Source organism: Vibrio sp. 10N.261.54.A5, from assembly GCF_041471145.1.
Classification (GTDB): domain Bacteria; phylum Pseudomonadota; class Gammaproteobacteria; order Enterobacterales; family Vibrionaceae; genus Vibrio; species Vibrio crassostreae_C.
The window spans coordinates 57672-115342 of record NZ_JBFRNU010000008.1; the positions used below are offsets into that span (position 1 = coordinate 57672).

Here is a 57671-nt window from a genome sequence, read left to right on the forward strand (position 1 = left end):
GGCTTTCAACGTGCGTCCTACCGCTCGGCTTATCCATATAGCCATGCATTAACACTTTATAGCCATTGTCAGCTAAGATTTTTGCCGCCAACAAGTTCCAAGGCTTGCCACTGGCGTTATCGTTACGCTTACCTGCATAACACGGCCAATCAATATCAGCGCCTAAATCTGGCACTCGAGATTGAAACGCTTTTACAAAGCCAGCGATCTCTTCATTGGTTTCATTCTGCACACGAATCAACATCAGTAGCATTGCCATTTGGTCGTCACCGACTTCTCCGCTTAAATACTCATCCATGATGCGGTAGGCTTGTTCGAACGATAAAGGCTTACGCCCTCTTTCTCCTCGTCCAACTGTACGAATACACTCTAAAATACTACTCATTGATTGTTTATTCTCTTCCGTTGATATCAATAAAATTCGAATACACTTTCGATTCTATGATACCCACCGTGCATTGCAAAGCGATTCAGTTGCTCTCGACCGAATTACCAATACGCAGATTGGTGTTCTAAAAGTAAACTTACTGGTGTAAAATTAGCGTATGTAATGCTAACCGCGACATATTGAGTAGTATCCCGATGACTGTAAAAAAAACGCTGAGCCAAAGAAAACGTGAATCGATCGTTGCCGCTGCTATCGCAGAGTTTACTGAGCATGGCTACAAGGCCACCAGCATGGATAAAATATCGAGTCGCGCAGAAGTATCAAAGCGTACCGTATACAATCACTTTGCCAGCAAAGAACTGCTTTTAGATGAGATTCTAGACAGCATTTGGAGCAAAACTCTGGCCGCAACGCATTTCCCATATCAAGCAGAACTGCCACTTGAAGAACAGCTTTCCTCGATAGCCAATCAAGAGCTTGAGTTACTTGAGTCTGAAGGCTTCATCGACCTGTCACGCGTTTTGTTCTCAGAGTATTTCCATAACGCAGAACTGGCGCATCAAGCGATGGAAAAATATTCCCAAGCAGAAAGTGGACTTACAACCTGGATTAAAGCCGCGTTGGCAGACGGTCGTTTAGTAGAACTAGACCCACAATTCGCCTCCACGCAGTTCATTGGTCTGCTTAAGTCTTTTGCGTTTTGGCCGCAAATCATTGGTCATGTGCCGTCACCGGATGCTGCGCACAAACAAGTGATCATTACTTCAAGTGTCGAGATGTTCCTTAAACAATATCAGGCGTGATTTTGGTGGTTGATGAGAATTCAACCACAATAAAACCATCACTAGTATCTGCTGTTATTTTCCCTATACTGCAACCCACTTTCGTCATTACGACTCAGTAAAACTTCAACTTTAGGTAACCCTATGATTACTTTCACCACCAACTTTGGCGATATCGAGATTGAACTGAACCTTGAAAAAGCGCCAGTAACGTCGAAAAACTTCCTTAAATACTGCCAAGACGGTTTCTACGAAGGCACGACATTTCACCGTGTTATTGAAGGTTTCATGATTCAAGGTGGTGGTCACACTATCGACATGACAGAAAAACCAACTCGTGCCCCAATCGTCAACGAAGCAAACCGTGGCTTGAAGAATGTGATTGGTTCTGTGGCAATGGCTCGGACTGATGCACCACATTCTGCAACGGCGCAGTTCTTCATCAACCTTGATGACAACGATTTCCTAGATCACACCTCAACAACCAATGCTGGCTGGGGTTACGCGGTATTCGGTAAGGTTTCAGCAGGTATGGATGTGGTAAACAAAATTGCGAAAGCACCAACAACCATTCGCTGGGGACACGAAGATGTGCCTTGCGAAGATATTGTGATTACAAAAGTCACTATTCGCGACTAATTCATTCACGTCCTTTCCCGCCCCTAGTGCATTCGAATTGATGGCATAAAGAAAAGAAGGCTGTGCGATAGGACTATGGTGGTAAGGGTTCGACTTTACCACCTGTATTCAAAGCTCGTTGTTAGAATAGTTACCAGCGAGAACGATAAGTACGGTGACACCCTTTGCACGTCTTATTCGCAGAATTTAACCCTTGCTCTGCACTCGACAAGTCTTGTTCAACACTCGCCTGATAAAGCTCAGAAAAGCACTTGAAGAACAACCCACACTCGGCCTTGCGCCGAGTGTTTTATTTTCGTCTCGACGATTTGATATAGCAAAATAGTGAAGCAATGATCACCGCCCCACCGAGCAACTTCTGCATCTCTACACTTTCGCCAAGCACACTCACACTTAACAGCAGCGTCCACACAGGCTCAAGAATCATGATCAATGCCGCCACTTCCATGTTCACGGAGTGCTGACCGACCGTTTGCAGCAAGTAACGAATAGACGTTGCGATCACCGCAGAGACAATAAACCAGAAGACTAAGGTTTTGGTGATTTCGAACTCCGGCTGAGCAGTCAGAGAAGCAAAGGCTAAACCACTCACACCCACTACAAACAGCTGCACACAAATTGATGCGATAGGCTTGATATTGGTAATCACACGCTTGTTCATCACAAAGTGAACAGACAACAACATCGATGCTAACAAGAAGTAAACCTGACTCTGCTCAACATGCCAGCCGTTGCCCAAAGTCAGCAGTAGCATGCCGATAATCGCGATAGGGAAAGACATCCAAAACGCACGATTAGGCTTAACTCGAAAAAAAATCCAAGACACAAACGGTGCAATGATCATGGCTAAGCTCATGATGAATGCCCCTTCCGACAAGCTTTCTGTCACCGATACTGCAAACACCCATACCTGCAATGAAGCAGACAGCAGCAAACCCACTCCGCAAAGAGAAAGAACCTGCTTAAGCGAAAGCTTACGAATGTGATGAATACAAAACGGTAGAAGAATCAAACTCGCGACGAGGAATCGCACACCAATGAACACTGGCCCCGGCATTTCTAATACCACCAGCTTAGATGCAATCCATCCAATCCCAGCTAACAGGGTAGCAAATAGGAGGTAAAGCTCTCCGCGCATCGCTTTCATCATTTTACTTGGTCCAATAACAAAAAAAGCAACCCGACTCTGCAAGGTTGCTTTTTATAAACATTCAACAGGATCAAGATACTATCTCAATACTCTGCTTCAGGCAGCTGTTTTTAGCCTGCGTATTCTGGGTAATCCGTTAAACCTTTTTCAGCACCACCGAACAATGTGTTTGGATCGTGCGCTGCAAGTGGGTAACCATTTTGAATACGAGCTGGTAAATCTGGGTTCGCAACGAATGGACGACCAAAACCAACCATGTCAGTTACGCCTTCAGTAACGGCTTTTTCGCCACGCTCGCTATCGTATTTACCCGCATAAATAAGGACACCCTCGTAGGCTTCACGAACTGCTGCTTTAAATGCTTTTGGCGTTTCAGGTGCATCGTCCCAGTCAACTTCTGCAATGTGTAGGTAAACAATTTTGTATAGGTTAAGTAGTGCTGCCGCCGCTGTGTAAGTCTCTACTGGTGTAGCGTCAACCGTACCATTCAACGATGTGAACGGAGCAAGGCGTACACCAACACGGTCAGCACCAATCGCTTCAACCATAGCTTCAACCACTTCGCCTAGGAAACGTAAACGGTTTTCAATTGAACCACCGTATTCGTCAGTGCGGTTGTTTGCTTCAGAATCGATGAATTGGTTGATTAAGTAACCATTCGCTGCGTGAAGTTCGATACCATCAAAGCCTGCTTCAACCGCATTCAAAGCCGCTTGGCGATACTGTTCAACCACCTCTTTGATGTCTTGTTTCGTCATTTCACGAGGTTCAACCACATCAACAAAGCCCGGTTCATCAGTACCGTTATCGATGAATACCTTTACGTTTTGTGCTTTAAGTGCAGAAGACGAGATTGGCTGTTCACCACCAATGTTGTCTGGGTGTGTTACACGGCCTACATGCCAAAGTTGAGCGAAGATAACGCCCTCTTTTTCATGTACGGCATCAGTCACTTTTTTCCAACCAGCGATCTGCTCATCAGAATAGATACCCGGAGTCCAAGCATAGCCTTGACCCATAGGTGAAATTTGTGTGCCTTCAGCAATAATCAAACCTGCAGAAGCACGCTGAGCGTAGTAAGCCGCCATCATATCGTTTGCTGAATTACCAGGTTGCGTTGCGCGAGAACGCGTCATCGGTGGCATAACAATACGGTTTTTAAGCTCGATATTACCAAGTTGAATTGGTTGAAATAGTGCGTTTGTCATTGTTATATCCTCGATTAACCTAGTTGAATCAGTTCGATTTGGTAGCCGTCTGGGTCAGTAATAAAAGCGATATGAGTTGAGCCGCCTTTCACTGGACCCGCTTCGCGAGTGACGTTGCCACCTAGCGATTTGATTTTGTCACATGCTGCGTAAATATCTTCTACACCCAATGCCAGATGACCAAACGCGCTGCCCATCTCGTACTCATTCGTATCCCAGTTGTACGTTAGCTCGATAGTCGTGCCGCCTTGCTCGTAGCCAACAAAAACCAATGTGTAGCGGTAGTCTTTGTTTTCATGGCGTTCAAGTTCCTTCATTCCCAATACCTTGGTATAGAACTCGATAGACTTGTCTAAATCAGTAACTCGGATCATTGTGTGTAGGAATTTCATATTTCGCCCTTGATACTTTAATCTCAGCCTCGTTCAGAAGCTAAGTAATGTTCGTTTAGGTTGACCTTGAGGCCACCTACTTCTCTGTTGCTAGGTATATTACTGAACACACACAAATCAGTGAAATTATTAAATATTCTCATTTTAATAATTTTTTGTTATTAACATATTGTCTAGTACCAACTAAGCGACACAAAAAAGGGAAGCCAATACTCCCCTTAGATTTAGACTCTCAATTAAAATCGCAACCGCCTATCTTTAAGCGCCTTCGACATTGAATCTGATGTATTGATGACTTGTTCTCTGAACCATTTATGAGCGGGGTCGCTGTTCTGCTTCTTCAACCAAATCAGGTAATGAGATATCGGCTGATATTCAAAGGGCGGCTTGAACAGCTGCAAACTTAACTTTTCTTGGAACTGCACGGCCATAGATAAAGGCACGACAGTGATGTAATCGGATTGGCTACACAGCAAAATATTACTGAACAGCGAGCGCCCGTGAAACACGATTTTACGCTGGGACAGATCCAAAGAAGTGTAGTGATTCAAACTGCGAACTTTACGTCGTGTTCTGTCTAATACAGCATGCTTTTCACTTAGGAACTGAGCTTCGCTGATTTCACCTTGAATCCGTGGATGATCAGCTCGACACACGATCACAAACTCGCCTTCATAAAGTGTTTCACTGACGATACTTGGGTGTTCAGGCACCACAATATCGATCATCGCATCGAACTCTTGAGTCAAAAGATCTTCATAAATGCGCTCATCACTGTCTGGTTGATCAAAGACTTCCAGCGACAAGTTTTGATTAGGAAGCGCCGCGAAACTATTGAGAAGTACCCACTGTAAGTGCTCAGGTGCAGAAATAACAAACTTACGCTCAGAGGATTGCTCATCAAAATTAGCCATCGACTGAAACACGCCATTGAGTTCATTGATCGGCGCTTTAATTTGTTCATACAAGCTTTGCGCATAAGACGTAGGCGCAACACCTCTTCCTTTGCGAACAAAAAGCTCTTGGCCAATCTCTTTCTTTAGACGAGTTAACGCGGTGCTGATGGTCGATTGATTGGTACTGAGTTGATCCGCAGCTTTACTCAAACTGCCCTGCTCCATCACCGCTGAAAACACAGCCAATAAGTTAAAATTCGGAATGTCATTACTCATGATTCAGTGCTCATTTGGCGATAGATTTAATTATCTTATCGTAAAAGCGATAGAATGAAACAACGGATGCTCATTGAGAAAACAAAACTGAGAAGGAAGCATCATATGGTAAAGAGCAAAAATGTCAGAACAACTCACTCTTTCGAATAGCTGCCACATTCGCCAGATTGGAATCTAAATCTCTTCGCTGTGCCAGTAACGCTTAATCCACCCAAACTCACCCTAGACTGGTCGGAGTATTCAATATTTCCGTCCTGCCTTATTGATACTTTTATAGCCACTTCTATGATCCAGGCTAATTAAATAGACATATTTTATAAGCCGAGTTTGAGCCTGTTCAAATAAACCCACCTCACGTTTAAGCAACCACTCAATTCATCGTAATTACGATAATTCAATATCGCAATAATGCGTAGATAGCACCAGTTACACTTCCTATTATTTCGCCAACAAATCAATTCTTAACCTAAACAGAAAACCTAAAAATGTGTAGATGATGGTGTTGCACACATCACGGAAGACGGCCTTAAAACCCAATGCAGCAAACGAACCTATCAATGGTAGACGTTACTTAAGAATGATTTCGCCAGGTGTTTTTAACACTCTATTCGCGAGAATGCGTTGTCTACGTGGTCAAAGCGATTTTTAATTGTCATCTAGTACTTTTGACTCAGTAGGTCTATACGGTTACGTGAGTTCAACACCTCTTTCAGATGTCTTCTAAAAGTCTTGTACCAAGGCTGCACTTTCTCTCTCCTTATTTAGGTTGAGATATGAACTTTATAAAAATCGTTTTCCAGAAAATCTGGGCCGTTGTGATGGTCTTGATTAAATTCTGCCTGTTTATGGCAGTGATGTTTGCGGGAGCATGGGCTCTTGCACCATTAGGCACAATCCATTCTAAAGACATCGACATGTCTCAATTCAACAATCATCCCAATGAAATGATGATGAACTTCTTCCAGATGGAGTCCTTCTCTGGTTACTTGTTCTCAGTGACCATTGCTGTGGTTTTAGCCGGTGTTTACGGCATGTGGCAGTTGCATGAACTGGGTGTGCATAAAGCAAAAGAGCACAAAAGCGCTCACGTTCAAATCGTGTTTGCACTGTCACTTTGCGGACTCTTCATCAGCAAAACATTCTGGGTTATCGCATTGGTTATCGCATTGGCGAACTGGAAACATATTGGTCAATCACTGAGTGATGTGATTCGCCGTGGTGTTCAGCCTAAACAAGACGCGACCAATACAGAGACAGCCGCAGTCCACGTATCACCTGAACAACCGGTAACAGAGCCGTCTTCAGTAGAGCAATCTTCAAAAGAACAGGCTTCAGAAGAAAAGACTCCAACAACACCATCCGCTACAGAAAAAGAGGTCGCATAATGAAAGAGATGATGATTCCATACATCCTAATTGTATGGTCACTGTTCGCGACAGGCGCACTTAAGAAGAACTTCAAGAACTACACATGGGCTGCCATTGGCGGCGTAACGATTCTTGCGGTATTAGCGGTTATCTCTCGCTTGTGGGCACCCGTTGATCTAACCAACTCAACCACAGTGAAAGCACCACACGCGGTAATGTCACCGATCTTTGGCCAGCAGATCGACCAAGTGCTTGTTGAACACAACCAAATGGTTAAAGAAGGCGACGTAATTTACACACTCGTCGACATTGACTCAGCCGCAGACAAAGCAAAGATCGAATCTTCAATTGTTCAGAAAGAAGAAGAGATCAAGCAAATGAATCGCGACTTAGAGCGTGCTGAAACGTCACCTGAAATTTTCAATATGCGTGACGTAGAAAAGTACGACTCTGATCTTCGAGTGCTGCATGCTGAACTGGTGTCGTTAAAAGCCGATTTACAAAAAGTAAATTGGGCGCAAGAGAAAAAGACCATTAGAGCTGAGTTTGATGGTCAGGTATCGATAGTGAATATTGCTGAAGGTTCTGTCATGGGTAACATGCACCTCTACAACACCAGCAAAAAGTTTCTTGAGATGCGTATTTCAGACCAAACTTATGGCTATGTTCAAGTAGGAGACTTCGCTGAGTTCTTCGTTGATGCATACCCAGGCCACGTGTTCCGAGCAAAAGTACACAGCTTTAATGCCGGTACCGGTGAGTCGAGTATTTCTCCACTTCAGGGGCCACAAAGCGTCGGTCAACACGTGGTAAGAAACGGCAATGGTTTAGGTCGTACTATCGTACTTGAGATCATTGAACCAGAAGGTTACAACATCCCTATTGGTTCAACTGGCGCGGCTTGGATCTCGGCAGAGAAACCACATCCGTTCTGGGGCTTCATTGATGTAATCGGCGCAGCAACAGTTCGCCTACAATCTTACAAGTCATACCTAGGTGCTTGGTAAACGATTAAGCTCTTGGTAAACGATTAGCTCTTGATAAGCAATTAAGTATTCAATGATTTGGCTGTTATTCACTCGTATCACAGCCACTCATGAACTAGCGACTAATTGTAAAACAAATGCCCTGAATTTCAGGGCATTTTTGTATCTGTTGCAAGCTCACTTACTAATTGATTTAGATCAAAATTAATCGCCAATACAATCGTTTATCAAACAAATCATCGAAAAAACGATAGATTGAAATATTATTAGCGCGTAGATAGCGACCTCCCCCACCTCTATCATTTGGCTCAAGAAATCCAATTCCTGTATCCAAATATAAGGTCACTACCATGACTAATACATTCAAAAAAATGGCGCTTCCTGTTGCTATTGCGAGCACTCTACTTGCTTCTGGTTTTGCATCTGCAACGCCAACTGTAGAAGCAACATCAACGGTAGGCCAAGAGCTTCAAACCGCAAATGCAGGTCAATACCAAAACATCGATCTTGATGCGCGCTACAAAAGTGAGGTTCTATTCGAACACGAATCAAACATGTTCTGGGGCAAAGGCGAACGTATCCAAGTGCTTTCAAAAACGGGCGATTCACTGGCTTTCACAGAAGAGTCTGATCACGTACACCCAATCCTAACCAAGCACGGTCGTAAAATGGACCAAGCGATCATCAAAGTTGATGACAATATTTATCTTGGTTACGGCTTCGGTCTAGACACTCCTGTCATGATCGAAGGTACGGACGGCATCATCATTGTTGATCCAGGCGAGTCGGTAGAAATGGCTCAATCGGTTAAAGAACAGTTCCGTCAAATCACAGACAAGCCGGTTAAAGCCATCATCTATTCTCACAACCACATCGACCACATCTCTGGTGTGCGTGCATGGGTGACTGATGAAGAAGTAGCATCAGGCGAAGTAAAAATCATCGCTGAAGAAGGCCTAACCGCAGCAGTGGCTAACTGGTCTTCAAACCTAGGTACACTGTTTGGTCACCGCACATCTTACACGGGTGCAAAACACGTTGAAGAAGGCGAACACGGCACAGTAAACGATGGCCTTGGCCCTCGCTTCATGCAAGGTGATATCTCGTTCATTGAGCCTAATATGCTCGTTGAAAAAAATGGCACATTAGACATCACAATCTCTGGTGTTCACATGCAGATCGTAAACGTGCCATCAGAAACTAAAGATGAAATCGTGGTTTACCTTCCAGAACAAAAAATCCTGCACGCAGCAGAGGTTCTACAAGGCGAAAACTTCCCGAACCTACACACGATTCGTGGTACGAAATTCCGTGACCCATCAATGTGGTTCAAGGGCATCGACGTTATGCGTCAATTCGATACAGAAATCATGATCAACTCGCATGGTCGTCCTGTTGAAGGCAAAGAAGCGGTAGCGGATGTACTAACGGCCTACCGTGATGCAATCCAATACACACACGACCAAACGATTCGTCACATGAACAAGGGTCTAACACCTGACGAACTTGTTGAAGTCGTTAAGCTGCCTAAACACCTTGCCGACCACCCTTGGTTAGGTGAGCACTACGGTACTGTTGCACACGCTGTTCGCCAAATTTACGTAGGCTACAACGGTTTCTTCGAAGCCGATCCGTGGCAGCTAGAGCCAATGGCTTACGAGCAACGTGCTAAAGCGTTCGTAGAAATCATGGGCGGTCGTGACAACATCATCGACACAGCGAAAGCCGCGATCAAAGCAGAAAACTACACATTCGCTGCAGAGATTCTTTCTTACCCAATCACGGTAAACAAAGACGACATGGAAGCTCGCGCACTGAAAGCACAAGCTTACAAAGCATGGTCTGCAGACCAAGTGAACATCAACTGGCGTAACTGGGCATTAAATGCCGCTGCTGAGCTAGAAGGTACTCGCGATTTCTCTAACATGATCAGCTTTGCTTCTGTAGACGTTCTAACAGCCCTACCAAGTAAGCAGATCTTCGACATGATGACGTCGACTCTCATTGCAGAAAGCACGTTAGATGTAAACATGGCGCTAACGTACAACTTCTCTGATACGAATGAGTCATTTACTATCGAAGTTCGTAACGGTATTGCACAGCTTCATGAAACAGCCGTAGAAGGCGCAGATGTTCAAATCAACACTTCTCGTCAAGTGCTGAACCAAATCCTGATGGCTGGCCCTAATGCTCAGCAAGTGATTGGTAAGAACATGCAGTCTGGTGAATTCAAGTTCTCGAATGGCGATATCAAAGGCTTCGGTCTCTTCATGAGCTACTTCGACAAGCCTCTTTCTCCTGAAGAACTGATGCTTATCGTTCGTTAATTGGATATACACCAATTAAAGGCCTGCTAAGGATGGCGAGCCGATAACTTAGGGACCCATTGTGGTCCCTTTATCGTTTATTTATTGGTACAGTTCGCAGCCCTCACTCAACGATCTAGGTCTATTGTTGAAGTAAGGAAACTGCCCTACTTCGTTTAAGGTTCACACATGCTAAAACGTTTTGTTCTATTGCTTTCACTCAGTTCTTCTCTGGTATTCGCTTGCGGCTTACACCAAGAAACCGGGTTTAGTTTGGTGACCGAACCGGGCTCACTCGAAGTATTTGGTAACATCATTCATGCTCGACAAGATGACGAGTTTGGAAACCTAGACAAACCGGATCATTTCAAACTGTTTGCGATAAAATCAGCCCTCGCAAAGGCGCATCCGAGCAAGGTTGAGTTCAACTTATTTGAAGCGATTAAAGGTCACTACAGCCAAATCAGCATTGAAAAAGGCGTGAACGTTTCAGGAAGAGACACTTTGCCGACAGAAAGCGATTTATTGCTTATTACAGAGCTCGATGTTTTCGATGCATTGGCGAACGGAACGATCTCTTGGGATCAAGCGACACTGAATGGCTTAGTGGTAATCAATGGCCCTCAAGACAAACGAGAGCAACTTGAAGATTGGTTTAGTGATATTTTCGAGGGGCTGTAGTTCTCAGCTGAACGGCAATATAGATGACAAGATAAACAGACAATCAGATAAAAGGTCGTTAAACCCTCGGATTTAAAAACATTGAGGGTTCAACGACAAAACTAAATCAAAAAAGCGTAGGCAACGGAATCAGTTCCAGTCCAAGTACGCCGCTGATGCTCATCACCACCAGCAGAGAGACCTTGAAGACTGTCTTTGACCACTGGATGTAGTTAAGACAATCAACCTTACGGAACGTCACTTTGGTCCACATAAAGCAAACGGCTGCCGACACGGCTAGGTATTCATAACCCGCCTCTCCGAGTAAAAATAACCCCAGAGCAACCGCACCAAACGCCACGACATACGCTTTCATGTGTTGATGCGCTTTATCAACGCCCTCTTTCACAGGTAAAACAGGAATGCCTGCATCGCGGTAATCTTGAATGCGGAACATCGCAATCGCATACGAGTGTGGCATTTGCCATAAGCAGAACATGATGAACAGAAGAACTGCTTCTAAGCTCAAGTAATTCGTCACACCAAGGTAACCAACTAATGGCGGAACTGCACCAGAGATACTGCCAACTAAGGTGCCGTACACCGATGTACGCTTGTACCACATGGTGTAGAAAAAGACGTAAAACACATAGCCAAGCAACACCATGACCGCAGAGATCGGATTAGCGAACTGAAACAGCAGCGCCGTGCCTGCCAACAACATAACTAACGCATAGATAAATGCGACGTCTGTGTTGATATTGCCCTGAACCAATTCACGGTTCTGGGTACGTTTCATTTTCTGGTCGATATCTCGATCAAAGATGTTGTTCACCACGCAACCTGATGCAATCACAAGCCCTACACCCGCTAAAGTCGTCAGTAACAACATCGCACTGGCTGGTTCTGTTTTTGCGGCGAGAAAGAACCCCGTCGCAACAGAAATCAGGTTGCCGAAAATGATGCCCGGTTTGGTAATAGACAAATATTTTTTCAGCATACCTTGGCCTACAACTTCATGTTGACGTTCATGTTGTAGATGATCCATACCGAGCCAGCGATAAGAATCAATACAACAATGGCAGTAAACATCAGTGACACTAAGTTCCAACGCCCATCGGAAGATTTCGCTTCCATATGCAAGAAGTACTTAAAGTGCACAAAGATTTGCACCAGCGCACAACCGAACAAGATCACGTAAGTTTCCGTGCTTGGTAGCGCATGTGACCACACAATGTAGAACGGAATAATGGTCAGAATCAGTGACGCAATAAAGCCTTTCACGTAATCCGTTGCACCGCTGTCTAGATGCTGTTCCATTACATCACCCCCATTAAGTACACGATGGTAAATACGCAAATCCAAACGATATCAAGGAAATGCCAGAACAGGCTTAAGCACTGGAAACGCATCGACATGTTGTCGTTCAAGCCTTTGGTTGAAAGCTGGTGATACGCCACCGCCATCCAAATCAGACCGAACGTTACGTGCAAACCGTGTGTGCCAACCAAGGTAAAGAACGCAGAAAGAAATGCGCTTTCTTGAGGGCCATAGCCTTCTGCAATCAAGTGATGGAACTCATACACTTCCATACAGATAAAGGCTAAACCCAATACGAAAGTGACTTTTATCCATCGCTTCAGTCCGGTAACGTCTTTGCGCTTCATCGCAATCATGCCAAAGCCAAAGGTGATACTACTGAACAACAGCATCATGGTTTCGACAAACACGAACGGCAGTTCAAAGATATCTTTGCCTGTAGGCCCTGCGATAGATCCACTCTCAAGCACGGCATAAGTCGCGAAAAGCGTGGCAAACAGGACACAGTCACTCATCAAGTAAACCCAGAAGCCAAACAACTTATTGCCCGCAGCTTCGTGGTGATGATCATGCGAGTGTGCAAGATCATAAGTGTGTGACGGAGTATTAGCTTGCATACGTCGTCTCCAAGTCATCTTTATTGTCGTTGTTATCACTATCAGCATCACTGTCAGCGCTGTTACCACGACCAGAATGATCGCCTTTCACTGACTGTTTTTTCGCTTCTGCAAGCTGCGCACGTCGAGCCGCTTCAATCGCTTTGATCTCTTCAACTTCCACGTAGTAGTCCACATCGTCGTTGTAGCTGTGTTGAATACACGTCACCACGATGCCCACTAAGCTTGCAGCCGCTAGCCACCAGATGTACCAGATCATTGCGAAGCCAAATGCCAACGCCCATGCAGACACATAAATGCCTGTCGGTGTGTTCTTCGGCATGTGAATACGTTCGTATTCTTCTTCCTGAGTTGGATCAAACTCGCCACTTTGCTTTTGATACCAGAACGAATCGATCTCATCGCCCTTAGGCAGTTTTGCAAAGTTATAGAACGGCGGTGGTGAAGACGTTGCCCATTCAAAGGTACGTCCGCCCCACGGGTCACCAGTTAGATCTCGGTTTTGGTCTCGGTCACGAACACTCACGTAAATCTGAACGAACTGACACACCACACCCATCGCAATCACGCCCGTACCTGCAGCCGCAACCGCCAGTAGTGGGAAGAACTCAGGGTTGATGTCTTGGCTCAAACGACGCGTCATGCCCATAAAGCCCAGAGCGTAAAGCGGCAAGAACGCCATCAAGAAACCGATGATCCAGCAGTAGAATGCGCGTTTGCCCCAAAGCTCGTTCAGAGTGAAACCAGTCGCTTTCGGGAACCAGTAACCAATCGCAGCAAAACAACCGAAGACAACACCACCGATGATTACGTTGTGGAAGTGAGCAATCAGGAACACTGAGTTATGCAGAATGAAATCTGCGCCCGGTACTGCCATCAATACGCCCGTCATACCACCTACAGTAAAGGTGATTAGGAAGCCCACTGTCCACATCATTGGCGTGGTGAAGCGGATACGACCTTTGTACATGGTGAATAGCCAGTTGAAGATCTTAACCCCGGTTGGGATAGAGATAATCATGGTCGCGATGCCGAAGAAGGCATTCACGTTAGCGCCAGAACCCATGGTGAAGAAGTGATGCAGCCAAACCACAAACGCTAAAATAGTGATAGCCACCGTTGCCCATACCAGTGAGGTATAACCAAACAATTTTTTGCGAGAGAAGGTTGCAGTCACTTCAGAGAACACACCAAAGATCGGCAAGATTAGGATGTACACCTCAGGGTGTCCCCATGCCCAAATCAGGTTCACATACATCATCACGTTGCCACCAAGGTCATTGGTGAAAAAGTGCGTGCCGATGTATCTATCCAAAGTCAGTAACGCGATGGTGACCGTTAGGATTGGGAAAGAGATGATGATCAGGATGTTGGCACACAGAGACGCCCACGTGAATACTGGCATCTTCATCATTGGCATAGACGGAGTACGCATGCGCAAAATAGTCGCGAAGAAGTTCACACCCGTTAACGTGGTACCCACACCGGATATTTGCAGCGCCCATATCCAATAATCGACCCCGACTCCCGGACTTGCCTCAATGCCAGAAAGCGGCGGATACGCCAACCAACCCGTACGACCAAATTCACCTAAGCCCAGTGACATGTTGGTTAGGATAATACCCACTACAAACAGCCAGAAGCTCAGGTTATTGAGGTAAGGAAACGCAACATCACGAGCACCAATTTGCAGCGGCACAATGATGTTCATCAGGCCGATAACCAAAGGCATCGCGACGAAGAAAATCATGATCACGCCGTGAGCCGTGAAGATCTGGTCATAGTGATGTGGCGGTAAATAGCCGGTCTCACCCGCTGCAGAAAGCAATTGCTGACTACGCATCATGACGGCATCGGCAAAGCCACGAACTAACATCACCATCGCGACTGCAATGTACATGAAGCCTAGTTTTTTGTGGTCTACAGAAGTAAACCATTCATTCCAAAGGTATTGCCACTTACCGGCTTTGGTTACCGCATACACCACTAACCCCCCCACTAAAGCGATCATGGTTAACGTGAACAAAATAATGGGTTCGTGGTAGGGAATTGAGTCTAGAGTTAATCTTCCAAACATGACGATTATCCTTGGGTTTCCGGCAAACAGTTCATTGAGCCAGGGTGCTGGGTCACAACATCAGTGAATAAAAATGGTGGGATACTGGAGAACAGAGTCACAGGTTCAGCCACACTCGGCGCAGCCAAAGAACGGAATTGCTCCCAGTCTTCAATACGGTCCGGGCTTGCTTTCACTTTTTCCACCCAGTTTAGAAACGCCACTTGATCAGGCATGGCTGATGCGGTGAATTTCATTTGAGAGAACCCTTTACCACTGTAGTTCGATGCAAAACCTTTGAAGTCACCTTCATGATTAGCAATCAAGTTCAGCTTGGTCACCATTCCCGGCATCGCATAAATCTGCGAACCAAGACGCGGGATAAAGAACGCGTTCATGATGTTGTCTGAAGTCAGCTTAAACGTCACCGGAACATCTTTCGGGAACGCAACATAGTTAACCGTCGCAATGTTTTGCTCCGGATAGATGAACAGCCATTTCCAGTCCAGAGAGACCACTTCGATCACCATAGGCTTAACGTCACTCACCAGAGGCTTGGAAGGCTCTAATTCGTGTGTTGTTCGCCAAGTGATGGTGGCTAGAATCGCGATGATGATGATTGGAATCGTCCATACCACCACTTCAATCTTGGTTGAGTGTGCCCAGTCAGGTGCATACTCTTCCGTGGTATTGCTCTCGCGGTATCGGTAAGCAAAGTAGATGGTCATCAGAATCACTGGGATGACGACAATCAACATCAGCAACAGAGCCGTGATAATCAGCTCTTTTTCCTGAACGCCAACGCTACCTTTTGGGTCGAGCAATGCGGAGTTACATCCTTCGAGCATCAGAACGGTTCCCAGCAAACCAATCTTCGACAAATTTGTCCTCGATAAAATGCGTTTATATCTTGAAGCTTCCATTAACTTTCTCGATGGTTATCCAGCCTCAGAACGAACGTCTGAGTACTGGTTGTCATGATCATTAGAATATTTATGTGTTGAGCATGTGAAACGCCGCATCTCAAAAAGCAATGCAATAAGGTTCGTTACTGCTGGGTTAAAACCACGCAGAAAACATGACTTAATTATTACACTTTGAAATACATTGTTACATTCGGCGCATTATGAAGAGTTGAAATTGAAAGCTCACCAAACAAACTTGGAAACTAACCTTCCATTTATGAAGACGAAAACTAAGAAGCAGTAAGCGATTAAGACACACATCAATAGCGTGCTACACAGATGGAGCCAGTACTGACAAGGGATTTAGAAAAAGTAGATAAACACTCGCTCACCACCAAAGCTCGGGGCAAGTTCAAGGTACATTAGAAAGAGCGAATAAATAGAAGTGTGACGCCCGTCAAAATTGTGAATTCACATACCATTTACAAGGTATTCACTGGTTAGATTATTCAAAACACCCACTCATTCACCAACAAGATAATCAAGCATTCATCTATGCACTAATGTAACGAATTGAAAGAATATAATGACTAACAGAAAGGATAATTTGACTAATTGAGGGCGTAATAGCGGTGAAAAGCACAACAAAAAGGTAGGAATTGGGATGAATTTATCGAGAATAACCACACCATAATCGAGCCAGATACGGCTCGATTATGGGCAATTAAAGAGTAGCCAAATTGAAGAGACGTTAAATTGAAAAACAGTTATGCCGCTTGAGTAGTCATGGATTTTCGCTGATTTCGAGTCATCAAATGATAAACCACAGGTACAAAGTAGAACGAGATAAGGGTGGTTAATACGGTACCGCCCACAATCGCGACCGCAAATGGAGGCCAGAAGCCACCACCAGCAATGATCAGTGGCATAAAGCCGCCCACGGTTGTAATCGTGGTTGAGCTGATATGACGAGTACACGACATAACAGCATCAACGACTGCATCAACATTCCCAGAGGAAGCCTCCTTGTCTAACTTCAATTCGGTCAGAATGACAATGGCAGCGTTAATCGCTAAGCCCGCAATCCCGAGCATCGCGATGATCACCGTAAAACCAAATGGGTAACCGAAAATCCACACCGACAACAACCCTAGCCCACCCGCCAATCCTGCTACCATGAAGATGATGCTGCTCATTCGGAACGAGTTGAATGACATCACCACCACCAGCACCATCAATACCACCACGACTGCGACATTCGAGATCAGGCTGTTGACTGAATTATCTCGTTCAGCAGATTCACCACCAAAACCAATCGTATAGCCTGATGGCATCTGATAGTTTTCTAGGCGTTTTTGGAATTCATTGAGCACGGTTTGAGGCAAGACACCCGCTTCAATGTAGCCCTCAATGGTATTCACACGCTGCCCGTTACGACGAGTAATCGCACCGCGACTGGTCGTCAATTCCAGTTCGGCCAGTGTCGATACGTTAATACCTGTCGAGTAGACATCTGAACTGATTGGCAAACGAATATTGCTTAAGTGAGCCAAGTTTTCACGCGCCTCATCTGCCACACGAACACGGATTGGTACCGACTCACTGCCTTCAATCACAGAGCCACTTTCACGACCTGTCAGCGTAGTTTGCAGCATACCTGCGAACTGGTTCAATGAAATACCATTCAGCTTTGCGGTGTCTTCATCAACCTTCAACCACACCTTCGGCGTACCTGGTTGCAGCGTTTCCCTTGTGTGCGTCACATGAGGAACACCCGCCAAAATCAATCGCACATCCTCACCAATCGCTTTCAACGTATCGAGGTTTTCACCATACACTCGCAGTTCAACGGGCGCGGTAAATGGAGGCCCTTGATTAAGCTTTCGTACCAAGATTTGTGCTTCCGGCACCTCGTTATCCAACATCTTTTGCAACTCAGGAATCAGCGCATTGGCTTGATCAAAGTTCTCTGTTTTCACCATGGCTTGCGAGAAGTACGGCGCGTTATTTTGCCTTGCTTGCAGGTTGTAATAGAAGGATGGGAAGTTTGCGCCCACGAGCCAATCGATACGCTCCACTTCAGGGTAACGATGAATGATATCGTCGATTTTTTCAGAGGTGTTTTTGGTGGCGTAAATGCTCGCTTGCGGCGGCATGTAAACCTGAATCTCAAACATGTCTCGGTCTGATGGCGGGAAGAATTGCTCAGTCAGCTGAGACATACTCCAGTAACCGGTAAACGGTACCAATAACACCAAAGCAATCGTGATGGTTGGATGCGTGACGCCAAAGCGAACAGAAGACGAAAACCAACGCGTCAAAGCCGGGATTCTCAAACCCGTCATGTACCAATGGTGCCGCCCTTTCTTATCAACGTCGCTGAGTTGTTTCGGTAATAACTTGGTCGCTAAGCCTGCGATTAAGGTGTGCGAGATGATGTAAGAGCCGATCAATGAGAAAGAAACGGTAATCGCAATACCACCGACAAATTCACCCGATGCACCCGGCATCAAGATAATCGGAGCAAACGCCAACACGGTAGTTAAGGTTGAGCCTAATAACGGCACCCATAAATGCTTCAATGCATTCATGGTCGCTTCAGCGCGCTGTTGCCCTTTCAAGCGATAAGCTTGAATGGTATCGACCATCACCACCGCGTTATCAACCATGATCCCGAGCGCCACAATTAGGCCTGTCACCGACATTTGGTTAATCGGTACACCGGTCATTTTCATGATCGACAAGGTCAATAATGAGGTTAACGGCAGAGAAATGGCGACTAAGATCGCGGCACGCACGCCTAAAGTGACAAACAGCACAATCAAAATCAGACCGAAACCGATCATCAAACTTTTGCCTAAATCGTCTAAGCGAGTCTCGGTATAACCTTGCTGATTAAACAGCACTGTCACCTTAACGTTACTTGGTAACTCTTGCTCAAATTTACCAATCAGAGCATTAGCTCGCGACGTCCAGTTATCAACTCGCAGATCAGGGTGCATTCTTGCCGCGACAATCACACCCGGCTCACCATCAACAATAGCAATCTGGTCTTGTGGGGTTTTCTCACCACGTTTCACCGAAGCAATGTCTTCCATACGGATGATGTGACCTTTGCTATCAGTGGCTATTGGCACTTGCTTAATGCGTTCAATGGAATCCAGTTCAGATTTAATTTCTAAGCCAAAGCGAGAATAAGCACTGACCAGTTCACCCGCCGAGTTCTTGGCGTCTGCCCCTTCGAGCGATTCAGCGATATTGGCGCTTGAACGCCCTAGAGCAGCGGCATCGGCCGTACGTAAACTGATTTGAATCTCTTCTTGCGGCATCCCGTATTCATCAACGAATTCAGTACCCGACAAAGTTCTTAGTCGCTTGGCGAGCTCTTTGGCATAACGGCCCAGCGTTAACCTATCAGGCTCGCCTGCACCAGACCAAGTTAGAGATGCGATGGTCGTGAAAGCATAGGTATGGTCGCTATCGAGATCAGGCGATTGAGCACCCGCAGGCAAAATGGATTCGATATCAGATAACTTGTCGCGAGCTTGGGACCAGACCGGTTCTGGCTCGGTAATGGTGTCATTAAGCTCTAGCGTAACAATTGATACGCTCGGCCTAGAGGTTGAGCTCACGAGTTTAACTTCACTCAGTTCACGCAGCTTATTCTCGATAACCTCAGTCACCAAGGTTTCTACGCGTTCGGCACTGGCGCCGGGGAAACTGGTTGTGATGTTCGCATAACGGTTGATGATTACTGGGTCTTCTGCACGTGGCAACGTCATGAACGCCGAAATACCACTCACCATCAGCAGCGCGGTCATCAAGATAAGCAGTCGAGTGTTGGAAATAGTCTCTATTATTTTCATACTATTACCTACTCAGCCGCGCTGACTGGTTTCACGATTTGGCCGGGAACTAAGCGATGTAAGCCACTGGCAATGACTTGTTCACCGTCTTCAATCGCCCCACTCACGTACGCTTGTTGATTGTTGGCAAACAACACTTGAACACTTCGGCGCTCAACTTTGTTGTCTTCACCAATCACAAAGATGTTCCACACACCGCGTAGGCCGTCAATCAAACCCGTTAATGGCACCCAGTAACCTTGCTCTTCAATCTGTTCATCAAACTTAAGATAGGCAAGTTGCCCTTCTAATACCGACGATTTTTCAGGAAACAGGTAACGCAAACCGACACTACGAGATTGAGTGTCGACCATTGCGCCGGGATTCAGTAGCTCCACGGCATAATCTGTGCGCCCAACTCGGATGCTAGGCGAAGAAAGTGAGGTGACTTTTTGCATTTGGTGAGCAGGAATACCGATGAAGGCCTCTTTGCCCTCAGAAGCGAGCAGTGTCAGAGTGGGATTACCGACATTCACCACATCTCCGAGCGAGACATAGCGGGTTGCGATGGTGCCAGAATAAGGCGCAAGCACTGTCGATTTCACTAATTTCAATTCGTTGCCTTTTACCGATGCATCGATGCGTAGCAAGTTAGCCTGCAATACGCGTTGCTCACTGGTGAGAGAATCAATCTCCGCTTCGGCACTGAAGCCTTTCGCTTTCAATGAACGTTGACGTTTAAGGTTCGCTGCCACCAAACTCAATTGAGCTTTGACTTCTTCAGCCTGCGCTTTCAGTTGGCTAGACTCGGTTTCCAAAAGTTGGGTATCCAGTCTGATCAACGGCTGACCCGTTGTGACTGTGTCACCGACATCCACCAGAATCTCGTTTACTTTTCCGGCCAACTCGAAACCTAAATTGGCCTGTTGACCCGCCTTAACCACACCGACATATTCGCGTTGTACTGCATAAGAGGAAGACAGCGCCAAGGCCATCGTTTCCACGGTTAAAATAGTTTGGACGCTCGATGCCGTTTCAGAGGTTGAATCAACCGACTCTTGGGCTTGTTCCTTTTCGCCACATCCAACAAGAAAAGCCGACAACGCCACTGCCACTGCGCTTCCCTTCATCAATTTATACATACGTACTGTTCCTATGCGGTACTCAATTATGTTCTTTTTTTAGACTAACCAAATCAAACTAGACTGTCTAGTTTGATTGTGTTAAAAATAAGTTTCATCGTTAATGATTGATAAAACCATCACAAAAAGCATAATGCTTAGCGTAAAACGAGACACATAGAACTGAGCACCAACAGGCACCAAGCAAAGAGACAAACTAGGTAACGAGACAACACTAAGTAACGAGAAGCAAGCACGTGACTAAAATCATCAAGAGTGAACAGAAGAGATCGCAGATCTTAACCGCAGCCAGCCAACTTTTCTCTGAACATGGCTTCAAGATCAATATGGACCAGATAGCCAAAGCAGCGAACGTTTCCAAGCAAACGGTCTACTCTCACTTTAAAAACAAAGACGAACTTTTCGAAACCTGCATGCAAACCAAGTGTGCGGAGCGAGAACTCAGTCCTGCTGCCTTTGATATGGATGCTGCGGTGGGTGATGAGTTGGTGAAATTTGGTGTGAAGTTTCAGGATTTATTACTTGATGAACAATCTAGACAAACCTTTCAAAATGCCATTAGCCAAGCGAATACGCATCCAGAGATCGCCTCTATCTATTTAGAAACTGGGCCTCAGAAAACCACCAAGTTACTTGCTGATTATTTGCAGTCGAAAATAGACTCTGGTGATCTCACACTGTCGACATCAAGCTCGCCAGTCATTGCAGCACGCCAACTGTTGCTGATGTTTCACGGCAAATCGGCGTATTGGGGATTCTTCGGACACGATAGCGGAGAATCTGAAGAAGAAAGACTTCACTACACTCGCGAATGTGTCGCGCTATTCTTGAACGGCAACCAGCCTCGTTAATTGTAGCTCTATCTTTGAATAAAAAAGGCACAGAGAAATTCATCCTCTGTGCCTTATCAATCATCAGTCACTCTCAGCAATAACAGCGATCGGTTTATTGGGTATGTTCCACAACGATCAGCTCATCGGTATTGAAGCCACGCTCTTTCGACATGGCTTTAAACTTCTCCATCACTTCTGGTGCGACTTCAGGCGTTCTTGCGAGTAGCCATAAGTAATCAGTGTCGGGCCCAGAAACAAACGCGTATTGGTAGCCCTCTTTGTCTAATTCAAACACGACATAAGCGCCGTAGAAAGGGCCAAAGAAAGACACTTTCAAATAGCCTTGTTCAGAGCCCTCAACGAAGTACGCTTTTCCTTCCGCTTCGTTCCACTCACCTTCTTCCGCCGAATAACCACGGTTAATCACCTTCACGCCGCCATCATCACGAAGGCTGTATTCAGCGCTGATGTTGTCTAAGCCACGCTCAAACGAGTGATCCAAACGAGCCACTTCGTACCATTTCCCTAGGTATCGTTCCAACTCAAACTGTTGAACAGGCTTAACCGTTTCGGGCATGCCAACACAACCACCCAATAAGATCACGCTAAGCAGCAATAATATTTTTTTCATCCTAACCTCGACTTGTTTTTATTAGTAATGCGAGTAAGTCTCGTGAAAACATAAACTTACATCCTTGGTAATACGTTAAATCCATTTTTATAGCTCACTTAACTGTAATTTATTCAGAACCTTATGTGAATTGTTTAGTCTGCGAATGGGTTCGCAATCCTTTATTGACGAGCTGTATTCCCACAACCACCTCAAAAGGCACTGGAATTACATTCAAACAAGAGAGCAACCAAGGACACTTTATTATTAAAAATTCACGATATGATTCTCGCCACTCGCTTTCTATACTTACTAAACCGTGGAACATGGAAGACATAATAATGAATAACAAGCTCACTCTGCCACGTACTGCATGGATAGCATTACTCACAAGCTTATCGGCCGTAGCGCCGGTGCTTGCACAAGCCAACACTATTGTTCAAACACAAACACCAGTTCAAGCGCAAACATCTGTTCATAACCAAAGTGCTGACCAGATCTTTATCAATGCTGATATATACGGGCATCGTGAGTCGGACTCGATCGTTACCTACAAAGGCAAGATCATCTTCATTGGTAACCAATCACAGGCGCAAACTTTTCAAGGGCAAAGCACTGATGTCATTGATGTAGACAATGCCTTTGTCCTTCCGGGATTTATTGACAACCATAACCATGTGTTTGAAGCCGCCTCAGAGCTGGGTGGCAATTGTGAACTCGACTCTGAAGCCACATTAGAAGAGCAAATCCCTTACTTAGAAGCGTGTAAGATCAATGCTGATACCGATGGCAGAGGTTGGCTTATGGGCTATGGTTTTTCTTTGGAAGCGACGCTCGATAGCGACTCTGAATACACACCACTTGAGATCATCGACAGCATCTTCCCGGATCGCCCAGTGGTGATCATGGAGCAGACTTCACACTCGATGTGGGCCAACTCTAAAGCACTGAAAATTGCCCGAATCAGCCAGCAATCGCCAGATCCACAAGGTGGCGCTTATTTAAAAGACCAAGACAGCGGTAAGCTCAATGGCATCTTATTAGACAATGCTGGCGATCAACTGATGGAGATGGCTTGGAACAGCCAAAGCGAACTGTTTGATCAAAGCTACCAAGGGTTAATGTTCGGGCTTGAGGAAGCGGCAACCCACGGCATCACCACCATTGGCGACGGTCGCATGTATTGGAAACGAGGTTGGTATGACGTTTGGCTAGAGGCCGAGCAAAATCAAGACTTAACGGCGCGAGTATCGCTACGCCCTTGGGTGTACCCATCGATGGTGATGTCTTCTCAATTAGAAGTCTTTGAGAAAATGCATTCCGACGATAAAAGCCATCTGTTACTTGTCGATCAGGTGAAAATGTACAGTGATGGCATCTTTATCAATGGCACCGCCAAAACACTCGCGCCCTACTTAGATACTTATCTACCCCAGTCTCCTAATGGCTTGAACTATATTCCGCCAGAACAAATGAAAGAATGGTTAACTGCGCTCGAGAAAATCGGCTTTAGCGCCCACATTCATGCGATTGGTGATGGAGCGGTTCGTGAATCTCTTGATGCGATAGAAAGTATTCGCAAACAAGGTTCAACCAAACCCTACACCCTAACCCATGTCGAATTAATCAATGATGAAGATGTGCCACGCTTTCGCCAGTTAGATGTAACTGCAGATTTCCAAGTTGGCTCTGATTACGTTGCAAGTCATCAACACCAATGGGCCGAAGCTTTCCTTGGTGCTCGCCGTGCCAAAGCCATGATGAACCTCGATGCAATACTCAAGACCGACGCCAATATCACCTTAAGCAGTGATTGGAACGTACACGACATCAACCCATTGGTCGGCATCGCGAACAGCTTAATCATGGGCAAAACCGGCCTAACCGATATCTATACCGCCATCGACGCTTACACGCTCAATGCCGCCAAAAGTCTTGGGATTGAAGACGTAACAGGTTCTATTGAGGTAGGAAAATCCGCTGACTTCGCCATTCTCGACCGCGACATCACCACAGTGTCAGCAAGACAAATCGCCAAAACTCAGGTGTTGATGACGGTGTTACGCGGGAACGTGGTTTACGAAAAATAGAGCCAATTCGCGTATCGAATTGGTTATCGCAACTCAAACGAAAACGAGCCAGCTTATTCAACTGGCTCGTCTGTTATTCACATCTGTATTTTAGTTCTGTTACGCGTTGGTCTCTTTAAGCGCTTTCACATGTGAATCTTGTTTGTCATCCAGAGCAAAGTAGATCTTCGATACAATCACTTCAGCAACCAGAATCGTAAATACCACAGCGAAGAAAGCAACCACGCCGCCCCAAGGTCCTGTAAAACTCACCTTATCTCCGAACAGAAGGTTAATCGCTTCTAGCATCACGAATTTTGAGCCCACCAAGATAATGTAAGTGGTGATTGCTCGGTACACCTTAGGTGCAGTGCCCGGCTTGCTTTTGAAGTGTTCAGCAATCTTGTGCTCTAAACCAATAGAGAGCTTCAATAATAGCTGCAACAACAACGCCGCAATCAAAGATATAGTGAAAGACTCAATGTTGACGAAGTCCCAGTACTCATCGAAGAAGTTAAGCACTACTAAGTCCACCAGCACGGCTAACGTGTAACCTACGAATAGACGTTGTGGTGTGTTGAACCCGTAAACTTTGTCTGATTTAGTCATTCTGTCTCTCTCTAATTTGATAAGTCGCCTTGATTTGAAATACATCTTAGCGTTCGAATCGAAGCAAAACTTACCATTTCATGACATCGCCAACATTCATTCCTCAAATTAATGATTCGACAAAAATCCCCTTTGCCTCTCTTATAGCAATAGCAAAAACACGCCCAATTCATCACTGTCACCAAATGGCCATTCTTCAAATGCTGCGCCCCATAAGATGACTCCATCAGCGACACACACTCATTTCCAAAAGGTGCAGATTATGAAAAAACTAATCACTAACGCGAACGTATTTAACGGTGTTGATAACAACTTAATCGAGAACGTATCAATCCTCATCGAAGATAACTTGATCACTCAGATTGGAGAGATTGACCCAACGATTGCCGATGAAACGATTGATGCTCAAGGTGGCACGGTCATGTCAGGCCTGATTGATGCGCACGTTCATATCACTTTATCTTCACGCGTCAATGTCATTGATACCATGACGCGTGAAGAAGTGGCGATTCGCTCAGCAAAGATTTCTGAAGAGATGTTAATGCGTGGCTTTACCACCATTCGTGATGTAGCAGGTAACACGCTTGGCCTTAAAAACCAGTATCGACAACGGCTATGCCACTGGCCCACGTATTCTGCCTTCAATGGCAGCTATCTCACAAACCTGTGGTCACTCCGATTACCGTCAAAACCAAGCACAAGAGCGTTTAGCAAACGGCCATGAAGACTCACCTATGAGGAAGCTTGGCGCAATGAAAGTGGCAGATGGTCGTTCAGAAGTCTTAAAAGCGGTTCGCGAACAGCTATTTATGGGCGCATCCCAAATCAAGATCATGGCGGGTGGTGGCGCATCTTCAACGTTTGATCCGCTAGACACATTGCAGTTCACATCTGAAGAGATGAAAGCTGCGGTTGATGCCGCTTCAGATTACGGCACTTATGTCGCTGCGCCGAGCAGCTGAAGCGGGCGTGATGTCTTTCGAACACGCGACCATCATGGACGACGACATTGCCGAGATCATTAAAGAGAAAGGCATTTGGGTGATTCCTTCTTACTTTACCTCTTCATTGATTGCAGAGCGTAAGATCCCACTACCAAACGAAGAGACATACCGCAAAACAGAACGCGTAGGTAAAGCCATGTTCAAGTCGGCAGAACTGATTAAGAAATACGATATCCAAAACATCGCCTTTGGTACCGACTGTGTGGGTGAAACCAACGTTCATGCGACACAATTGAATGAACTTGGTGCGATTGAGCAAGTATTCGATACCATCACCGCGCTTCGCATGGCGACATCAAACTGTGGACGTTTGTTCGAGATGTCGACTTATCAACACCCGTACCAAGAAGGCAAGCTTGGTCAAGTGGTTGAAGGCGCGTATGCCGACCTATTGATCATCGATGGCAACCCACTGGACAGTGTTGCTTGTGTGGCAAACACAGAGACACAAAAACTGATCATGAAAGACGGCAAGGTGTACAAAAACACGCTTTAGTGTTCAATATACTCACTAAGTAATGAAACCTCTCAGGCAAGCAAGCGAACTTTATAGTCGTTTGCTTGCCTTTTTATTAAGCGCTGTTTTATTGCTACTATTAAACTCAGGTTATTGATTTATGGATAAATCGGGGTGGGATAAGGATGAAATTAGAATGAAGCTATTACTTACTGCACGCTTAATCAGCACAGTGCTATTACTCAGTTCACTGCTGTCAGGGTGCGGTAACTTTAGAAATCTATCTAATGAGATACAAGCCATCGACTCCATAACCAATCAATACATGGTTACCTTGAATCAACATGCCTCCGGTTCTGCCGTGGTGATTGAACAAATCAAAGACATTAACAAAGGCGAGGTTGATGGCTACGATGGCATCATAGACAGTGACAGTATTCACTTACATGTATCGAATAACATCCACTACCTACTTATCTTTGAAGATAAGAATCAAGACCTTACCCTACAAGCCGATGAAGCTTTCAGTGTAATCAACCTACGTGATCACCAAGACAGATCAACAATAGAAGTCTCACTAACGGTTAATGAGAGTGAAGCCCCAAGAGCGTTTGTTGATCGTTCACTATCTTCACTGTTAAAAATCGAATTGGATTTGATCGACATAGGCACAGTCGTGAGCTTGGAAGCTCCACCTTTTGACAGAAAAAATGGCAAACTCGGCATGTGGCAGCCGCTGACCTTTTTGCTCGAAGATAACGCTGGGCTCTACTTTCTGTCAGAGTTCGACCCAAACAAAATCCCGATCTTGTTTGTGCATGGCATCAACGCCACTGCGTTAGATTTTGCCCCACTGATTGAAAAAGTCGACCAATCTAAATATCAGATCTGGGTCTTTAACTATCCTTCAGGCTTGTCTCTGGCTTTGAACTCCAAAGGCCTGAATAACCTCATGCACACGGTGTTAACGGAATACAAAATCCAACAATTACATGTTGTGGCACATAGTATGGGCGGGCTTGTCGCCATCAACAGTCTTCGCCAGTGCCGTATTGGGCAGCTATGCGATTTTGTAAGCAGCGTAGCCACCATATCTTCGCCGTTTGGTGGTGTCGAGTCTGCTAAACAAGGGGTCGAGTACTCTCCCGTAGTAATGCCGGCATGGGTTGATTTAAATCCAGACGGGAAATTTATCGCTGACTTATTAATTGACAGCAGTAAGATTCACATTCCCCACTTTTTAGCCTTTGGTTATAACTCGGGCGACCTATTTAATACCAACAGCAACGATGGTGTGATCAATTTATCAAGCCAATTGTCGCGCCCAGCCCAACTCCACGCGTCACAAATCCTCGGCTACAACGAAACCCATTTGAGCATCTTAGATAACGATGACCTTTTTGAAGACCTGTCCGAGTTTTGGTTAAGAGCTGAAGAAGCACATTGATTTATGATTCGGTGCACTAGGCGGCGTAGGTAAATCAGATATTAAAATTGGAACGCTTAGGCATTCCAATCTTTTGGGTGAAGCGTAATGTTTTTCTGAATTGAGAGCATTGATATCCTGTGCGTTCGGGCTGATTTCGAACACCCACCCCCTCTAACTCCCCCTCCAATTAAGTTTATCCCCCCTCTAGATTGACGACCGAGGGGGAGAACCTTCTTTAGCGCTGAATGTGTAACTGCACATGTAACGATCTGTATTCAGTTCCTCCCCTTTCTACGAACCACAATGGATTGTAGATACTGATTAAGGGGAGGCTAGGAGGGGATTTTTAGTAGGACTAACACGGATTTGCCCCTTTTCTTGTTAGAGCATATGCTCTTCGTAAAATAAACAAATTCATAATGACCAACATTTTCTAATAGCAGTGGCTGAATGTAGTCAGCTCCTCCGAAGAGCAGTAAGGAAGGAACCAAAGCTGTTTAATATTGTTAACAAGAAAAGTTTAACATTTTTATTTTTCTATTTACTTCATAGATTTAGTATTAAACAACATGTTATGTTACAAGTATTTTAATCGTTCATATCAAGGAATGCATAGTGAACAAATTACTTCTTCTTACAACCTTGCCTCTTGCACTCACAGGCTGTGTAAATCAGTTTGCTTCTATGCCTGATGCTTCCGTTACTGACCCTATTGATTATGTTGAACAGTACCAAGCAGCTTCTGAAAAAGGTTTACTTAACCCATTAGCTTTCGTTGGCGGTCGAGATGATGGAAATAATTTCCGTAAATATCGAAAGTCATGGTGTGCAGTATCAGAAGCGGCCTTTTACAGCCTTAAAGATGACTTAAAGGATCTGTGTCAAAACAAAGGTGGTGAACTACGTGGTCAATGGTGCGTAAAATCCAATTCGGACACCCCTCTCTTTAAAATGCATATAGCCCAAAGTAACATGCAGTGCTCAACTGGCACTTCTTCTTATGCAGAGGTTATTGCCCCCATAAACGATACAGACACAAAGGATAGTAAGTGGATTGCTCTCGCAAAAAATAATGGCTTTGAAACTGCTGCTGAAATTGAGACGGCTGAAAAGCAACGTCAAACTGCTCTCGAAGCCCAAAAAATTGCGAAAAAGCAACAAGCGTTACGTGAACAACAGCGCAAAGAAGCAGATAGAATTCAAATGCTTTCAACTCGTGGTCTAAGAATTTGCCAAAACGCGAAGTATAGCTATCAAGGAAAATATACAGGGTTTGTCGAGGATTTCACCGATAAAAAAATCAAAGTCCATGTTGCCCACTTAGGAGGCGATGGATGGACAGCATCAGGTTTTAAGGAGAGCACTATCTGGGATTATCCTGATAATTGGTATGTCTGCGATAGATAGACCGAAAGGTTTTTTAGTAGCTTCAAGCCCCTACTAACATATTCGTCAGCATTGGCGTATTGAAAACAACCAGCATTACGTTTTAGATGTTGTTTTTAAAGATGATAGCTCACGGATAACGTTAGATGGTGCAGTAGAAGATATAGCGCTGTTTAGACGCTTTGTGATGAACATGCTGAAGTAATGTGATTGTGGTGCGCCAAGCCAAAAAGTGAAGTTGAAGAAAGCTGGTTGGAACGATGATTATCGGGCTCGAGTCTTCTTTGGGTTATAAATCAATCAAAGTATGCTCGCGCCCTAGGGCTATCCATTTTCTGCATTTAGTGACCATTTTTTCAATCAAATTCTTTTGTCTCACTACTTTACTACTTTCTTTTGCTCGGCACTATTAATGCTGAATACCAAGCTAAGCAACTTTCGATACTTGTAGTTATCCATAATTTCTTAATTTAGCGAAGACGCTGAAACGTTTATGTCCAGAGACGTTTCAGCTACTGTTGTAACTAGCCTTTGCCCCAAAACCTGTTAGATCAAATACACTACACAATTCTGAGAGCGTGCGTTTTCCCTACAAAACCTAATATTAAGCTTGAATGTCGTTCGAGTTGTCGGAGGACAATATAGTTTGTTGGATTCCAATAAAGTCTGATCATTTTCAATAAAAGTTATCACTTTTCCTCTGCTATTTCATTCCGCAGAGGTTATATGAACCGACGATAGCAAACACGCTTTTACCTACTATGAGTTTTACTTGATTACGTTCTCAATGTAAGAACAAACTATTTCGTGTGCTTTTGCTAGTATTGATCTAACCGATCAGTTCATAATTCATTTACTTACAATTAATTACCTACTAAATCTGACTTGTTGCGCTCATATTTAAGATCATGAGCGCTGTCAAAATTAGGCAACCCGTTAGCACGTTTTTATGAGTAGTCGATGACTAGGATTGGTCATCGAGTACTTAAGACCGTTAATTATATGAGTCATGCTTGTAACGAAGCGTCATATACTTATCTTCGTATGAAAGGTTAACGGAAATGTCAGTTTGTTGAGATCTGAAATCAACACTCCTTGTTCGGTATTTGTTATACGGAATGTCCATTCCGGTCTCTTTGTAGTTTTTTCTTGCAACAAAATTTCGAACATCTTGGAAGACGGACTCACTTTGGGTTTTAAACGAGGTCTCGATTAAAACCAATCTATCTTCACACTTGCCTTCCCCATATTCTAGGAAAGCAAATCTAACTTTATCGATTTTTGGAAGGGAGAGGTTATTACCCTTTATGTACCTCTGCTCTTTGATAAAAATCGGATTTTTGCCATTGTTATTAAAGCTGTAAAAAGGAGAACTAGATGATAAATAATCTCTCGAGTTTGTTAGCTCACAGCTACTGCTTATTCCCATCTTTAGTCCGTAAAGCTCAACTGGTTTTTTGTTGGTGCACAGTTTTAAGTTATCAGGGTTACCTGAGCAAAAGACAAAACGGTCAGACTTAAGAGCGTCAATGAAATCAGCTTTAGCACCACTCTTTATACTTTCAGAAAGATCCGATACTTGAGTGCTAAGATTGTCCTTTGCATTAAATGATATGAATGGATAGCTTTTCCTGCTTAAGCTGTAGAAATCAACCTCCGATTCTAGTTCTAAGTCAGGGTTGGCATCGCTCACAAGGCGATAAATTTGTCTGTATTTTGTTGCGAGTTGATGTAGTTCTTGCATTTCAGGCGTGTATATTTCTAACGCCTTTTTGTATTCAAGTTGCAGTTGCCTTGGTAAGTTACCAAGATTTACAACTTTATCCTCATCAGTGAAGTTATATTGAAACGCATAAATTCCGTCAGTATCGTCTCGGAGCACTCTTAACTTAATTTTCCAGCCATCATCACTGTAAAGATCATAGTAATAATTTCGAGCAGTATTGATGCTTGGGTATTGTTGAGCAACATTAAAGGCAGCAAGGGAAAGAGCGCTATTCACAAGGTAATTGTCGTAACTATCTCCAATTACAGGCTTGAAGCTGCGGTCGATCACTACAGGTTCAGATGGAACAGTTGAACTAGAAGATGTGACGGATGATGAGCATCCTGATAACGCCAATAGCAACGTAATTGCTATTTGTTTTTTTATGATGGAGAGTGACATGATGATGTTTCCGATTTGATTCATTACCCATAACTTGCGCAATGGTCTTTCCAACCGTTGTGAAATGAATATCCACTTAACATCTAGTGTTGAGAGCGCAGGTATTGGTTGATCCATTTAGAAATTTGATTGAGATTATTATGTAACCTGGTTTTTATGTCTACAGAATTAGTCACAATTCGATAATAAACAGAACCCATTAAATCGTTAATTTATAAGTGGTTATAAGTCTACTAGCAGTTAACAGCGAGAATTGGATGCCAAGGCACTGTGAACTTTTTACCTGGAACGAGTATTTATTGAAGGGCGCCACCTCTAACGGTAGGTTGTATGAGCAGTACTACCGATAGCGGATATAAAGTTAACGATTTGCCGTCCTTTAATTTATCCATGAATTATTAATTTAGGAAAATCGCTGGCACATTTTTGTCCAAATCCCATTTAGACGCCCAATAATTAAAAAAGGGATTGGTATTTCTACCAATCCCCTCCAAACTCTCTTTCTACTTACAAGCTCTCAATTGCCTTTTGAACCGCAGGGCCAATCTGGCGCTTACGTGAAGTGACACCTTCCAAAGTCAGCATGTCACTTGTTGGTTCAGCGTTGAAAGCCGATTTGATGACTTGATAGTCGCTTTCATCCACCCACAATAAGTTCGCTTCTTTGTTCTTGGTATCTGTGATTGAAAAGAACAGATGGTCTAGCCCGTTCTCTTTTTTGTAAGTCTTCATTGCTGCTAGAAGATCGTCTTTACGGTCAATCAGTTGTTGAGCCATTAGTGTTTCAGCAACACCGATACCCACCTGTTTGCCACCGTACTTAAAGTTTTTGTAATCCAGCGTCAGAATGGTTTCAGATGAAAGGTGGCTAAGATCTGACTTAGCAACCAACATCTGTTGACCGAAGTCTTCGATATCTGAAATGCCTGCAACCTTCGCCAGCTTCTCTGCGTATTCACGATCATGATCTGTTGTAGTTGTTGATTGGAATACCACTGTGTCAGAAAGAATCGCACCCAAGCCAACACAAGCGAGGTGTTTAGGTAATGTCACATCGAGCTTTTCAGCATTGTCAGCCAGTATAGTTGCAGCTGAACCCCAACCTCGGATATCCATCTCGACAATCTGCGGGGTGTTAATTGGAGAGCCACCAATCGCATGATGATCGACCACTGCCACAATGGATGCTTGATCAATAGTTGGTGCTAATTGAGTCACTTGGTTGAAGTCAACCAGCCCCACTCGGTATGAAGAGTAATCTGTCTCTACACGTGGAGATTCTGCATTACAGTAGTTCAAGATAAACGTCGATTCAGGATTAATCGGCTCAGGCACTGTCGCCGTACCACCATAAATATGAGCCGCGAGCATCGCAGACATTACCGTGTCGCTGTCTGGGCTTAGGTGCCCTGTCCATACGAGATCTTCACTGTTTTCATTGGCAGATTGTTGCAAGCTAAAAGCAAAACTTGCTGAACTGAAAGACATAATTACGGCTGCAACGACAGGGGTTAGCTTCACGGGTATTTCCTTATTTAAATGCGATATAGAAGCCCATAAGCTAAACACCAAAAATTTCAGAACCGTGTAACTAATATTTCAGTTTTACTTCAGTAAGTAACTAAATGTAATTGCCCTTAGGCTTTCACTGTTAATCACACCAAAGCTCAACTTGGATTAGGTTAGCTTTTCATTATTTCACAATGAATTTCAATGAACCCTAATGATAAGAAAGCTAAGACACTGATTTATTGACCACATAACATCATCAACCCACATACTAGAAATGAGATAATCTTATTAAAATGAATTATCGAAAGGCACAAAAAGGCTACTAAGTAGCCTTATTGAGTAAGCGTAAATGAGCTATTGATTCACCGATATCGAGATTCTGTTTCTCCCCTTCCCCACTACAGTAAGGGATCGGAGATGTAAACCAAGGGGAGGTTATGAGGGGATTCTAGTGTTTGTATCGAAAAGTGTTGCTGTCATCAATAATCTCAATTTTGACTTTTACTACGCCTTTCTTAACGTCACCAATTTGAGAAAATGCTTTGTGGGAAAGGTCAATCACTCGGCCTTTTACGTAAGGGCCTCTATCGTTAATTTTGACATCGACTGACTTGTTATTGGCTGTATTGGTCACTCTCACGATAGTCCCAAATGGCAAGGTTTTGTGAGCGGCTGTATAGGCGTTTTTATTATACGTTTCACCACTTGCCGTCAGTTTTCCATGGAATTTATCGCCATACCAAGAAGCCACTCCCACAAGCGCATGTGAATTGGCATAGCCCTTTGTTTTTGAAGTATCGACGGCCGCATGTGACGAGCATCCGGCAAGCAAAGTAATAAGAAAAGCGGCAAAGATAAGGTTTAGTTTTTTCATGCTATTTCAGTAGATCTTCTTCATGTAATGTTTATCTATTTTCATTGTAGTGCGGTTCAGCAGTATTGAACTGAGTATTATGAGTTCTCAGCGAAGGCTATCACTAGTGTGATTGCGCAATGTTTTCATGAAGCACGCTCGCTTCAGTCATATTCATGAAAGGTTTTATCTTCAAAACGTCAACTTTAACAACGCCTTAAAGTTGTTGATTTATTAACCACCACCACATGATGGAGCACTTAAAAAGCACACAAACACAAAAAAGGATTGGTATCTCTACCAATCCTCTTTAGGGGGTGTTTCGGTTTATCTACCTTATGGAAGGTAGTAACGCGATTACTCGTAATCAGTCGCGTACGTGTCTTCGTATGTGTGCGAGTAGAACTCGAACAGGTTGCCAAACGGGTCTTCTAGGTAAACCATTTGTGCTTGTTTTAGTTCGTCTTCTGGGTGGTAAGGCATGATGTCCATACGAACCTTACCGCCAAACTCTTCAACACGCTTAATCGCTGAATGAAACTGCTCTTTAGGAAGCTGTAGACAGAAGTGGAAAATGCCCAGGCGAGAGAAATCAACGTTGTGACGCTCTTCACGGTCAACCATTTCGAACATCTCAACACCGATACCATCAGATGTTACTAGGTGAGCAATGTTGAAACCTTTAAAGCCTTCACCAAATACTGCAATACACATGCGGCCGATTGCTGATTCGCGCTCTTCCATCACTTTAGTGTTGTTCATTACGATTCTTAGACCTAGCGCTTTTGTGTAAAACTCGACTGCTTTGTCCATGTCGCCAACCATGATGCCTACGTGATTCATTTTCATAACTTTCTCCAAATTCTCTTTAATTCTGTATTTTTCGAAGACTCGCTTCGGTGTTTCGTTTCGATGGAGAGAGTATATGGAGATACGACGATTAAGTGAAATTATCATAATTTATATTAATGATAATTTTATGTTATTTACCAAGTTAAGTGAGATGCCAACACGTCACACAATAAGTTAAAGTTGAGAGCCACATATGTCATGTGGCTCTAGTTAAACATCCTTAGTTCAGCACGAAGAAGCCCGTTACGCTTTACTGGTCTGTACGACGTTCGAAATCTGCTTGGCTTTTGTTTCAGGCACCAAAGACATCAACCCGGTAGTCACAAGCGCGGCAATACCAGACATGGTTACAGGTGACCCAAATATGCTTTGCACTAGCTTGGGTGCTTCTTTCAATAAATCCGGCACTAGCATCACCCCAAGCCCTAAGCCTAGTGAGATGGCAATCGTCATAATTCTGCGGCGATCCAGTTTTTCATTGGCGATGATTTTGATGCCCGCCGCAGCAACCGTACCGAACATCACTAATGTCGCCCCGCCCAATACTGGCTTTGGAATCGTCATTAAAACCGCACCTAAGATGGGAAATAACCCTAACAGAAAAAGAATCGCGGCAATGAAGTAGCCGATGTAGCGACTCGCGATCCCCGTAAAATGGATCACACCGTTGTTCTGGCTGAAAGTCGTGTTCGGAAAAGTATTGAATACCGCTGCGATGAGCGAGTTCACACCGTCACCTAGCACGCCAGCCTTGAGTCGATTGATGTATTTTGGCCCCTTAACTGGCTGCCCTGAGAACATACTGTTGGCGGTAAGGTCACCCGTGGTTTCAATAACGGTAATCAAGTAAATAAAAGCGATAGGCAGGAAGGCTTGCCAATCAAAAGCGAAGCCATATTTAAATGGGACAGGGATACTCAATAGCGGTTGAGATGCAAAAGAAACCATCGACGCTTTGCCCATCAGAATAGCAACGCCCCACCCTACAACCAATCCGACTAAAATCGACGACAGCCTTACCATGGTGTTGTTGCTTAGGTTAAGTGCCACTATGGTTCCGAGCACAATCGCACCCAACATCAGGTTGCTTCCAGAACCAAAATCTTCTGCACCAACACCACCAGCGATATCAGTGACGCCAACTTTAATCAAAGAGATGCCAATTGTGGTGATAACGATTCCGGTCACAACGGGCGTGATCACCACTTTCAGCTTTTCGATAAAACGCGATAGGACAATTTCGACAAACGCACCGAAGAAGCAAACACCAAAAATGGTCGCCAGCATTTCATCCGGACCACCGCCATTCGCTTTAACAAGGAAGCCCGCACCTAATACAGATCCTAAGAACGCAAAGCTGGTTCCTTGGACACAAATCATCCCTGCACCAACTGGCCCTATTTTTCTCGCTTGAATGAAGGTACCGACCCCAGACACCATGAGTGCCATGCTGATCAGATAAGGAATGTGCTCACCCAACCCAAGCACACCGCCAATAATGAGTGTGGGCGTGATAATACCAACGAAACTGGCTAATACATGCTGCAACGCTGCGTAACTGGCTGCTTTAACTGATGGTCGATCGTCTAATCCGTAGATCAATTCACTGTTCTGTTCCATGTGACTTCCTTTATGTATTTTTTATTGTATACAATTTACATAAAGACAATAGAGCAACATATATGCCAATGGTTTAACATCATACTTATCAATCAGTTAAGTTTCATCTTTAGCCAGTGCTGCACTATAGAGCAACACTGTCGGCTTGTTTTAGTGCAACGAAGAGCACAAAGCACTCCTTTGACTTGGTTTATCCGTAACCTTCCACTCAATATCGCAGACACAAAAAAAAGATTGGTATCTCTACCAATCCTCTTTAGGGGGTGTTTCGGTTTTCTACCTTACGACAGGTAGATGGCGTCTATTACTCGTAATCAGTCGCGTACGTATCTTCGTATGAGTGAGAGTAGAACTCGAATAGGTTGCCAAACGGGTCTTCTAGATAAACCATTTGTGCTTGTTTTAATTCGTCTTCTGGGTGGTAACGGTGAATGTCCATACGTACCTTACCGCCAAACTCTTCAACGCGCTTAATAGCTGAATGAAACTGCTCTTTTGGAAGTTGCAGACAGAAGTGGAAGATGCCTAGACGAGAGAAGTCTACTTCGTGACGCTCTTGACGATCTTTCATTTCGAACAGCTCAACACCGATGCCATCAGATGTGACTAGGTGTGCAATGTTGAAGCCTTTGAAGCCTTCGCCAAATACTGCGATACACATACGGCCGATTGCTGATTCGCGCTCTTCCAAAACCTTAGTGTTGTTCATTACGATTCTTAGACCCAGAGCCTTAGTGTAAAACTCGACTGCTTTGTCCATGTCGCCAACCATGATGCCTACGTGATTCATTTTCATAACTTGCTCCAAATTCGTTTTTAATTCTGTGCGTTTCGAAGACTGGCTTCGATGTTTCGTTTCGATGAAGAGAGTATATGGAGATGTGACGATTAACTGAAATTATCATAAATTATATTAATGATAATTTTTTGTTATTTACAGATTGGTATAACAACTCAACTCAACTCAACTCGCGTAAAGAAACCGTACTTCCCCTTACCTACATAGATACTGAACCAAATACTGCTTACCTAAATAGAGAACAACCTAAAAAGCATAGCTACTCAAATTGGGGTTGCTGATGTTTGATGGCTTTTGTTAATCGTTTTTGTTGATAGCTTTTACCGATAGTCCTTTCCTTTCGAAGATAGGATTCGCCTATTGAATCTATAGAAATGTCCGATTTCACTAATTTTCGGTGGCAATGCAATATATCTACATCGACGCGGGATAGCGTTAAACACTATAAATTAGAAAGAGAGTCAAATCATGATCAACACAGAAATCAAACCATTCAACGCAACAGCATTCAAAAACGGCGAATTCGTAGAAATCACTGAGCAAGACGTTAAAGGCAAGTGGGCTGTATTCTTCTTCTACCCAGCAGACTTTACGTTTGTATGTCCAACTGAGCTAGTTGACCTACAAGACAAATACGCAGAGCTTCAATCTCGCGGCGTAGAAGTTTACTCAGTATCAACTGACACTCACTTCTCTCACAAAGCATGGCACGATACTTCTGACAAAATCGGCACTATCGAATACTTCATGGTAGGCGACCAAACTGGCAACATCACAAATAACTTCAACGTTATGCGTGAAGGTCAAGGCCTTGCAGACCGTGCAACGTTCCTAATCGACCCTGAAGGCGTTATCCAAGCAATGGAAATCACAGCTGAAGGCATCGGCCGTGACGCAGAAGACCTACTACGCAAGGTTAAAGCAGCACAATACGTAGCCGCTAACCCAGGTGAAGTTTGCCCAGCTAAATGGAAAGAAGGCGAAGAGACTCTAGCTCCATCTCTAGACCTAGTAGGCAAGATTTAATCTAAGCCTAGCTAACAAGAATAGCTAAACGGTTCTACAGGCGCGCTTCGGCCCCCCTCCTAAAGGGCAGTCGCGCGCCACCCTTTCAAAACATCAACACCACAATATTTGCCGACTTGCGCCCCCTTTTTATTTTCCTTTTTCAGCAAGAAGGTATTGGTCAATACCAAGACACAGAATTTAAGAGCAGGCACGATTATGTTAGATCAAGCAATGAAGCAGCAGCTAAAAGCATACCTAGAAAACCTAAAAACCAATGTTCAGTTAGTGCTTAGCCTGGATGGCAGCGACACCGCGAACAAACTTCAAGATCTGGCGAATGACATCTCGTCTTTAACCGATAAAATTGAAGTGACTCGCGATGACAGCGCAAGCACTCGCAGCCCTATCATGCAGGTCGTGAACCAAGAGAAAGGCACCGCGATCGGTTTTGCCGGTTTGCCAATGGGTCACGAATTTACGTCACTGGTTCTAGCACTGCTTCATAGTGGTGGTCACCCTATCAAGCTTGAAGCGGACGTAATCGAGCAAATTAAAGAACTCGATCAAGAGCTTAATGTAGAGATTTTTATCTCGCTCTCATGCCAAAACTGTCCAGAAGTGGTTCAAGCCTTCAATATGATGTCGGCGATTAATCCTCTGGTTAAGACAACGATGATCGACGGCGCAGCATTCCAAGATGAAGTGAAGTCTCGCGACATCATGGCAGTACCAAGTGTATTCGTTAATGGTGAGCTATTTGGTCAAGGCCGTATGTCACTGGCTGAAATCCTTAACAAGGTTGATTCAGGCGCAGCGGAAAAGAAAGCAGCAAACCTAAACCAACAAGCACCGTTTGATGTATTGGTTGTCGGCGGCGGCCCTGCAGGTTCTTCAGCGGCAATTTATGCTGCACGTAAAGGCATTCGTACTGGTGTGGTTGCTGACCGATTCGGCGGCCAAGTGATGGACACCATGGCGATTGAGAACTTTATCTCAGTGAAAGCAACCACCGGCCCTAAATTAGTGGCAAGCCTTGAAGAGCACGTAAAAGAGTACGGTGTTGAAGTAATGACTGAGCAGCGCGCTGCAAACATCATTGCGGCAGAAGACACTGAAGACGGTTACATCCACGTTGAGCTAGAGAGCGGCGCAACACTACGAGCTCGCACGGTTATCACAAGTACAGGTGCTCGCTGGCGTGAAATGAACGTTCCGGGCGAGCAAGAGTACCGCAACAAAGGTGTTGCTTACTGCCCACACTGTGACGGTCCATTGTTCAAAGGCAAAAAAACAGCGGTTATCGGTGGCGGTAACTCAGGTATTGAAGCGGCTATCGACCTAGCAGGTATCGTGGAACACGTAACTGTGCTTGAGTTTGCGAACACACTGCGCGCTGACCAAGTGCTTATCGACAAAGCGAACGCAACACCAAACATCGAAATCATCAAGATGGCACAAACAACGCAAGTGATTGGTGATGGCAACCGTGTAACCGGTCTGGAATACAAAGACCGCAACACCGATGAACTTAAACAGATTGAACTCGCAGGTATCTTTGTTCAAATCGGCCTGATGCCAAACAGCGAATGGTTGAAGGGTTCGAAAGTTGAGCTCTCACCACGCGGTGAAATTGAAATTAACGCTCATGGCGCAACATCAATGAAAGGTGTGTTCGCAGCGGGTGACGTAACAACCGTACCTTACAAACAGATCATCATTGCGATGGGTGAAGGTGCGAAAGCAAGCTTAGGTGCATTTGACCACCTAATCCGTAACTCAGCTCCAGTTAAAGAGGCTGAAACCGCTTAACCTTTACACTGAAAAGCTTAAAGCTTTTAACTCAAGCTCCTTAAATATTTGTTAACTTAATTCTTTACTGTTAACGACTTAGTCGACATTTAGACGCCACTCCTATGGATTTAGGAGTGGTTTTTTTCTTTGTGATTTACGCCGGTTGATAAAGCATAAAGGCAACCACCATCGCTAAGCTTCCGCCCAAGCAACGGTTCACAAACATCATCTGTTTTGGTGATTGCAGTAGCTTTTTAAGCATGGTGCCGCAATACGCCCACACCAACATGCACGGTACACCGGTAATCACCATACCCGCGATAATGGTCACGACTTGAATCAAGTAATCTGCATTCGGAGTGATGAACTGCGAAAACACGGTTAATGACGCTATCCAACCTTTAGGATTTAACACCTGCACCAACACACCCGACACAAAGCCTGAACGATTGTCGGTGGTGCTTTCTTCGATTTGCATATTAGCAATCGACCACGCCATGAACAGCAAATAAGCCGCACCCGCGTATTTCAAAATGCTGTATAGCTCTGGGTAAAGGGTAAATAGGCTCACCAAACCGACACTAGAACCCGCCAGTACGATGATGATGCCAACAGCGTTCCCAGAGATAAAAGGTAAAGTCGCAGCAAATCCATAACGACTTGAAATCCCAAGTAATGCGATATTGCCTGCCCCAGGGGTAATTGCAATTGATGTTGAAAATAGCAAGAACGCCAGCATTAATTGAGAGCTCATTTCCTCTCACTCCTAATAAGTAAAGTATTTATAGGGAGAGAGTTTACAGATTCGACTAGGAATTAAATTGCTATATAGGCTAATATTAATCCAAATTTGAGCAAGAATTTTCCAAAATAGCCATGAAACAGAAAGAATCCACCAAAGAAGTATTGGATGACACAGATATCGCCATCTTAGAGCATATCCAGCAAGACGGACGCATGAGCAACAGCAAGCTCGCAGAGAAGGTCAACCTCAGCGAAACCCCATGCTGGCGTCGTTGGAAACGCATGGAGGAAACTGGCTATATCGATGGTTACGCCGCTAAGCTGAATCGTAAGAAATTAGGCTTTCATGTGGCTGGTTTTACTCTTGTGACCTTGGGTAACCATGAAGTTGAAAACACAGAACCATTCGAAGAATTTGTCGCGGTAACCGATTGGATTCCTATGTGTCACTGCATTGCAGGCGGCGCCGATTACATGGTGCAAGTGTTGGCCAAAGATTTGGAAGAGTACTTTGAGCGTATTAGCTCGATCAGACGAGTCAAAGGCGTGAGTGCGATTCAGTCGAACATCTCAGTAAAAGAGTTGAAAAACAGCTATCAGCTTCCTCTTGAGGACTAGTTCACTTCTTCTGATAGCCTTTTTCTTTTAGCAAAACAAAAGCCCAACACCCTAGGTTTCTAAAACTTAGGGGCTGAGCTTTGTTTATTTAGGTTCTGGAAGTGAGTGTACGCTAATTCCCCACACCACCGGTATTGTCTGGCTGAGTTTCTGGCGTCTTAGGTGGCCACTCTTTGAAGGTCGCTAGGTGTTGCTGTACCGCCGCTTGAGCAGGGCCAAATGCCCACATCTTCTGCCCCATCCATTTCAAGTACATACCCGACTCTTCAGCTGCTCGCTCGTAAGGATCACGACGCAGGTTGAACAGCAATGGCGCGTTAAGTTCTTCTTTCGGGCCACTCCAACCGTGATTCTGAACCACGAAATGCGCTTTCCAATCACCAACACGAACCGCTTGCAGCTTGTCTCGTTCGTAGTAGTAGATCTCTTTACGGTTTGACTCGCCTTTCTCAGTCAGCATATCCACTTGGTTGTAACCATCAAGGTGCGCTTTAAAGCCATCGTGACCTTTCAGCAGTTTTTCTTTTAGATCCGTTGGACCACCAGCCGCAGCGACCAGAGTGGGTAACCAGTCCATACCATCAAAGATGCCATTGCCTACAGTACCCGCAGGGATTTTACCCGGCCAGCTAACCAGAGCAGGGGCTCTTACGCCACCTTCCCAAGTTGTGCCTTTCTCACCGTGATAAGGTGTCATGCCGCCATCAGGCCAAGTCATGATCTCAGGGCCGTTATCGGCAGTGAAAATGATGATGGTGTTGTCGGCAATACCGAGTTCTTCCATCTTCGCCATCATCTCACCGACGTGATCATCAAGATCTTTCATGACCACTTCTTGAAGGCCCCAACCGTTTTGGCCGAGCATCGCTTCGTATTCAGGTGAAAGGTGCGTCCAAACGTGACCGCGTGATGGACAGTACCAAGTGAAGAAGGGCTTATCCGCCTCAACCGCCCTTTCGATGAAGTTGATCGCGTGTTTATTTACTTCGTCATCGAGTGTACGCATACGCTCGATCGACAATGCACCATCGTCTTCGATCGTTTGACCACCTTTACCGTCTGATCTTGCGTATATGACATTACGAGGTGCAAAGGCATCCAAAGAGCCATCTTTTGGCCAATCTGGATCTTCTGTGTATTCCATTGCATTCAAGTGATACAACCAACCCCAATACTCATCAAATCCGTGCATTGTTGGTAGGAATTCATCTCGGTCACCAAGGTGGTTCTTACCAAATTGACCCGTCACATAACCCATGGTTTTAAGAACCTCAGGAAGCGTTGGCGTGTCAGCACTTAAACCAACTGGGCCACCCGGTAACCCAACAGAGTGCATGCCTGTTCGAACAGGAAGTTGCCCCGTTAAGAATGCAGAGCGCCCGGCCGTACACGATGGCTGCGCATAATAATCTGTGAGTAGCATGCCCTTTTCAGCAATACTATCGATGTTTGGTGTTTCACTACTCATCACACCATTGTGATAAGCACTCAGGTTTGAGATCCCAATATCATCCGTGAAGATAACAAAAATATTCGGTTGCTCTTGTGCTGACCATGCCGATAGCGAAAAGCTACTCAACACACTCATCACAACAAGGTGGAAAATCCTTTTCATAGAATGTCCTTATACTGTTTCAGATTGCTCTTTATGAATCATTTTTAAACCAACTAAACCAAAGCCCAACTCCAATATTAGATAAACAAAAAGTAGCCAATGCGGCATGCCATCCACCACCAAACTGATGACTCGTCCGGCAGCTAAACCCAACATGAATACCACCAAACTATAGAGCGCTGGCAGTCGATACTTTTTGAACAGTGCGCCAAACACCCAAAACAACGCCAGAGCTAAATAAAGCCCCATCACTGCACGAAAGATATGAGTAACGTTGATGGGTGTGGCGTCGATACCAAATAGATAGTCAAGAGAGACTACGGGGGCATAACCATAAGACAGTGCAATAGGTGTTAAACCTAAAACTGCAACGAACAAGAAAATACTCTGTGGCTTCATACCCTAACTCTTTTAACTTGGCTCATTTCAAAAAACATAGTCTACAATCAGCAATATACAAGTTGCATATATGAAAATTGCCCCCCGGAAGGCACATTCATAAACTTGCTACTTCACACAAAAGATAAGGATATCGATATGGCTAAATGGCGTTACCTAATCGCATCAGTATTAATGGCTAGTTCAACCGTAAGTGCGCAAGAAGCAAGTACACCGATGGATACAAAAAAGTGGCAACATAGTTTCGAAATCTACGCGCTCGCACTCAATATTCGTGGAGACAGCACCATTGGTAATTTGTCAGCAGATGTTGATGTTGATCCTTCATTCATCATGGATCATCTTGATATGACCGCAATGGTGCGTTTAGAGGGTGACTATGACAATCAATGGGGCTATTACATTGACTACAGCTTCATGAAACTAAGCGGAAAAACAAACTCGGTATTAGGATCCAACGCAGAGTTATTAAGAGGCAACCTTGATATCCGACAAGGTGTTTTAGATGTGAAGGGTTTTAAGCGCTACCAATACGATTTTGGCACGATTGATTATCTGTTTGGGCTTCGTTGGTGGGATAACGACATTGATACCAAGCTTTACGGTTCAGGTGGTAGGTTAAGTGTCGACCGATCACTTGATGAAGATTGGGTTGACTACCAAGTAGGTGTGAGATGGATAACGCAGATCAATAAGGATTGGAAGTTTCACGCAACCATTGATGCAGGGCTTGGTAGTGACACCAACTTTACCTCATCTCTGTTAACTGGCGTGCGATACCAGATAAACAGTTGGTCTGACTTAAATGTTGCCTACAAATCGACCTGGGTTGATTACGAAAACAAGGGGACCTTTGAATACGATACCGCATCGCAAGGGTTCCTGATTGGTTGGGCTGCTCATTTCTAGTCAAACAATAAGAGGTAAGCCTGATATCGTTAGGCTTACCTGACAATGTCAATCTTTCAAGAGTTAATGCCGGTTTTAACTAACGAACAAGCAAAACTACCCATCAACGACCTAGTTATTCACAGTGTTTGGAACTACGCACTCTTTCTTCATGATAGTTAAGCCGGCCTCGAGAGTTTCTGTCCAAGCTTGTTCGACGCTTTCATCGTAGTGAGGGTCATATTTTTTAACTGTATTGAGTAACGAATTGAACCACTCGTTGAGCTCAATCTCGGAAATATCCAGCCCTAGGTCTTTATGCCTTTTACCCAATTTCTTTACTGAGTTACGCACGCTTGGTAGACCAGCAGAGTTATAGATAAGAATGATCGAGGCTTTAAGCATCTTGGTTTGTTGCTCTAACCCTATATTTTCAAAACGTTCTGAAAACCTTGGGTTATGCTCGCAAAAATCAGCCAAAAACGTTTCGAGAAATTCTTGGTCAATCCGGCAGCGCTCAAAACTTTCATAAAACAGTTCGTTCGGTTTCATCTAGCCAGTCCTTTGCAAAATTTTGAGTTATCGGGAAGCTAACAAGTCCAGAGCCGCAACTTAGCCAACTCCGAACCATCAATATGATCTAAGTATACGCCACTGTGGCATAAAATGAACGATGGCATAACGTAAACTACGGCATAAAGTGCGTTGCACAAATCTTGTTTCCATCAGGATCTCGCAAATAAGCCATGTACAAGCGACGCTCGTCAGAACCTCTCGCTCCGGGGCCATTTTCAATGCTGGTACCGCCATTTTCGACGCCAACTCGATGCCACTCATCTACAACTTCAGGAGAAGACGCAAGAAAACCCACCGTCATGCCGTTGCCGTGAGTCGCAGGCTGACCATCAATCGGCTTCGTTAAGCCCAACACACCTGTTTGACTAACGTAAACACAGCGCCCTTTAGAATCAACAGAGCCTTCGCTATAACCAAGCACTTTCATGATTGGGTCATAAAAAGCCTTCGCGCGTTCAATATCTTCGGTACCGAGAAAAACATGGCTGAACATAACTAACCTCTTCTTCTATTGAAAGAACAACCTAAACTAGACCTATAATTCGTGTTTGTCTAGGCACGCTATTCGGTCACAACTGTTGCTTAACCCATTGAGCAAACACCTGAAACTTAGTTCGTTGCTCCATGCCTTTCGGGAACTCAGTTAGTCTGTTCAACAATTCGTTGTGCGCCCTGCCCTTGGTCATGCAAGATATCATCAGGATTTAGCAAGTTGCACTTTTGCATACTCAAGCATCCGCAACCGATACAGCCGGTTAAGTTCTCTTGTAGCGATTTAATCTGCGCCATTTTGCTGTCGAGTTGACCCTGCCACTTCTTAGCAACCCGCTCCCAGTCTCGCTTAGTCGCGGTATGGTTCATCGGCAGTGTCGATAATTCTTCGGTGATCTCTTCCAGCGTGAAGCCTATCGACTGCGCGACTTGTATCAAAGCAATTCTTCTCAACATCGCCGACTGATAACGGCGCTGATTTCCGTTAGTACGAATTGAAGCAATCAACCCCTTGGTTTCGTAAAAGCGTAAGGCCGAAGGAGCCACGCCACTGCGCTCAGCCAACTGGCCTATGGTGAGGTATACGATGTTTCTCATGATCTTTCACTTCCTGTTTGAATAGCCGTTTCTTCCTGATAATAACCAGTATACTATAGTTCATTTTAACTTGAAGTTTGCGTTCAAACTTAGGTTTGGGCTAGATTACAAAATACGCGCAACAAAGCAACCTAACGTATTGATTTTTTTGAGCTATGATTTTGTTCGCTGATTACCATACATGTCGTCAAACCCGGGAATGCCTTGCTCCCACACAGGTTTATCTTCACCGACAATGGTTTTCAATGTATCAATGAAGAGCTTGGTTTTTATGGGTGCATCTCGATGTGGGTACACCGCATAGAAAGTGCCAAAGTCATCCAAGTTTAAGTGAGTCATAATAGGCACTAACTCTCCACTGAGCACTTCATCTTCAATCATCTGCGCCGTGACAACCGCGAGAGTACTGCCAGTTAGCGCGCTCTTGGAAATCATCTCAACGTCATTCACTTTATAAGCGGCATTAAGCTGGAAATGCTGCGCTTGCCCCTCTTGATCGACATAAGAAAACTTATCAATCAACAAACCCGGAGCGGCATAGATAGTCGCAGGTAATGACTCTAACTTTTCGATGGTGTTGATCTCGCCATGCTGAGCAATGAACTCAGGTGAAGCGACAATCAGCAATCGACTTCTGGCTATCTTACGGCTGATTAGGCTGGAGTTTTTGGGCTTACCAATACGGAAACCAATATCAAACCCTTCTTTAACCATATCGACGATTCGGTCTTCGAGTCTCAATTCAAAATCAACATCTGGATACTGCTTCTGGAAAACCGCAATCGCCTGCTGAACATATTGTCGACCGAACATGGTCGAGCTGGTGATTCTTAATAACCCTCGAGGCTCTGCATGATAATTTTGCGCCAAGCGTCGAGTATCGTTCAACAGTGCACGAAGCTGATGCGCTTGATTGACCATCTCATTGCCTGCAGCTGTCAGAGATAACGAACGAGTGGTTCGATTGAGTAACCGAACATCCAGCTCTTCTTCAAGACGGCTGATCTGTTTAGAGATAACGGAACGGTCGACGTTTCTTTGCTCCGCCACTTTGACAAACGAACCCAGCTCAACCACTTCAAGTAACAATAATAAACGACTCGATATATCCATAACGCCCTTTGTTGCATTTAAGGCACCAATCAAGTGCCAATATGACTATTTTTCTCATCTTATTACAAATCTATAGTAGCTGCACATAACGGAGACAACATTCAGTCCCGACCTAATAGAGGAACACCCCATGACACTACTATCTGTGACTAACCAAAATGGCATCGCAACAGTATCGATCAACAACCCACCAGTGAACGTGCTGACTTTCGACTTGATCAACGAGATCAATGCCTTTGTACTTTCATTGAAAGATGATCGTGATACTAAGGTTGTGGTCTTCAAATCATTACATGAGAGCTTCTTTCTGGCTCACCTAGATCTCAATGTGATCAACGGTACACAAGGTGGACAAGCTGGTTCGATTGAATTCAACCACATGATTGAGAACATTAAAGCGATGAAACAAGTCTCTGTCGCGGTAGTTGATGGCGTAGCTCGTGGGGGCGGTAATGAATTTGTGATGGCGTGTGACCTTGCTTACGGCACTGAAAACTCGGCGTTCGCACAACCAGAAATTCATGTAAACATCCCAACGGGTGGCCAAGGCGCAGTTCAATTTGCAAGACGCATGGGCAAAAACAAAGCGCTACAAGCTTTGCTGCTTGGTAACGATTTTACGGCTCAACAAGCAGAAGAGCGTAACATCATCACGCAGTTTGTACCGAAGGCAGAGCTAGAGGGTTTCTTAGCAGCGACACTCGGTGTAATCAGCCAATTAGAAGTACGTGATATCGTGATGTACAAAGAGATCATCGCTGCCTCAATCAAAGATGAGCAAGCGGGCGCTGAACTAGAACTTCGTTACTTCTTAGAGCGCGCAAAAGAGCAGAAAACCGCAGCAATTATCGGTGCGTTTCTAAAACACGGTGGTCAAACTGAGCGTGAAGCGAAAGACATTCAAGGTATCTTCGTTGACACCGCAGCAGAGTTATCACAATAGACAATGACGCAATTAAATGGCCATCGCTTGATGGCCATTTATGTATGTATCTACTTATTTATCTATTTATCTGTGCACCGATGTAGTAATTCTCTCACTCACTGAAGCAGTTAGATCTGACTCATGATCGATTTCAGGCTCTCGGCCATTTCGGCATTGATGATCTCACCCGTTTCTACATTAAAGTTGTCGTAGAAACTTGGCACCGACATCGACCCCTTCACATCTGCATCAAAGTAAGGTGCCGAATTTACCGCAGACGACAACACAGAGTTTGCGCCGCCTGGGCCTGGTGATGTGGAGAGCATCACAACAGGTTTGCCTTGGTACACTTTCATGTCGATTCGTGATGTCCAATCAAACACATTCTTAAAGGCTGCGGTGTATGAGCCGTTGTACTCTGCAAAAGAGATGACCACAGCATCAGCTTCGCCAATCTTGCTAAAAAAGCGCTGCGCGTGTTGATGAACGCCGGACTCTTTTTCTCTATCTTCACTATAAATAGGCATCTCGAAATCATTAAGATCGAGCACCTCTACTTGTGCGCCCTCAACTAAGCTTGCGGTGTACGCTGCCAATTGTTGGTTAATCGATGCTTTACTGTTGGTCGCGCCAATCGCTAATACTTTCATTGTTGATCCTTGTTCATTTTTCTCACCTTTATGCACTAGGTGACAAGGTGATAGATTGTGTTTTTAGATTGGGGATGATGATAAAACCTCAAGTTAACTTGAGGTAAAGCGATATTTTCAAAAAAACAGGAAATAACTTAAAAACACTTATAAAGCAGTTAATTACGAAAGGTTAAACATAGATTGGCATTACACAGACAAAAATAAGCACACCCAAAATACAGTGAGTGTGCTTTATCGAAATACTATTTACTTAAGTTGATTTGGTGAACTGACACCAGAGTAAGCGACTCCAGATAGTTCGGCCATTTCGCGATTCCATGTTGCCAAATCGTGAGGGTTAAACTGATTCAAATGATCATGACCGCACGCTCTCGCCATCACTTGCATCAATTCAGTCGAGGCTTCGAAGAAATTCTTCAATTGATTCGATGCCTTCTCGACATTTAACCGTTGGCGTAAATCGGCTTTTTGAGTCGCGATACCCGCAGGGCAATTATTGGTGTTACACATTCGGGCGGCAACACAACCTATCGACTGCATGGCACTGTTTGAGATAGCGACCCCATCAGCGCCAAGCGCCATCGCTTTTACGAAGTCCATCGGAACACGAAGCCCACCAGTAATGATTAAGGTGACTCTGTCACTGACGCCTTGTTTATCCAGATAGGCTCTGGCACGAGCAAGCGCTGGAATGGTCGGCACACTAATATGGTCACGGAACATTTCTGGTGCCGCCCCAGTACCACCACCTCGACCATCCAAGATGATGTAATCGGCACTGGCATCAAGTGCGAACTGAATATCCTCTTCAATATGATTAGCACTCAACTTGAAGCCAATTGGGATCCCGCCCGTCACTTCTCGAACTCGGTCGGCAAAATTTTTGAAATCCTCGACGGTTTTTAGATCAATAAAGGTGGGTGGAGAAATCGCGGCGGTACCCGCTTCAATGCCACGCACCTCTGCTATCTTGCCAATGTTCTTCGCCCCCGGTAGGTGACCACCTGTTCCGGTTTTAGCACCCTGCCCACCTTTAAAATGGAAGGCTTGGACATTTTTGAGCTTAGATTCATCGTAACCAAATTGTGCGCTGGCTAGTTCGTAAAAGTAACGTGAGTTTGCCGCTTGCTCTTCGGGTAACATACCGCCCTCACCGGAGCAGATACCCGTCCCTGCGAGTTCGGCACCTTTCGCCAATGAGACTTTTGCTTCTTCAGATAGCGAGCCAAAACTCATATCAGACACAAACAAAGAGATGTCCAATTTGAGTGGCTTCTTCGCTTTGGGGCCAATAATCAGTTCAGTTCCAACGGGCACATTCTCCAGCAAAGGCTTGGTGGCCATTTGCGCGACCATCACTTGAATATCGTCCCAGTGAGGCAATAGATGTCTTGGAACGCCCATGGAGGTCATTGGCCCATGATGTCCAACCTTGGATAAACCATCACGCGCCAGTTGATGAATAAACTCGACGGTAGGTTCTTCTTTGGTTGCGCTCGCAGCTGGCGACAAATCTGGCGCAGCCGCTTGAATGTGAACCTCCGGGCCTTCTTGCCCAACTTGTTCCGCTGTGAACTGTTTATGAGTGCCATCGCAGAAAGGAAGGTTGTTGGAATACTTACAGCGACAAAGGTAGGCGTCTCCGCTCTCTTCGGCGACAAAGCTTTTCGGTTTGAACCCCGTACCAGCATGAGAACCGTCACAAAACGGTTGGCTTTTCGATTTCCCGCAGGTACAGAAGTAATACTCTTCTCCCTCTGTCAGCTCGATTTTGACGGGTTTGTTATCCGCGATTACTGGACTCTTCATAGTTCGTTCACCTTTTCTTTTTTATGATTTGATGACTGAAGCGATGACTTGCTCGCAAGAATAAAGTAAAGGTGAGATACGCGGCTAATTCAATAAACGGATGAAGTAAAGCGACTCCAGTCTAAAGCCTGAATCACCATCAAACCGATAGCCATCGTGCTGATATTCATATCTTGGTTTTATGCCTCAACAATATCTATTCTGTCTAAATAATGGAAAACCACTTTTAAAGACCAACACCAAGGCTCTCATCATTAACTCAAGTTTTAAGTTTGTAGGGTTAGATCAGACAAACTGAAATTTTGTTATATAAAAATTGAGCTAGAATTATCTCAGCTTCCAAAGGTAAGCCAGAAATACAAACGGCAGTACGACAATTAATTTCAGCTGAAATAGGTAAACACTTTAACCTTTCCAGCAACAAAGAGAGAAATCATGAAAAAATCATTCAAGAAAGGCCGTATAAGCGGACTTGTTAGTATCGCATTGTGCCTAGGTGCGTCAGGTGCTTTTGCCGCGGATTACGACCTAGTTATCGAGAATGGACGAGTGATGGACCCTGAAAGCATGCTGGATGCTGTATTAAACGTCGGGATCAAAGATGGTCAAATCATCAAAATCACGGCAGAAAAACTCGACGGTGATGAGACAATCGATGCAACAAATCAAGTGGTTGCCCCAGGTTTCATTGATACCCACTTTCACTCGCTAGATGGTTTATCTATCAAGCTTGCAGCCCTAGATGGTGTAACAACGGGTATGGATCTGGAAGTCGGTGCGATTCGCGTCGGTGAGTGGTATGAAGAAAAAGCGGGTAAATGGCCACTGAACTACGGTACTGGTGTCAGCCACGAAGGAGCTCGTCTTCAAATCCTAGATCCTGAAGTGAAAATTACAGGCCCACATGATGCAACTACGATTCTTGGCTCGCTTCGAACTGAAGCGGCTAAAGACGGTGTGAGTGGCTGGTCTGAGACCAAAGCTGATATCGAGCAGATGAACCAAATCCTTTCTGTTCTTGATCAAGGCTTTGCAGAAGGTGCATTGAACCTAGCTTCAACAACCGCTTATATGAAAGATGGTTTGACGGCATTTGAGATGTACGAGTCCATGAAAGTCGCAGCAAACTGGGACCGATTTGTATCATCACATACCCGTTTTCACGCTAACCCTTCAAATCCAGAAGCACAGCTGGGTTTTGACGAAATCTTTACCAATGCGATGCTTCTCGACTTACCATTTTTGATGCTCCACAACAACGACTTCGGTTGGTGGGAAGTAGAAGAAAAGCTAAAGCTTGCACGAGAGAAAGGCTTAGTGATGTGGTCTGAATACTATCCATATGATGCGGCATCCACTGCGATTGGTTCATCTTTCCTTGTACCGGAGTCTGTGGAAGGGATGTACAACGCGAAGTATGAAGAAATGATGTACGACCCAACACGCGATAAATTTCTGACCAAAGAAGAGTATCTGGTCATTGCCGCTGAAGAACCGGGTCACTTGGTGGTTCTGTTTAGCCCTGCACGTAAAGATTGGATGAAATACTGGCTACAAATTCCAAACATGACCGTTGCAGCAGATTCTATCTATTCAGGTTTAGGTACTGATTCTTGGGATGCCGATCCAACAGAATATCAAGGTCACCCTCGAACTGCGGGTACTCGAGGCAAAGTATTACGTATGGCACGTGAAGAAGGCGTACCATTGTTATTCACACTTGCTCAAACGTCTTACTGGGCAGCAAAGCATCTAGGTGATGCGGGTGTTGAATCAATGAAAGTTCGTGGTCGTATGCAAGAAGGCATGGTTGCGGATATCACCATTTTCGACCCAGAAAACGTAACCGATAATGCGACTTACAAAGCCAAAGAACAAGGCAATCCAACAACCGGTATTTCTTATGTCATCGTAAATGGTGAGCAAGTGGTTAAAGAAGCTGAGTTCCAAAAAGTATGGGCAGGCCAACCCATTCGTAACACACCATCGGATGAATCGCGATTTGAAGGATTGAGCAAAGAAAAGTTCTTGGAAAACCTAACAGTACCAACGATTTCTATCGATGACTCGGGTGCCTCTGGCAATCCGCAACTATAGAAAAAAGTGAGGTAATCATGATCAAAAAGGCTATATGTGCATTGCTACTCACGGGTTCGTTTTCAGGAACGACAAGTGCAACTAGCATCGATGATATGGGATTTGATGTGTCTAGTTTTAAACAAACAGGACAACAAATATCTGTCAAAGAACCGAAAGCGCCAACGTTAGTTCAGGAGAGTAAACTGGCCTCATATGTAAGCGAAGTCGGCGTAGATGTCGCCAATTTGTCTCAGGTGCAAGTTGATGATTTGATCGGAAGTTATGACCAATTGCCATCAGCGATCTTTTGTGATGAACATCAAGAGTTCGAGATTCAGATATCAAGGACGAATATCTGGCAAAGAACGAAACTGATGAAGTTACGACAAGCGATTGGAGACGATCTACCTAACGCGCACTAATATGCCCTCATAACAGCCAGTGATTTTTACTGGCTGTTTTTTCATCTAATAAACCCAAGTTAGAAGTATTCATCATAAACGTGTTGGATGTATTCATTAGCAGCAGTAACGATAGATTCCCTTATCCCTTCAATATGTAAAGAATGTGGGCTCCATAAAGAAATGGGAACCTCTAAACCTTTTTTAATCTCAGTAGGCTTGAGCTCAACTAAATTCTGCTGCACAAATTCAGAGTAAATAACAGAGCGAGGAAGTAACGCCCAACCTAAGTCTAGCCGAACCAATTGGATCACAAGCGCAAGTTGGTCAACAAGCTCATAGTTAGCAGAAAGGGTGACTTTATCTGCCATCCCTTCATCGATTAATGATTTCAAGATTAACTGCTTAGATATTTTTAACTTAGAGAACAGTTCGTTTGGTGGCGTTTTACTCAGTTCACTGCCTTTACTTGCGAATGGGAGCAGCGTAAGGGTTTCTAGGTAAACCGCGTGAAAGCTATTCATCGCCCTACTCTCATGAGTATTCAAAAAACCGAAGTGCAGTGTCCCATCTTCAATCCCCTGCTCAATCTCCTTTTTATTCATGACCAGCATATTGACTCGACAACCTGGAAAGTCTTTTTGTAATTGCATTCTGATATCAGCCAAAATGAGCTGTGGCATAAAGCTTAGATAACCGATATTGATGGTTTCTGGTTCGCCTTGGGAGATGTTGAGCGCTATTTTATCAAAGGCTTTTAGCTGCTCAACGGCTTGCTTGGCATAGCGGTAAAGTAATTTACCTTCTTGTGTTGCTTCAACACTGCGACCTTTGCGCTCAAAGAGTGCGACATCAAGAATATCCTCTAAATTGACAACAACTTGCCCGATGGTACTACGGTGTTTATCTAGCTTAGCGGCAGCCTTGCTAAAAGATTTTTGCTCGTAAACCGTCACAAAGGTGGAGAGTTGCTCGAGGCTGAAATTCATAGATGACTCCAATATTCAAATAATGCTTTATTACTTTCAAATCAATCACTTTGACGTGATGAGTATAGACAGAACATGCATAGGTTACGACTTCCACCTCAAAAAAAAACAACAAGGTTCAAATAGTTTGTCTGATCACGTCAGACAATAGCAATTCTGAGTTTCCATTAAACGTTTATATCATTCCGGCTTATCTAAACAACCTATGTGAAATACCGATACGAATACAAAGAAGACTTTATCCAAAGCGGTGGATTTGGCATCAACAACCAAACCGCGATTGGTGGTACTGCTGCGGCATTCCTGAACGTTAAAAACTGGCGACGATGGCACTTTTTTCACCTTCAATCCGGAATACACATATATCGACGGCGATCTTGAAAGCAGCACCTTGAAAACAACACTCCGTCTAGCAACACCTTTATCACAAGATAAATCTCGCTGGGGAGAGCTTAGAGTTGAGAACACTTATGGCGAAGTAACAATCAAGTTCAGTCATCCAATCCTAAAGTAGATACATCATTATTTTTGCACTCAGCGTATTTGATTAACCAAGCTGAGTCGTAATTACTAAGAGGTTAAAATGAAACATCTTTTGAATATGTCAACGATTGCTCTGATATTGGCATCAGGGGCAACAACCGCTGAAGTAATGTCAGTAGAGTCCTCGACTTCGCGTTCACATTACGATTCATGGAATGAAACCAAGCAAAACCTTCAAAAAGAGCATGGCTTACAGTTGGGCATGGATTACAACATGCTGAGTATGGGAGCGATTGATCCTCTTGGGGATGCATCTGCTGCGGCAGGAGCATTAAGAGTCTTTGGTCAATGGGATCTTATAGAGACAGAAGATGGAGACAAAGGCGGAATTGTATTCAAGTTTGAGCATCGACATAAATACACAGAAAACTCCCCGAAAGAATACGGTTTGGCCGATCTCGGTTACTTAGGTTTTGCTCACTCCTTATATGGTGATCAAGGCTTTAGAACCACTCATTTATTTTGGCGTCAATCTCTACTGCAAGAACAGATGGTGGTTTACGCCGGTTTCTTAGACATGACGGATTACACCGATTTTTATGCGTTAGCTAGCCCATGGAATGACTTCAACAGTGGTGTGTTTACTTCCGGAAGTGGAACGATTGGTGGATTGCCTGATGGTGCACTGGGTGTTATGGCCGGCGGTTTTTTCTCAGATAGCATTTATGGCTCGGCCAGTATTCTTGATGCTAAAGGCAACGCTTCTGACTTAGTTGAAGGAGCCAAAGAGCTCGTTGACACAGGGGCCACTTGGAAAAGCTTAGAACTCGGTTGGACACCAAGTAAAGATATGCTGTTCATCAGCAATGCTCATATCAGCCTATGGCAGCGTGACGCAGTTGGAAACGATGATGAAGGTTACGGTATCAACCTGTCTCTATCAGGTTTAGTGGCTGCACGTTGGTTGCCTTTCATTAGGGCTGGATGGGCTCAAGATGGCGGAGCCATGTATGACGCCTCAGTAAGCGCCGGCTTTGGTTACATTCCTGCACAGAGAAACCAAGACATGTTTGGACTGGCAGTTAACTGGGCAAGCCCAATGGAGAGCACAACGCAAGGGTTGGACTTAGACGACCAATATACAACTGAAGCGTATTACCGAGCTCAAATCACACCATGGCTGCAAATTTCTCCAAGTGTGCAAGTTCTGAATCACACCGCGGTTGATCTGACCAATGGCTTCGACAACATCAATTTAATCCAGAATAAAACCGATGTGGTATTTGCCCTAAAAGCAAAATTCGAGTTCTAAATTAAACACACGTACAAATGATATTAAGGAAAATATCGTTATTAACCTTGCAGGAGTGCTAAATAAATTTCGAGTAAAAAATGAAAGTAAAAATATTCTTGGCGATACTCTTAGGTATGGCTTGTAATACTGCGACTGCGGAAGCAGAAAAAACAAGTAACGATCAAGTACAACGAATTATTCTTGTTCGACATGCCGAAAAGCCAGATGACGGCCTTGGTAACCATTGCTCCAACTGCGATCCAATATGGCATGCCCATCAACACACAATATGGTTGGAATGACTTTGAAGTTATTCTTAGATAAATACCGTAATGCAGATCTTTTACTGGCGTGGGAACACATCAGCATTGAAGTGCTTGTTACTTTGATTAAGCATCGCTTTGATAACGTTGACCCAATCCCAGAATGGCCAAATTCTGATTACGACATGTTTTTAAGTTAATCATCGATTGGAGTAAACCGAGTGATCTGACAATCAATGTTCATAAACAAAAGTTTGGAGACATCTCGACTGAATGCCCTAGCACCAAATAAGTTGCTGGTTAATGGCTTTTATCGAACAACAATCAGAAGAGTGAATTAACCTCAGCCCGAGTACACAATAACAAGTTACTCCGTACTCAGGCAAAAACTAGTCAACCTTTAATACAACAAGCCTCTAATCAAACAATTCGATAACCAATTTATTGTCTTTAATCACTAGATTGGGTTCCGATGACTTAATCAACGACTCTTGAACCTTGTTGCTGTCGAGTTTGTAAACCGGAGACTGGGACAAAGCAAAACCTATCATCGATACAGCTGGTTTGAGTAGTGTCTCTATTTCAGGAGAAAGCTGTTTGTCTTTTTCTTCAAAGCGCTCTAAACGCAGTGATTTCAAATAAATCTCGCCGCTCTCTTTGTCATATTCAGGAATCGCACTGAACTCGATATCAAGATCCAACCTCATATTCGGCACGTTAAACACCTGAACTTGTGCATTGGTATTCGCCAGAACAGACACGCGCTCGGCATCAGCTCGGCCAATTTGCACCGCTAAGTCATCGACAGCGACTTGCGCATACATAACGTTTTGTACACCCACTTCTTGCTCTAACATCACCGAATCTTGAAGGTAGTTCGTCATTTCTTGCTCGGTCACGCTGTAGCTAACACAACCACTTAGCATTAGGGCTATGAAGGCTATAATGAAGCGGCTCATTGATTTCGTTGTCATTGGGGATCGACTCTTAATATGTAATTGCATGGAACGGATTTTACCTCGAGATGGTACTGTAAAATAGTCGTCACAATTACAGTGTCGGATAACTGAGTAAAATGATCCACCTAATCGGTGATTGCGTATAGTTGGGAATTGGTAAAAATAGTAAGGGAAGCAATGACTTCATTAACGATATTCTACGATGGGACTTGCCCGTTGTGCGCAAAGGAGATGGCGGCACTTGCAAAGCATGATGTCGAGAATAAGATTCAAACCATCGATATCTACAGTGAAGCCTTTTCAGACTACCCTCAGATTGATGCCGACGCAGCCAACACCATTTTGCATGCACTGGATGAGAATGGAAAACTGCTGCTAGGTTTAGACGTGACCTACCAAGCGTGGCGCTTAGTAGGAAAAGGTTGGCTATACGCCCCTTTACATTGGGCGATATTCAAGCCAGTGGCCGACTGGTGTTATCTTCGGTTTGCCAAGAACCGATACAAAGTCTCTTTCTGGCTAACTGGAAAGTCACGCTGCGATGGTAACAGCTGCTCAAAATAGTACTTGGTTAAGACATACCACTTGCGACTTTGTAATACACCACACCAAACAGCGCAGCAAAAACTAAAACGGTAACCGCGACTTTTAACCAAATAAACTTCATGTTTTGTCCTTTAAATTCTGTTTACTGTTTCGCGAGACAAGTTACCACAACAAAACATTCGGTTGGGTAATGATTTATAGAACTTTGTAGTGAGTCTTGATAACTAAGTGAGAACCTTTATGTCGGCAAAAGAGAGAAATCTACCTACCCATCGTATTTCAAGATTCAGTAAG

The 57671-nt window shown here is 44.4% G+C and carries 53 protein-coding genes and 3 pseudogenes (2 of these 56 cut by a window edge); 24 read left to right on the forward strand and 32 right to left on the reverse strand.

Features of this window, described 5'->3' with window-relative positions; all coding sequences use genetic code 11:
* Window positions 1-415: the 5' end (the start) of a glycosyl transferase family protein gene (locus AB4329_RS02260; protein WP_081324522.1), read on the reverse strand. It extends 572 nt beyond the left edge of the window; the window shows 415 of its 987 coding nt (coding positions 1-415); it begins with the start codon at window positions 413-415; the stop codon falls past the left edge of the window.
* A gap of 167 nt (window positions 416-582) precedes the next feature.
* On the opposite strand from AB4329_RS02260, the gene AB4329_RS02265 reads away from it, so the two are divergent.
* Both AB4329_RS02265 and AB4329_RS02270 read left to right on the forward strand, forming a co-directional pair.
* Window positions 583-1191 (forward strand): TetR/AcrR family transcriptional regulator, encoded by a 609-nt coding sequence (locus AB4329_RS02265; RefSeq protein ID WP_017065287.1) that lies wholly within the window; start codon window positions 583-585, stop codon window positions 1189-1191.
* Window positions 1192-1314: 123 nt separating this feature from the next.
* A complete protein-coding gene (locus AB4329_RS02270; RefSeq protein WP_017060208.1) occupies window positions 1315-1809 on the forward strand; it encodes a peptidylprolyl isomerase in 495 nt (164 codons plus the stop codon).
* Window positions 1810-1939: 130 nt separating this feature from the next.
* Here the strand turns inward: AB4329_RS02270 and AB4329_RS02275 are convergent.
* The 5 genes and pseudogenes from AB4329_RS02275 to AB4329_RS02295 form a co-directional block, all read right to left on the reverse strand.
* A pseudogene (locus AB4329_RS02275) lies at window positions 1940-2056 on the reverse strand (cytochrome c); the annotation flags it as partial.
* 42 nt (window positions 2057-2098) lie between these two features.
* Complete coding sequence (locus AB4329_RS02280; RefSeq protein ID WP_372133350.1) at window positions 2099-2959, reverse strand: DMT family transporter; 861 nt, start codon at window positions 2957-2959, stop codon at window positions 2099-2101.
* A 110-nt stretch (window positions 2960-3069) separates the two neighbouring features.
* On the reverse strand, window positions 3070-4167 hold the full coding sequence (locus AB4329_RS02285) for an alkene reductase (RefSeq protein ID WP_372133348.1): 1098 nt from the start codon (window positions 4165-4167) through the stop codon (window positions 3070-3072).
* A gap of 14 nt (window positions 4168-4181) precedes the next feature.
* Window positions 4182-4559, reverse strand: a complete 378-nt coding sequence (gene gloA / locus AB4329_RS02290; RefSeq protein WP_017084654.1) for a lactoylglutathione lyase — start codon at window positions 4557-4559, stop codon at window positions 4182-4184.
* 236 nt (window positions 4560-4795) lie between these two features.
* Window positions 4796-5731 carry a LysR family transcriptional regulator gene (locus AB4329_RS02295; protein ID WP_017070445.1) on the reverse strand — a complete coding sequence of 312 codons (936 nt, stop codon included), beginning with the start codon at window positions 5729-5731 and terminating at the stop codon, window positions 4796-4798.
* A gap of 773 nt (window positions 5732-6504) precedes the next feature.
* On the opposite strand from AB4329_RS02295, the gene AB4329_RS02300 reads away from it, so the two are divergent.
* The 4 genes from AB4329_RS02300 to AB4329_RS02315 all read left to right on the forward strand — a co-directional run bounded on the left by AB4329_RS02300 (window position 6505) and on the right by AB4329_RS02315 (window position 11071).
* Window positions 6505-7116 (forward strand): hypothetical protein, encoded by a 612-nt coding sequence (locus tag AB4329_RS02300; RefSeq protein ID WP_017065282.1) that lies wholly within the window; start codon window positions 6505-6507, stop codon window positions 7114-7116.
* Entirely contained in the window at window positions 7116-8105 is a 990-nt protein-coding gene (locus tag AB4329_RS02305; protein WP_012604427.1) for an efflux RND transporter periplasmic adaptor subunit, read from the forward strand. The genes AB4329_RS02300 and AB4329_RS02305 overlap by 1 nt, the downstream gene beginning before the upstream one ends.
* 329 nt (window positions 8106-8434) lie before the next feature.
* Complete coding sequence (locus AB4329_RS02310; RefSeq protein WP_372137619.1) at window positions 8435-10411, forward strand: alkyl sulfatase dimerization domain-containing protein; 1977 nt, start codon at window positions 8435-8437, stop codon at window positions 10409-10411.
* A gap of 168 nt (window positions 10412-10579) precedes the next feature.
* Window positions 10580-11071 (forward strand): hypothetical protein, encoded by a 492-nt coding sequence (locus AB4329_RS02315; RefSeq protein WP_102384195.1) that lies wholly within the window; start codon window positions 10580-10582, stop codon window positions 11069-11071.
* Between the two features lie 106 nt (window positions 11072-11177).
* On the opposite strand, the gene cyoE is transcribed toward AB4329_RS02315, so the two are convergent.
* The 7 genes from cyoE to AB4329_RS02350 all read right to left on the reverse strand — a co-directional run bounded on the left by cyoE (window position 11178) and on the right by AB4329_RS02350 (window position 20935).
* Window positions 11178-12098 (reverse strand): heme o synthase, encoded by a 921-nt coding sequence (cyoE, locus tag AB4329_RS02320; protein WP_372133341.1) that lies wholly within the window; start codon window positions 12096-12098, stop codon window positions 11178-11180.
* On the reverse strand, window positions 12059-12370 hold the full coding sequence (gene cyoD, locus AB4329_RS02325; RefSeq protein ID WP_010439794.1) for a cytochrome o ubiquinol oxidase subunit IV: 312 nt from the start codon (window positions 12368-12370) through the stop codon (window positions 12059-12061). The genes cyoE and cyoD overlap by 40 nt, the downstream gene beginning before the upstream one ends.
* Complete coding sequence (gene cyoC / locus AB4329_RS02330; protein WP_010439790.1) at window positions 12370-12987, reverse strand: cytochrome o ubiquinol oxidase subunit III; 618 nt, start codon at window positions 12985-12987, stop codon at window positions 12370-12372. Before cyoC ends, cyoD begins: the two co-directional genes overlap by 1 nt.
* Window positions 12977-15064, reverse strand: coding sequence for a cytochrome o ubiquinol oxidase subunit I (gene cyoB / locus AB4329_RS02335; RefSeq protein WP_372133339.1), 2088 nt, complete (start codon window positions 15062-15064; stop codon window positions 12977-12979). The genes cyoC and cyoB overlap by 11 nt, the downstream gene beginning before the upstream one ends.
* Before the next feature lie 5 nt (window positions 15065-15069).
* On the reverse strand, window positions 15070-15966 hold the full coding sequence (cyoA, locus tag AB4329_RS02340; RefSeq protein ID WP_081325387.1) for a ubiquinol oxidase subunit II: 897 nt from the start codon (window positions 15964-15966) through the stop codon (window positions 15070-15072).
* Window positions 15967-16715: 749 nt separating this feature from the next.
* Window positions 16716-19814: an efflux RND transporter permease subunit gene (locus tag AB4329_RS02345; RefSeq protein WP_372133336.1), complete on the reverse strand. Its 3099-nt coding sequence runs from the start codon at window positions 19812-19814 to the stop codon at window positions 16716-16718.
* An 8-nt stretch (window positions 19815-19822) separates the two neighbouring features.
* Entirely contained in the window at window positions 19823-20935 is a 1113-nt protein-coding gene (locus AB4329_RS02350; RefSeq protein ID WP_372133333.1) for an efflux RND transporter periplasmic adaptor subunit, read from the reverse strand.
* A 236-nt stretch (window positions 20936-21171) separates the two neighbouring features.
* Here AB4329_RS02350 and AB4329_RS02355 point away from each other — a divergent pair, with 236 nt between their 5' ends.
* Window positions 21172-21786, forward strand: a complete 615-nt coding sequence (locus tag AB4329_RS02355) for a TetR/AcrR family transcriptional regulator (RefSeq protein WP_004736309.1) — start codon at window positions 21172-21174, stop codon at window positions 21784-21786.
* 94 nt (window positions 21787-21880) lie between these two features.
* On the opposite strand, the gene AB4329_RS02360 is transcribed toward AB4329_RS02355, so the two are convergent.
* Entirely contained in the window at window positions 21881-22399 is a 519-nt protein-coding gene (locus tag AB4329_RS02360) for a lipocalin family protein (RefSeq protein ID WP_017060193.1), read from the reverse strand.
* Between the two features lie 320 nt (window positions 22400-22719).
* Between AB4329_RS02360 and AB4329_RS02365 the strand changes: the two genes are divergently transcribed.
* Entirely contained in the window at window positions 22720-24468 is a 1749-nt protein-coding gene (locus AB4329_RS02365) for an amidohydrolase (protein ID WP_372133330.1), read from the forward strand.
* Between the two features lie 99 nt (window positions 24469-24567).
* On the opposite strand, the gene AB4329_RS02370 is transcribed toward AB4329_RS02365, so the two are convergent.
* Window positions 24568-25056, reverse strand: coding sequence for a hypothetical protein (locus AB4329_RS02370; RefSeq protein ID WP_017068109.1), 489 nt, complete (start codon window positions 25054-25056; stop codon window positions 24568-24570).
* Between the two features lie 262 nt (window positions 25057-25318).
* Here AB4329_RS02370 and AB4329_RS02375 point away from each other — a divergent pair.
* From AB4329_RS02375 to AB4329_RS02390, 4 genes and pseudogenes are all read left to right on the forward strand, one after another.
* Window positions 25319-26556 (forward strand): annotated as a pseudogene (locus tag AB4329_RS02375) (amidohydrolase family protein).
* A gap of 157 nt (window positions 26557-26713) precedes the next feature.
* Window positions 26714-27964, forward strand: coding sequence for a lipase family alpha/beta hydrolase (locus AB4329_RS02380; protein WP_372133327.1), 1251 nt, complete (start codon window positions 26714-26716; stop codon window positions 27962-27964).
* 597 nt (window positions 27965-28561) lie between these two features.
* Window positions 28562-29353 (forward strand): hypothetical protein, encoded by a 792-nt coding sequence (locus AB4329_RS02385; RefSeq protein ID WP_102321375.1) that lies wholly within the window; start codon window positions 28562-28564, stop codon window positions 29351-29353.
* Between the two features lie 37 nt (window positions 29354-29390).
* A pseudogene (locus tag AB4329_RS02390) lies at window positions 29391-29627 on the forward strand (transposase); the annotation flags it as partial.
* 699 nt (window positions 29628-30326) lie between these two features.
* Here AB4329_RS02390 and AB4329_RS02395 read toward each other — a convergent pair.
* From AB4329_RS02395 to AB4329_RS02420, 6 genes are all read right to left on the reverse strand, one after another.
* A complete protein-coding gene (locus tag AB4329_RS02395; RefSeq protein WP_133151379.1) occupies window positions 30327-31541 on the reverse strand; it encodes a hypothetical protein in 1215 nt (404 codons plus the stop codon).
* 465 nt (window positions 31542-32006) lie between these two features.
* Entirely contained in the window at window positions 32007-33020 is a 1014-nt protein-coding gene (locus AB4329_RS02400; protein WP_017062680.1) for a manganese-dependent inorganic pyrophosphatase, read from the reverse strand.
* A gap of 439 nt (window positions 33021-33459) precedes the next feature.
* On the reverse strand, window positions 33460-33885 hold the full coding sequence (locus AB4329_RS02405; protein ID WP_017068116.1) for a septal ring lytic transglycosylase RlpA family protein: 426 nt from the start codon (window positions 33883-33885) through the stop codon (window positions 33460-33462).
* A 336-nt stretch (window positions 33886-34221) separates the two neighbouring features.
* Complete coding sequence (locus AB4329_RS02410; protein WP_017069627.1) at window positions 34222-34713, reverse strand: VOC family protein; 492 nt, start codon at window positions 34711-34713, stop codon at window positions 34222-34224.
* 246 nt (window positions 34714-34959) lie between these two features.
* Window positions 34960-36336, reverse strand: coding sequence for a uracil-xanthine permease family protein (locus AB4329_RS02415; RefSeq protein WP_372130814.1), 1377 nt, complete (start codon window positions 36334-36336; stop codon window positions 34960-34962).
* Between the two features lie 304 nt (window positions 36337-36640).
* Window positions 36641-37132, reverse strand: a complete 492-nt coding sequence (locus tag AB4329_RS02420; RefSeq protein WP_372130812.1) for a VOC family protein — start codon at window positions 37130-37132, stop codon at window positions 36641-36643.
* Window positions 37133-37603: 471 nt separating this feature from the next.
* On the opposite strand from AB4329_RS02420, the gene ahpC reads away from it, so the two are divergent.
* The gene (gene ahpC / locus AB4329_RS02425; protein ID WP_016798107.1) at window positions 37604-38161 is read left to right on the forward strand and encodes an alkyl hydroperoxide reductase subunit C; all 558 of its coding nucleotides are present in this window, start codon (window positions 37604-37606) and stop codon (window positions 38159-38161) included.
* Window positions 38162-38359: 198 nt separating this feature from the next.
* On the forward strand, window positions 38360-39952 hold the full coding sequence (gene ahpF, locus AB4329_RS02430; RefSeq protein WP_102320539.1) for an alkyl hydroperoxide reductase subunit F: 1593 nt from the start codon (window positions 38360-38362) through the stop codon (window positions 39950-39952).
* 136 nt (window positions 39953-40088) lie between these two features.
* On the opposite strand, the gene AB4329_RS02435 is transcribed toward ahpF, so the two are convergent.
* Entirely contained in the window at window positions 40089-40688 is a 600-nt protein-coding gene (locus tag AB4329_RS02435) for a LysE family translocator (protein ID WP_017071831.1), read from the reverse strand.
* Between the two features lie 122 nt (window positions 40689-40810).
* On the opposite strand from AB4329_RS02435, the gene AB4329_RS02440 reads away from it, so the two are divergent.
* On the forward strand, window positions 40811-41296 hold the full coding sequence (locus AB4329_RS02440; protein ID WP_102320540.1) for an Lrp/AsnC family transcriptional regulator: 486 nt from the start codon (window positions 40811-40813) through the stop codon (window positions 41294-41296).
* Between the two features lie 112 nt (window positions 41297-41408).
* Here the strand turns inward: AB4329_RS02440 and AB4329_RS02445 are convergent, their stop codons facing one another.
* A complete protein-coding gene (locus tag AB4329_RS02445; RefSeq protein ID WP_372072962.1) occupies window positions 41409-42911 on the reverse strand; it encodes an arylsulfatase in 1503 nt (500 codons plus the stop codon).
* A 9-nt stretch (window positions 42912-42920) separates the two neighbouring features.
* The gene (locus AB4329_RS02450) at window positions 42921-43310 is read right to left on the reverse strand and encodes a DUF4345 domain-containing protein (protein WP_017071827.1); all 390 of its coding nucleotides are present in this window, start codon (window positions 43308-43310) and stop codon (window positions 42921-42923) included.
* Window positions 43311-43448: 138 nt separating this feature from the next.
* Between AB4329_RS02450 and AB4329_RS02455 the strand changes: the two genes are divergently transcribed.
* Window positions 43449-44219 (forward strand): DUF481 domain-containing protein, encoded by a 771-nt coding sequence (locus AB4329_RS02455; protein WP_102320542.1) that lies wholly within the window; start codon window positions 43449-43451, stop codon window positions 44217-44219.
* A gap of 111 nt (window positions 44220-44330) precedes the next feature.
* Here AB4329_RS02455 and AB4329_RS02460 read toward each other — a convergent pair whose 3' ends face one another.
* From AB4329_RS02460 to AB4329_RS02475, 4 genes are all read right to left on the reverse strand, one after another.
* The gene (locus tag AB4329_RS02460; protein ID WP_017071826.1) at window positions 44331-44750 is read right to left on the reverse strand and encodes a globin; all 420 of its coding nucleotides are present in this window, start codon (window positions 44748-44750) and stop codon (window positions 44331-44333) included.
* A gap of 136 nt (window positions 44751-44886) precedes the next feature.
* Window positions 44887-45267 (reverse strand): VOC family protein, encoded by a 381-nt coding sequence (locus AB4329_RS02465; protein ID WP_102393686.1) that lies wholly within the window; start codon window positions 45265-45267, stop codon window positions 44887-44889.
* Window positions 45268-45413: 146 nt separating this feature from the next.
* Entirely contained in the window at window positions 45414-45863 is a 450-nt protein-coding gene (soxR, locus tag AB4329_RS02470; protein ID WP_017062186.1) for a redox-sensitive transcriptional activator SoxR, read from the reverse strand.
* A 153-nt stretch (window positions 45864-46016) separates the two neighbouring features.
* Window positions 46017-46976: a LysR family transcriptional regulator gene (locus tag AB4329_RS02475; protein WP_012604456.1), complete on the reverse strand. Its 960-nt coding sequence runs from the start codon at window positions 46974-46976 to the stop codon at window positions 46017-46019.
* Between the two features lie 130 nt (window positions 46977-47106).
* Between AB4329_RS02475 and AB4329_RS02480 the strand changes: the two genes are divergently transcribed.
* Window positions 47107-47919, forward strand: a complete 813-nt coding sequence (locus tag AB4329_RS02480) for an enoyl-CoA hydratase/isomerase family protein (protein WP_136975921.1) — start codon at window positions 47107-47109, stop codon at window positions 47917-47919.
* A gap of 110 nt (window positions 47920-48029) precedes the next feature.
* Here the strand turns inward: AB4329_RS02480 and AB4329_RS02485 are convergent, their stop codons facing one another.
* Together AB4329_RS02485 and AB4329_RS02490 are read right to left on the reverse strand one after the other, a co-directional pair.
* Window positions 48030-48551: an NADPH-dependent FMN reductase gene (locus AB4329_RS02485; protein ID WP_372137620.1), complete on the reverse strand. Its 522-nt coding sequence runs from the start codon at window positions 48549-48551 to the stop codon at window positions 48030-48032.
* A 249-nt stretch (window positions 48552-48800) separates the two neighbouring features.
* On the reverse strand, window positions 48801-50363 hold the full coding sequence (locus tag AB4329_RS02490; RefSeq protein WP_372137621.1) for a glutamate synthase-related protein: 1563 nt from the start codon (window positions 50361-50363) through the stop codon (window positions 48801-48803).
* Between the two features lie 435 nt (window positions 50364-50798).
* Here AB4329_RS02490 and AB4329_RS02495 point away from each other — a divergent pair, with 435 nt between their 5' ends.
* Window positions 50799-52460, forward strand: a complete 1662-nt coding sequence (locus AB4329_RS02495; RefSeq protein WP_372137622.1) for an aminoacylase — start codon at window positions 50799-50801, stop codon at window positions 52458-52460.
* A gap of 17 nt (window positions 52461-52477) precedes the next feature.
* Complete coding sequence (locus AB4329_RS02500) at window positions 52478-52864, forward strand: hypothetical protein (RefSeq protein ID WP_017071821.1); 387 nt, start codon at window positions 52478-52480, stop codon at window positions 52862-52864.
* A gap of 59 nt (window positions 52865-52923) precedes the next feature.
* On the opposite strand, the gene AB4329_RS02505 is transcribed toward AB4329_RS02500, so the two are convergent.
* Window positions 52924-53832, reverse strand: coding sequence for a LysR family transcriptional regulator (locus tag AB4329_RS02505; RefSeq protein WP_017039121.1), 909 nt, complete (start codon window positions 53830-53832; stop codon window positions 52924-52926).
* A 583-nt stretch (window positions 53833-54415) separates the two neighbouring features.
* Here AB4329_RS02505 and AB4329_RS02510 point away from each other — a divergent pair.
* From AB4329_RS02510 to AB4329_RS02520, 3 genes are all read left to right on the forward strand, one after another.
* Window positions 54416-55627, forward strand: a complete 1212-nt coding sequence (locus AB4329_RS02510) for a carbohydrate porin (RefSeq protein ID WP_372137623.1) — start codon at window positions 54416-54418, stop codon at window positions 55625-55627.
* A gap of 80 nt (window positions 55628-55707) precedes the next feature.
* Window positions 55708-55911 carry a hypothetical protein gene (locus AB4329_RS02515; protein WP_017069640.1) on the forward strand — a complete coding sequence of 68 codons (204 nt, stop codon included), beginning with the start codon at window positions 55708-55710 and terminating at the stop codon, window positions 55909-55911.
* Window positions 55912-55913: 2 nt separating this feature from the next.
* Window positions 55914-56072, forward strand: a complete 159-nt coding sequence (locus tag AB4329_RS02520) for a hypothetical protein (RefSeq protein WP_372050963.1) — start codon at window positions 55914-55916, stop codon at window positions 56070-56072.
* A 216-nt stretch (window positions 56073-56288) separates the two neighbouring features.
* Here AB4329_RS02520 and AB4329_RS02525 read toward each other — a convergent pair whose 3' ends face one another.
* Window positions 56289-56846 (reverse strand): DUF1439 domain-containing protein, encoded by a 558-nt coding sequence (locus AB4329_RS02525; RefSeq protein ID WP_372137624.1) that lies wholly within the window; start codon window positions 56844-56846, stop codon window positions 56289-56291.
* A 162-nt stretch (window positions 56847-57008) separates the two neighbouring features.
* Here AB4329_RS02525 and AB4329_RS02530 point away from each other — a divergent pair, with 162 nt between their 5' ends.
* Both AB4329_RS02530 and AB4329_RS02535 read left to right on the forward strand, forming a co-directional pair.
* Window positions 57009-57395, forward strand: coding sequence for a thiol-disulfide oxidoreductase DCC family protein (locus AB4329_RS02530; RefSeq protein WP_372137625.1), 387 nt, complete (start codon window positions 57009-57011; stop codon window positions 57393-57395).
* A gap of 222 nt (window positions 57396-57617) precedes the next feature.
* Window positions 57618-57671, forward strand: partial view of an ABC1 kinase family protein gene (locus AB4329_RS02535; protein WP_372137626.1) — the beginning only. 1290 nt of this gene lie beyond the right edge of the window; the window shows 54 of its 1344 coding nt (coding positions 1-54); the start codon lies at window positions 57618-57620; its stop codon lies beyond the right edge, outside the window.

Bases quoted from the DNA above. Each gene is read 5' to 3' on its own strand.
- AB4329_RS02455 (WP_102320542.1), top strand. From the start codon at position 43,449: ATGGCTAAATGGCGTTACCTAATCGCATCAGTATTAATGGCTAGTTCA.
- AB4329_RS02270 (WP_017060208.1), top strand. From the start codon at position 1,315: ATGATTACTTTCACCACCAACTTTGGCGATATCGAGATTGAACTGAAC.
- cyoA (WP_081325387.1), bottom strand. From the start codon at position 15,966: ATGGAAGCTTCAAGATATAAACGCATTTTATCGAGGACAAATTTGTCG.
- AB4329_RS02495 (WP_372137622.1), top strand. From the start codon at position 50,799: ATGAAAAAATCATTCAAGAAAGGCCGTATAAGCGGACTTGTTAGTATC.
- AB4329_RS02295 (WP_017070445.1), bottom strand. From the start codon at position 5,731: ATGAGTAATGACATTCCGAATTTTAACTTATTGGCTGTGTTTTCAGCG.
- AB4329_RS02450 (WP_017071827.1), bottom strand. From the start codon at position 43,310: ATGAAGCCACAGAGTATTTTCTTGTTCGTTGCAGTTTTAGGTTTAACA.
- ahpC (WP_016798107.1), top strand. From the start codon at position 37,604: ATGATCAACACAGAAATCAAACCATTCAACGCAACAGCATTCAAAAAC.
- AB4329_RS02345 (WP_372133336.1), bottom strand. From the start codon at position 19,814: ATGAAAATAATAGAGACTATTTCCAACACTCGACTGCTTATCTTGATG.
- AB4329_RS02490 (WP_372137621.1), bottom strand. From the start codon at position 50,363: ATGAAGAGTCCAGTAATCGCGGATAACAAACCCGTCAAAATCGAGCTG.
- AB4329_RS02410 (WP_017069627.1), bottom strand. From the start codon at position 34,713: ATGAAAATGAATCACGTAGGCATCATGGTTGGCGACATGGACAAAGCA.
- AB4329_RS02510 (WP_372137623.1), top strand. From the start codon at position 54,416: ATGAAACATCTTTTGAATATGTCAACGATTGCTCTGATATTGGCATCA.
- cyoC (WP_010439790.1), bottom strand. From the start codon at position 12,987: ATGCAAGCTAATACTCCGTCACACACTTATGATCTTGCACACTCGCAT.
- AB4329_RS02405 (WP_017068116.1), bottom strand. From the start codon at position 33,885: ATGAAAAAACTAAACCTTATCTTTGCCGCTTTTCTTATTACTTTGCTT.
- AB4329_RS02300 (WP_017065282.1), top strand. From the start codon at position 6,505: ATGAACTTTATAAAAATCGTTTTCCAGAAAATCTGGGCCGTTGTGATG.
- AB4329_RS02465 (WP_102393686.1), bottom strand. From the start codon at position 45,267: ATGTTCAGCCATGTTTTTCTCGGTACCGAAGATATTGAACGCGCGAAG.
- AB4329_RS02475 (WP_012604456.1), bottom strand. From the start codon at position 46,976: ATGGATATATCGAGTCGTTTATTATTGTTACTTGAAGTGGTTGAGCTG.
- AB4329_RS02530 (WP_372137625.1), top strand. From the start codon at position 57,009: ATGACTTCATTAACGATATTCTACGATGGGACTTGCCCGTTGTGCGCA.
- AB4329_RS02440 (WP_102320540.1), top strand. From the start codon at position 40,811: ATGAAACAGAAAGAATCCACCAAAGAAGTATTGGATGACACAGATATC.
- AB4329_RS02285 (WP_372133348.1), bottom strand. From the start codon at position 4,167: ATGACAAACGCACTATTTCAACCAATTCAACTTGGTAATATCGAGCTT.
- AB4329_RS02380 (WP_372133327.1), top strand. From the start codon at position 26,714: ATGAAGCTATTACTTACTGCACGCTTAATCAGCACAGTGCTATTACTC.
- ahpF (WP_102320539.1), top strand. From the start codon at position 38,360: ATGTTAGATCAAGCAATGAAGCAGCAGCTAAAAGCATACCTAGAAAAC.
- AB4329_RS02365 (WP_372133330.1), top strand. From the start codon at position 22,720: ATGAATAACAAGCTCACTCTGCCACGTACTGCATGGATAGCATTACTC.
- cyoD (WP_010439794.1), bottom strand. From the start codon at position 12,370: ATGGAACAGCATCTAGACAGCGGTGCAACGGATTACGTGAAAGGCTTT.
- AB4329_RS02265 (WP_017065287.1), top strand. From the start codon at position 583: ATGACTGTAAAAAAAACGCTGAGCCAAAGAAAACGTGAATCGATCGTT.
- AB4329_RS02515 (WP_017069640.1), top strand. From the start codon at position 55,708: ATGAAAGTAAAAATATTCTTGGCGATACTCTTAGGTATGGCTTGTAAT.
- AB4329_RS02485 (WP_372137620.1), bottom strand. From the start codon at position 48,551: ATGAAAGTATTAGCGATTGGCGCGACCAACAGTAAAGCATCGATTAAC.
- AB4329_RS02305 (WP_012604427.1), top strand. From the start codon at position 7,116: ATGAAAGAGATGATGATTCCATACATCCTAATTGTATGGTCACTGTTC.
- AB4329_RS02445 (WP_372072962.1), bottom strand. From the start codon at position 42,911: ATGAAAAGGATTTTCCACCTTGTTGTGATGAGTGTGTTGAGTAGCTTT.
- AB4329_RS02315 (WP_102384195.1), top strand. From the start codon at position 10,580: ATGCTAAAACGTTTTGTTCTATTGCTTTCACTCAGTTCTTCTCTGGTA.
- AB4329_RS02360 (WP_017060193.1), bottom strand. From the start codon at position 22,399: ATGAAAAAAATATTATTGCTGCTTAGCGTGATCTTATTGGGTGGTTGT.
- AB4329_RS02350 (WP_372133333.1), bottom strand. From the start codon at position 20,935: ATGTATAAATTGATGAAGGGAAGCGCAGTGGCAGTGGCGTTGTCGGCT.
- AB4329_RS02280 (WP_372133350.1), bottom strand. From the start codon at position 2,959: ATGATGAAAGCGATGCGCGGAGAGCTTTACCTCCTATTTGCTACCCTG.
- cyoB (WP_372133339.1), bottom strand. From the start codon at position 15,064: ATGTTTGGAAGATTAACTCTAGACTCAATTCCCTACCACGAACCCATT.
- AB4329_RS02500 (WP_017071821.1), top strand. From the start codon at position 52,478: ATGATCAAAAAGGCTATATGTGCATTGCTACTCACGGGTTCGTTTTCA.
- AB4329_RS02435 (WP_017071831.1), bottom strand. From the start codon at position 40,688: ATGAGCTCTCAATTAATGCTGGCGTTCTTGCTATTTTCAACATCAATT.
- AB4329_RS02460 (WP_017071826.1), bottom strand. From the start codon at position 44,750: ATGAAACCGAACGAACTGTTTTATGAAAGTTTTGAGCGCTGCCGGATT.
- gloA (WP_017084654.1), bottom strand. From the start codon at position 4,559: ATGAAATTCCTACACACAATGATCCGAGTTACTGATTTAGACAAGTCT.
- soxR (WP_017062186.1), bottom strand. From the start codon at position 45,863: ATGAGAAACATCGTATACCTCACCATAGGCCAGTTGGCTGAGCGCAGT.
- AB4329_RS02420 (WP_372130812.1), bottom strand. From the start codon at position 37,132: ATGAAAATGAATCACGTAGGCATCATGGTTGGCGACATGGACAAAGCA.
- AB4329_RS02370 (WP_017068109.1), bottom strand. From the start codon at position 25,056: ATGACTAAATCAGACAAAGTTTACGGGTTCAACACACCACAACGTCTA.
- AB4329_RS02310 (WP_372137619.1), top strand. From the start codon at position 8,435: ATGACTAATACATTCAAAAAAATGGCGCTTCCTGTTGCTATTGCGAGC.
- AB4329_RS02415 (WP_372130814.1), bottom strand. From the start codon at position 36,336: ATGGAACAGAACAGTGAATTGATCTACGGATTAGACGATCGACCATCA.
- AB4329_RS02525 (WP_372137624.1), bottom strand. From the start codon at position 56,846: ATGACAACGAAATCAATGAGCCGCTTCATTATAGCCTTCATAGCCCTA.
- cyoE (WP_372133341.1), bottom strand. From the start codon at position 12,098: ATGGATCATCTACAACATGAACGTCAACATGAAGTTGTAGGCCAAGGT.
- AB4329_RS02480 (WP_136975921.1), top strand. From the start codon at position 47,107: ATGACACTACTATCTGTGACTAACCAAAATGGCATCGCAACAGTATCG.
- AB4329_RS02505 (WP_017039121.1), bottom strand. From the start codon at position 53,832: ATGAATTTCAGCCTCGAGCAACTCTCCACCTTTGTGACGGTTTACGAG.